Here is a 55197-nt window from a genome sequence, read left to right on the forward strand (position 1 = left end):
CTCAGCTCAGGAAGGCTGAGGGTACGCATCGCCAGCCATGCGGCGAACAGCGCGATGGTTAGCGAGAACACCGTGACAGGCAGTTGGTAGTGAAGATCGATAGGCGCCTGGAATGCCAGCATCCCGACGAAATGCATGGCCCAGATGCCGCCGGCCAGGCATCCGCTGCCCACCCAGCGCCAGAGCGTTTGGGACGCGGATTTTTCAGCGTGAGCAACCCGTTCGGCCATGTCCAGTGTCGCGAAACCGCCGACACAGGCGACCAGATAAGCCAGCAGCACCAGAAACGGGTCATGTGTGCAATTAAGTATGACCTGCCCAGTCTCTGGTAGCTCGGTAATGAAATGCAAACCAAGCCACTCCATAGCATGCCCCATCGTTAAGCTTCAGGTCGGCGCAAGGAGCGTCGGCGAATGTCGTGGAGTATAGAGGGCGTGGATGGAGCGCAAGCGGTAGTGGCACATTGATGCCAATTTTTTTGATATTAGCCTAATAGCGATTAGTGCTATGACTCAGGCGATTTGCTTCTGAGGCGTCTCGAACGCGGGTTGCAGGGCCGGCAAACCGAAAGCCGCACGGGCCGCGTCGCAATCGGGATTTGCCAGGCCATCAACCCACGAAGCGTCGAACTCCCGACAGGTGCTGGAGCGTTTTTCGTAAATGGAGCACTGCACCGTACTGCCCACGTCTCCGACCAGGCTGGTGCAGCGCACGGGTTTGCAGCCGGTTCCGAGCATCGCGACCCGACTGGGGCTGATCTGCTCGACAAGCTCATCGGGTACCGTCCCCCCGGACGAGGCGCATTCACCCCAGAAAAATGACACGCGAAAATGAGAACAGCAGGCACCGCAATTCAGACACGGACTGGCTTCGGACATGGGCGATTATCTAAGGAGGAGTGGAGACACAGGGGGGAAACAAGGCCGCTATTCTAGGCTTCGCCAACGGCTTGGGAAGGGGGGCTGAAAGGTATTTTTCATCGGTCGGACGGACTGCGAAATACCCGTCCCGCGAAAGCTCCTACAGGTTGCGTCCCATGGGTTGGTATCAGCCTGGCGAATAATGAAAGACAGGCGCGGCCGGCCTGTCTAGATTGCAAAGTCCGGGGGCAGTGACGCCCCAAAAACAATAAAAGAGACGGACCCATGCAGAACTCGACCCAAGCGGCCAATGCCTGGCGCATTCTGTTCCTGTTGTTCCTGGCCAATCTGTTCAATTTTTTCGACCGCACCATCCCGGCCATCATCATCGAGCCCATTCGCATGGAATGGCACCTCAGTGATTTCCAGTTGGGGATCATCGGGACGGCATTCACCATCGTCTACGCCATTGCCGGCTTGCCGCTGGGGCGCATGGCCGATACCGGCTCGCGCAGCAAGCTGATGGGCTGGGGACTGGCGGTATGGAGCGGGTTGACCGCCGTCAACGGCATGGTGGGCAGTTTCTGGAGCTTCCTGATCGTGCGCATGGGCATCGGCATCGGCGAGGCCAGTTACGCGCCAGCCGCCAACTCGCTGATCGGCGACTTGTTTCCGGCGCACCGTCGGGCGCGGGCCATGGGGATCTTCATGCTGGGGCTGCCCTTGGGGCTGTTGCTGGCGTTCTTCACCATTGGCGCGATGGTCAAGGCCTTCGATAGCTGGCGCGCACCGTTCTTTATCGCGGCGGTGCCCGGGCTGATCCTGGCGATCTTCATGTTTTTCATCAAGGAACCGAAGCGCGGCGCTGCCGAGAGCGTTCAGGTTTCGCAGGAAAAAATCGATCGGCCGATCCGTCGGGTATTGGCAGTGCCAACCTTCCTGTGGCTGGTGATGGCCGGCCTGTGTTTCAACTTCGCCACCTATGCTTGTAACTCGTTTCTGGTGCCGATGCTGCAACGCTACTTCCTCATGCCGTTGCAGGATGCCGCAGTGGCGACCGGGGTTATTGTCGGTGTGACCGGGCTGGTCGGCCTGACCCTCGGTGGCTGGATCGCGGACAAGATTCACCAGCGCATCGCCAACGGACGGCTTTTGTTTGCCGCCTTCAGCCTGGTGATTTCGACGGTCTGCACCGCGTGGGCGCTGCATTCCGGGCGAATCGAGATCGGTGTGTTTGTCGCGGTATTCAGTATGGGCTGGCTGTTCGCCTACAACTTTTATACCTGCGTGTACACGGCGATTCAGGATGTGGTCGAGCCTCGGTTGCGGGCAACGGCGATGGCGCTGTTCTTTGCCGGGCTGTACCTGTTGGGCGGTGGCCTGGGGCCGGTGGTGGTCGGGGCCTTGTCGGATCACTTCGCCCACACGGCGATGCTTGCGGCGGGCGCGGAGCAAATGACTGAGGCGTTTAAAGCGGTCGGCCTGCATGACGCGATGTACCTGATACCGGTGGCGTTGTTGCTCACCGTGGTGTTTCTGTTCCTGGCTTCGCGGTGTTTTGTGAGGGACGCCAAGCGGATGAAGGACGGGTTGGTGGCGGTGGTTGAGCCTGACAGTTCTGCGGTGACTGCTTAACCGCTATCGCGAGCAAGCTCGCTCCCACAGGTATCTCATAGGCACTGAAGATCCAATGTGGGAGCGAGCTTGCTCGCGATGAGGCCATCAGCAGCACTACTGAATTTGAAGTAAACAAAAAAGGCCCGCATCGCTGCGGGCCTTCTTTTTATAGCGGTGGAGAAGGGTTGTTAGCCCGCCACCAGCACCCGAATCGCTTCCAGTCGCAGCGCAGCCTTGTCGAGCATGGCCAGGCCTTGCTCGCGTTGTTTGCGCAGGGCCACCAGTTCGCTGTCGCGCACGGTCGGGTTGACCGCTTGCAGGGCGGTCAGGCGCGCCAGTTCTTCGTCGGTATCGGCGGCCAGGCGACGCTGCGCCTCGGCGACACGTTCAGTGTGGCGCGGCAGGATCTTCGCTTCACCGGCGTTGATCCGTGGCGTCAGTTGGTCACGCTGGGCCTGGATGAACTTGTTGGCGCTGGCACGTGGCACGCTTTCAAGCTGATCGTTCAAGGTTTCGAACGACACGCGGGCCGACAGGTCGTTGCCGTTGGTGTCGAGCAGGCAGCGCAGGGCGGCCGGCGGCAGGTAACGACCCAGTTGCAGCGAGCGCGGGGCAACCACTTCGCTGACATAGAGCAGTTCCAGTAACACGGTGCCAGGTTTCAGCGCCTTGTTCTTGATCAGCGCCACGGCGGTGTTGCCCATGGAGCCGGACAGCACCAGGTCCATGCCGCCCTGAACCATCGGGTGCTCCCAGGTGATGAACTGCATGTCTTCGCGAGACAGCGCCTGGTTACGGTCGTAGGTGATGGTCACGCCTTCGTCGTCGCCCAGCGGGAAGCTGGCGTCGAGCATTTTTTCGCTCGGCTTGAGGATCAGCGCGTTTTCCGAATGGTCTTCGCTGTCGATGCCGAAGGCGTCGAACAGGGTTTCCATGTAGATCGGCAGGGCGAACTGATCGTCTTGCTCGAGGATGTCTTCAACCAGCGCATCACCTTCGCCAGCGCCACCGGAGTTGAGCTCCAGCAAACGGTCGCGGCCGGTGTGCAGTTCGGCTTCAAGGCGCTCACGCTCGGTGCGGGCTTCGTCGATCAGCGCTTGCCACTCACCGTCATCGGCTTCTTCGAGCAGCGGCAGCAGGCGCGGGCCGAACTGGTGCTGCAAGGCGTTGCCGGTCGGGCAGGTGTTGAGGAACGCATTCAGCGCTTCGTGGTACCACTGGAACAGGCGCTCTTGCGGGCTGGTTTCCAGATACGGCACGTGCAGTTCGATGATGTGCTTCTGGCCGATCCGGTCCAGTCGACCGATACGTTGTTCCAGCAGGTCCGGGTGGGACGGCAGATCGAAAAGCACCAGGTGATGGGAGAACTGGAAGTTACGACCTTCACTGCCGATTTCCGAGCAGATCAGCACCTGCGCGCCAAATTCTTCGTCGGCGAAATAGGCGGCGGCGCGGTCACGCTCGAGGATGTTCATGCCCTCGTGGAACACCGTGGCCGGGATGCCGGAGCGCACGCGCAGGGCGTCTTCCAGGTCCATGGCGGTTTCGGCGTGGGCGCAGATCACCAGCACTTTGGTGCGCTTGAGCATCTTCAGTTGATCGATCAGCCATTCGACGCGCGGGTCGAATTTCCACCAGCGTTCTTCTTCACTGGCGTCCGGTTGGGCCTGGAAGCTGACTTCCGGGTACAGCTCGGCGTGATCGCCCAATGGCAGTTCGAGGTATTCGTCCGGGCACGGCAGCGGGTACGGGTGCAGCTTGCGCTCCGGGAAACCCTGCACGGCAGCGCGGGTGTTGCGGAACAGCACGCGGCCGGTGCCGTGGCGGTCGAGCAATTCACGCACCAGACGCGCGCTGGCTTCGGTGTCGCCATCGTTGACGGCGGCCAGCAGGGCTTCGCCTTCGTTGCCGAGGAAGCCGTGGATGGTCTTGTGGGCTTGCGGCGACAGGCGTCCCTTGTCCAGCAACTCCTGAACGGCTTCAGCCACCGGGCGATAGTTTTCGCTCTCGGCGCGGAAGGCTTGCAGGTCGTGGAAACGGTTCGGGTCGAGCAGGCGCAGACGAGCGAAGTGGCTGTCCTGGCCCAGTTGTTCCGGGGTGGCAGTCAACAGCAGCACGCCGGGAATGGTCTCGGCGAGTTGCTCGACCAGGGAATACTCAGGGCTGACCTGATCTTCGTGCCACACCAGGTGGTGAGCCTCGTCGACCACCAGCAAGTCCCAGCCCGCCGCGAACAGCGCGTCCTGGGCTTTTTCGTCGTCCACCAACCACTCAAGCGCGACCAGTGCGAGCTGGGTGTCTTCGAAGGGGTTGCTGGCATCGCTTTCGATGAAGCGTTCTTCGTCGAACAGCGCGACCTGCAGGTTAAAGCGGCGGCGCATCTCGACCAGCCACTGGTGCTGCAGGTTTTCCGGAACCAGGATCAGCACGCGGTTGGCGCGGCCCGAGAGTAATTGGCGATGGATCACCAGGCCGGCTTCGATGGTTTTGCCCAGGCCTACTTCGTCGGCCAGCAGAACCCGTGGTGCGATACGGTCGGCGACTTCGCGGGCAATGTGCAACTGGTGCGCGATCGGTTGCGCACGCACGCCACCCAGACCCCAAAGGGAGGACTGCAACTGGCGACTGGTGTGTTCCAGTGTGTGGTAACGCAGGGAGAACCAGGCCAGCGGGTCGATCTGGCCGGCGAACAGACGGTCGCTGGCCAGGCGGAACTGGATGAAGTTCGACAGTTGGGTTTCCGGCAGGGTGACCACTTCGTTCTGCCCGTTGAGGCCGTGGTAAACCAGCAGGCCATCGACGTCGTCGACTTCGCGAACGGTCAGCTTCCAGCCTTCGAAGTGAGTGATGGAGTCACCGGGCGAAAACCGCACACGGGTGAGGGGCGCATTCCTTAGCGCGTACTGGCGAGTGTCGCCAGTGGCCGGATAGAGCACGGTCAACAAGCGGCCGTCCTGTGCCAGAACGGTGCCTAAACCCAGCTCGGCTTCGCTGTCACTGATCCAGCGTTGCCCCGGTTGATACTGCTGCGCCATGCTGCCTGACTCCCACCTGAAAAAGCGGGCTATCTTAACGGAATGAGGGCTTCAGGGCCAAAGGACTCTCAGAAAAACTCACAGTCATACGTTAGCCCACCTGTGCATGACGCGCCGCCCGGTGCACTAATGAGTGCCAAATGAGTCACAGTTTGCGACCGATGGCTCAAGTCGCCATCCCCGCAGCCGACAGCCTGCTGACAGGAGACTGAAAACCATGCTGCCACCGATGCTCCCCTTGAGTGCCGTGCCGATCACTTCACAGACCGACCCGATCCGTCAGCGTCCGGATATTCCTCCGGTGGTGCCGGTGCAGGAAAGCTCCAGTGAAAGCACGATCGACCTGCAAAAGCGCAATCCTGAGGAGGACGGACTGGTGCTGCGCGAGGAACAGCGCCGCAGGCAGGAGCAGGAACGACGTCGCCACGAAGCTGATAATGACCCGCAGGCTCACCTGGCGATTCCCGGGGATGAGCTCAATGCCGACAACACCGTGCCGGTGGCGCCGCTGATGGAAGATCAGCCGCGGCAAGGGTTGTGGGTCGATATCGAGATTTGAGCGCAGGCTGGTCAGCACGGCCGTCAGGCCGCATTATTGGCGCAGGGTTGCCGAACGCTACGGCGGCTTAAACTCATTTCAAGCGATGCACTGACTGCCATGAGCCAAGACGACAAACTGATTGACCTCAATGCCGAGCGCGCCAAGCGTGTTCATGACCTCAATGACAAGCGGCTCAATGAAGTTCGCCAGGCGTTCGAGCAGGCCATGCCATTGGGCAAGGCCAAAAAAAAGCCGAAAAACAAACCGAAAAAGCGCTGAAATCCCCCGCATTCATTGATGCGGGTCAAACTTCTCCCTTCCTCTTGCCCAGTCTCGGGCGACATTGATCCCGGTCAATATTCTCTCCTGCCCGTTTGGTTAACTTAGCCCTATCGCAACAGGGCAGGTACAGGAGACGCGTCATGTTTTTCGACAACGTGGTGATCGCCGGAGTGCTGACTGTCAGCCTCATGTTTGTATTTTTTGCAGGGTTCGGACTTTTTATCTGGAAGGATTCGCACAAGCGGAAATAACCGTAGTTCTTTCTGGATGTAATGAGCACGCAAGGCATTTTGGGCAACTTCGGTTGCCCTTTTTTTTGCCTGTAAAAAACTATCGGTAAACACGTAACCCTGTAGGAGCGAGCTCTGCTCGCGATGGACGCCAGCGATGACGCGGGCTGCCTGAATGTACGCGTTGTCCTTGCGGTCATCGTCGGAACGCCGCCCGGAGCAGAGCTCGCTCCTACAGTGATTTTTTGCGATTGGCGGCAATAAAAAAGGCGCGGTCCTTGCGGAGCGCGCCTTTTTCGATGCCGCTGTATCAGCTACCCAGCGCCTTCGAGGCCAGCCAGAACAACCCGGCCGACAGGGCCACGGTGGCTGGCAGGGTCAATACCCAGGCCAGCAGGATGGTTCTGACGGTGCCGCCTTGCAGGCCGCTCTTGTTGGCGACCATGGTGCCCGCCACGCCCGAGGACAGCACGTGGGTGGTGGAAACCGGCAGGCTGAAGATGTTGGCCATGCCGATCAGGCTGGCGGTGGTGATCTGCGCCGACATGCCTTGGGAGTAAGTCATGCCTTGCTTGCCGATCTTCTCGCCAATGGTCAGTACCACGCGTTTCCAGCCGACCATGGTGCCCAGGCCCAGGGCCAGTGCTACCGCCAGAATCACCCAGAACGGGGCGTATTCAGTGGTGGTGGTCAGGTCTTTGCGCAACTTGTCCAGGTCAGCCTTTTCACGGGCCCCGAGCGTTGGCAATTTGCTTACTTTCTTCGCGGTGTCATCCAGGCAGAGCAGGTAACGACGTACTTCGATGCGGCTTTCCGCCGACAGCGAATGGTAGTCGGCTACACCCTTGAGGGTGCCGAGCAGGGCGGTGATGGTCGGTTCGGTCTGTTGCGGGTTGCAACGGAATTTCTCCGGCAAGTCGCCGTTCAAGCTCTTGCCCAGGGCCAGGAACTCGCCCAGGGTTTCGGAGTTGCGCTGGTAGAACTGGCTCAGGTGCAACGTAGCGTCGCGAGTCCGTTCGATCTGGTAGGTCGTGCTGTTCAGGTCGAGGACGAACTGGGCCGGCACGATACCGATCAGGACCAGCATGATCAGGCCGATACCTTTCTGGCCATCGTTGGAACCGTGAACGAAACTCACGGCCATGGCCGAGATCACAAGTACCAGGCGATTCCAGAACGGCGGGTGTTTCTTGTCGTCGATCTTGCGGCGCTGTTCCGGCGTCTTGTGCATCTTCGACAGCGGACGCCACCATTTAAGACCGATCAGGATCAGCGCGGCGATCAGGAAGCCTGCCATTGGCGAGAATACCAGCGACATGCCGATATCGATCGCCTTTTGCCAGTTCACCCCGTCGGCCAACGGAATTTCGTTGATCAGGGCGTTGGCCAGGCCCACGCCGAGGATCGAGCCGATCAGCGTGTGGGAACTGGAGGCGGGGATACCGAAGTACCAGGTGCCCAGGTTCCAGGTGATGGCTGCGGCGAGCAACGAGAACACCATGGCCAGTCCGTGACCGGTGTTCACATTGATCAGCAGTTCTACCGGCAGCAGGTGGACGATGGCATACGCCACGCCGACCCCGCCCAGCAGCACGCCGAGGAAGTTGAACACACCGGAGAAGAACACCGCCAGGTGAGGCGGCATGGCTTTGGTGTAGATAACGGTCGCCACCGCGTTAGCGGTGTCATGAAAGCCGTTGATGAACTCGAAGGCGAGGACAAAGGCCAGGGCGAGCAAGAGGCTCACAAGCACCCAAGCATCCAGTCCGCTGAATAAATCGATCATGAAGGTTTTCTGACCCGGTCATAAGGGGGCGCGATTATGCCAGAAAAGACTGCTAATCAATGCACTAGCTGCTCATCGGTAACATTCTTCAACGAATTTTTTTGCCGCAGGACCTGAAAACCCACGGTTTTGCTGTGTTTTTTAAGTCATTGATTTTATTGAAAAAATAGACTGTCACAAAACCTTCGCGGCCCGGCAGGAGGGGCTTGAACGGTTGTGAGAAAAATCTGAGAAATAGGTCAGATACCGGAAATCTGCCTGATTCGACGACGGTGATGGCCGCTGCCCGCTCGTAGCGGGCGCGAAAGGCAACATCAATACATCCCGCTTTTAACGGGTGCAGAGGCAGGCCCTTGTAAGGATCAGGCCGAAGCGGTCACGGCTCTTCGGCTTTGAGTTCTTTTTCCATTTTTTGAAGTTCTTGCTGGAAAACCTGATCCTGAACGGTGGCGCGTTTACGCCAGGGTTTGCGTTCCGGTTCGGGTTGAGCGGCGTAAGTGGTGACTTCTCCGCCGTAAACTTCCTTGTAACGTTGTTCCTGGCGCTCTAGTTCCGCGCGCAGTTCGTCTTTCGTCACAGTGCTACCTGATTGAGTTGGGATAAATTCTGGTGAAAACGCGCTGCATCAAATCGTTTGATCACGTTCGTCGAGTGGGCAATGCCCGTCAAGGCATCGTTTTTGGCAACAACGTGATCAATACTTCCATGTCACAGGCGGCCACGACACCAGAGATAAATAGCTGACGTAGCTTCAGTTTCCTGTTTCGGCAAGCGCGATGGCAAGGCTGTGCAATGCGGATCTGGCGCTTGCAACGGGCAACGGCGATGGAACATCGCCTGGCCGGGCAGCGGGTTCGGCAAGTAAAAAACCGAAGCGCTACTGAATTGTATTATAGCGGCCGATTTGAAGAACACTATCTCCAAAGAGTTAAAAGTGAATCTTGGTGTGTGACCGTTTTGTTGCTCGAAACTTTGCGATTAACTAGAACGTCGACGGATACCGCATTGCTGCGATGCCTTTCTGACGCCATTAAATCAGGCAAGTTACGGTAATTGGATTGCCCCATTAAGTCCTGTGTCGAGTCGCCGTAAACATGGGGGCGCAAGTCAGCGAAAACCGCGCATCAGCGCATGTGATTTGCACGACGGATTGCGATTATCGGTCGAGCGTTCGATAATCGCACGGAGTTGGCGGGCCGGGCTTGAGCGCCAGGCTCGCCCTTTGTAATAGTCGCTGATCCGAATGGGTAAAAGGACCTTGTATGAACGATCAAATGCGCAATTCCTTCGCTTCAGTGGCGCCTCCCATCGTTGCCTCACCTGCCAAACGGATCCAGGCACTGACCGGCGACCCGGATTTCATGACGTCCCTGGCCCGCGGCCTGGCCGTGGTGCAAGCGTTCCAGGAGCGCAAACGACACCTGACCATCGCCCAGATCAGTCACCGCACGGAAATTCCCCGCGCCGCCGTGCGCCGTTGCCTGCACACCCTGATCAAGCTCGGCTACGCCACCACCGACGGCCGCACCTATTCGCTGCTGCCCAAAGTGCTGACCCTCGGCCATGCCTATGTGTCATCTACGCCGCTGGCGGTTTCCGCCCAGCCTTACCTGGACCGCATGAGCGAGCAACTGCACGAGGCCTGCAACATGGCCACGCTGGAGGGTGATGACATTCTGTACATTGCGCGCTCCGCGACCACCCAGCGGCTGATTTCGGTGGACCTGTCGGTGGGCGGGCGCTTGCCGGCCTATTGCACCTCGATGGGGCGGATCCTGCTGGCCGCGCTGGATGACACCTCGTTGGGCGAATACCTCGACCACGCCGAATTGCAAGCCAAGACCAGCCGCACGATCCACACCCCCGAGGCGTTGCTCGAATGCCTGCAAGAGGTGCGACAGCAAGGCTGGTGCATCGTCGACCAGGAACTCGAGCAAGGGCTGCGTTCGATTGCCGTCCCGGTGTACGACGCTTCCGGGCAGGTGGTTGCGGCCCTCAATGTCAGCACTCACGCCGGGCGAGTCAGCCGCAATGAACTGGAACAGCGGTTCCTGCCCGGTTTGTTGAGCGCCAGCCGCGACCTCAGCGCCCAGTTGTTTGCCTAAGCCGTTCGATAAACGCACAGAGTCGCGTTTATCGAATTGACGCTGTTTCCTCCGGATCATTACTGTCGCGGCTTCGTCGGCATCTGCTGACATCGTTCGACCGCGATCCGTGGGATAAAAATAATGAACCAGCCTCAGTCTGCTGTAGGTAACTGCCTCGACGTGCAGTCCTTCATCAATGCCCAACCCATTTCGCGCTACCAGTGGCGCGTGGTGATCCTGTGTTTCCTGATTGTCTTCCTCGATGGCCTCGACACCGCGGCAATGGGCTTCATCGCCCCGGCCCTGTCCCAGGACTGGGGTATCGACCGCGCCAGTCTCGGCCCGGTGATGAGTGCGGCGTTGATCGGCATGGTCTTCGGCGCACTGGGCTCCGGCCCTCTGGCTGACCGCTTCGGGCGAAAAGTCGTACTGGTCGGCGCGGTGCTGTTGTTCGGTGCCTTCAGCCTGGCCTCGGCCTACAGCACCAATGTCGATCAGCTGTTGGTGTTGCGCTTCCTGACCGGCCTGGGTCTGGGCGCCGGCATGCCGAACGCCACCACGCTGCTGTCGGAATACACCCCTGAGCGCAAAAAGTCCCTGCTGGTGACCAGCATGTTCTGCGGCTTCAACCTCGGCATGGCTGGCGGCGGATTTATCTCGGCCAAGCTCATTCCGGCCTTTGGCTGGCACAGCCTGCTGCTGATCGGTGGAGTGCTGCCGCTGATCCTCGCCGTCGTTTTGCTGTTCTGGCTGCCGGAGTCGGCGCGTTACCTGGTGGTGCGCAACCGCGGTACGGACAAAGTACGCAAGGCACTGGCGCCGATTGACCCGACGGTGGTGGCCCAGGCGTCCAGTTTCAGTGTGCCGGAACAGAAAACCGTGAAGGCGCGCAATGTGTTCGCGGTGATCTTCTCCGGCACCTACAGCACCGGCACCTTGCTCTTGTGGCTGACCTACTTCATGGGCCTGGTGATCGTTTACCTGCTGACCAGTTGGCTGCCGACGCTGATGCGTGACAGTGGCGCGAGCATGGAGCAGGCCGCCTTCATCGGCGCGCTGTTCCAGTTTGGTGGCGTGCTGAGTGCGGTGGGCGTGGGCTGGGCAATGGACCGGTTCAATCCGCACAAGGTCATCGGCACTTTCTACCTGCTGGCCGGGGTGTTTGCCTACGCGGTAGGGCAGAGCCTGGGCAACATCGCGCTGTTGGCGACGCTGGTGCTGGTGGCCGGGATGTGTGTCAACGGTGCGCAATCGGCAATGCCGTCACTGGCTGCGCGGTTTTATCCGACTCAGGGGCGGGCCACCGGCGTGTCGTGGATGCTCGGGATCGGCCGCTTCGGCGCCATCCTCGGGGCGTGGATGGGCGCGACGCTGCTGGGCCTGGGCTGGAACTTCGAGCAAGTGCTGACGGCGCTGGTGATTCCGGCGGCGCTGGCGACGACGGCAGTGGTGATCAAGGGCATGGTCAGTCATGCGGATGCGACCTGACAGTCTGATCCGGAATCTCGTGTGATGTAGATGGCCTCTTCGCGAGCAGGGCTCGCTCCCACAGTTGATTGCAATCCTCTGTGGGAGCGAGCCCTGCTCGCGATGCATTTTGGGATAGGTAGCCAGACAACAATGTGTTCGATAATCGAACGCTCAGTCGATTATCGGATTGTTTGGCCTTTTTCAGAAGCTTAACCTTCAGTCATTCCGGCGCTGCGCATCGGCGCCTTCTTCCACTGTCGGTTAACAATAAACGGGAGCCTGCCCCAATGGCTGAAATCCTTTCGCTGCACGACGCGGTGAAGCAATTCGTAAACGACGGCGATACGGTCGCGCTCGAAGGCTTTACTCACCTGATCCCGACGGCCGCCGGTCACGAAATCATTCGCCAGGGCAAGAAAGACCTGACCCTGGTGCGGATGACCCCTGACTTGATCTATGACCAGTTGATCGGTGCCGGTTGTGCCCGCAAACTGATTTTCTCCTGGGGCGGCAACCCTGGTGTCGGCTCACTGCATCGCCTGCGTGACGCTGTGGAGAAACAGTGGCCCCACGCGCTGGAAATCGAAGAACACAGCCACGCCGACCTGGCCAACGCCTACGTCGCCGGGGCATCCGGCCTGCCGTTCGCGGTGCTGCGTGCCTACGCCGGTTCCGATTTGCCGAAGGTCAACCCGCTGATCAAATCCGTGACCTGCCCGTTCACCGGCGAAGTGTTGGCAGCAGTGCCTTCGGTGCGTCCGGATATCACGGTGATTCACGCGCAGAAAGCCGACCGCAAGGGCAACGTGCTGCTGTGGGGCATCCTCGGCGTGCAGAAAGAAGCTGCGCTGGCGGCCAAGCGCTGCATCGTCACCGTTGAGGAAATCGTCGACGACCTCAATGCACCGATGAACTCCTGTGTATTGCCAACCTGGGCCTTGAGCGCGGTTTGCCACGTACCTGGCGGCGCGCATCCGTCCTATGCCCACGGCTACAACGAACGCGACAACCGCTTCTACCAGGCCTGGGACCCGATTGCCCGCGACCGTGAAACCTTCACCGCGTGGATCAACGAATACATCCACGGCAGCGCTGACTTCAGCGAGTTCCAGGCCAAACTGGCCGCCGCTTCGGAGGCGAAGTAATGACTTACACCACCAATGAAATGATGACCGTTGCCGCTGCCCGTCGCCTGAAGAACGGCTCGGTGTGCTTCGTCGGCATCGGCCTGCCGTCGAAAGCGGCCAACCTGGCGCGCCTGACTTCCTCGCCTGATGTGGTGCTGATCTACGAATCGGGCCCGATCGGTGCCAAGCCAAGTGTACTGCCACTGTCGATCGGTGACGGTGAACTGGCGGAAACCGCTGACACCGTAGTCCCGACCGGTGAGATTTTCCGTTACTGGCTGCAGGGCGGGCGCATTGACGTCGGTTTCCTCGGCGCGGCGCAGGTCGACCGTTTCGGCAACATCAACACCACCGTCGTGGGTGATTACCACGCGCCGAAAGTCCGTCTGCCGGGTGCAGGTGGCGCGCCGGAGATTGCCGGTTCCGCCAAGAGCGTGTTGATCATCCTCAAGCAGTCGTCGCGCTCCTTTGTCGACAAACTCGATTTCATTACCTCGGTCGGCCACGGCGAGGGCGGCGATTCGCGCAAGCGTCTCGGTCTGCCAGGCGCCGGACCGGTGGGGATCATCACCGATCTGTGCATCATGGAGCCGGAAGCCGGTACCCATGAGTTCGTGGTCACTGCACTGCATCCGGGTGTGACCCGCGAGCAAGTGGTTGATGCCACCGGTTGGGCGATTCGCTTTGCCGACCAGGTTGAGCAAACCGCCGAGCCGACTGAAGTCGAACTGACCGCGCTGCGCGACCTCGAAGCCCGTACCGCTGCCGCACACGGCCAAGCCCCCGGAGAAGCGTGATGCGTGACGTTTATATCTGCGACGCGATTCGTACCCCCATCGGCCGTTTCGGTGGTGGCCTGTCGACGGTGCGTGCCGACGACCTGGCTGCCGTGCCAATCAAGGCCTTGATGGAGCGCAACCCGTCGGTGGACTGGAACGCGGTGGACGAGGTGTTCCTCGGCTGCGCCAACCAGGCCGGTGAAGACAACCGCAACGTTGCGCGTATGGCACTGTTGCTGGCTGGCCTGCCGGAAACCATTCCCGGCGTGACCCTCAACCGCCTTTGCGCTTCGGGCATGGATGCCATCGGCACCGCGTTCCGCGCCATCGCCAGCGGCGAGATGGAGCTGGCGATTGCCGGCGGTGTCGAGTCGATGTCCCGTGCGCCGTTCGTGATGGGCAAGGCCGATGCCGCTTTTTCGCGCAACATGAAGCTCGAAGACACCACCATCGGCTGGCGCTTCATCAACCCGTTGATGAAGGCCCAGTACGGCGTGGATGCGATGCCGCAGACCGCTGACAACGTGGCCGACGATTACAAGGTGTCCCGCGCCGATCAGGACGCGTTCGCCCTGCGCAGTCAACAACGCACGGCCACCGCACAAGCCGCCGGGTTCTTCGCCGAAGAAATCGTTGAAGTGCGCATAGCCCACAAGAAGGGTGAAACCGTGGTCAGCCAGGACGAGCATCCTCGCGCCGACACCACCCTGGAAGCTCTGACCAAACTCAAACCGGTCAACGGCCCCGACAAGACCGTCACCGCCGGCAATGCCTCGGGTGTAAACGACGGCGCCGCCGCGTTGATCCTGGCTTCGGCCGAAGCGGTGAAGAAACACGGCCTGACTGCCCGTGCCAGAGTGCTGGGCATGGCCAGCGCCGGTGTTGCCCCGCGGGTGATGGGCATTGGCCCGGTGCCGGCGGTGCGTAAACTGATCGAGCGCCTCGGTGTGGCGGTCAGCGATTTCGACGTGATCGAGCTCAACGAAGCCTTCGCCAGCCAAGGCCTGGCGGTGCTGCGTGAACTGGGGATCGCGGACGACGCGGCCCAGGTCAACCCGAACGGTGGTGCGATTGCCTTGGGTCACCCGTTGGGCATGAGTGGCGCGCGGCTGGTGTTGACCGCATTGCATCAGCTGGAAAAAACCGGTGGCAAGAAAGGTCTGGCGACCATGTGCGTCGGTGTCGGTCAGGGTCTGGCCCTGGCGATCGAGCGCGTCTGACGCGCTCTGAAGACTTATAAGAACTGAGGAATGTTTCATGACTGACAAGCCTGGTTACCGTCGCCCGCAGGAAGGCACCCAGCCGGAGTACCTGCACCCGACCTATCAATCCACCAACCTGCGCTCGCCGTCCAAGCCGTTGGTGTTCCTGCCGCATTCGCTGTCGGAAATCACCGGTCCTACCGTCGGTGCCGAGCGCATCAACGAGAAGGATAACGACCTGACCGCCCAGCACGAGGGGCAGCCTCAGGGTGAGCGCATTATCATCCACGGCCGTGTGCTGGATGAAAACGGTCTGCCGGTGCCGGGGATTCTGGTGGAGATCTGGCAGGCCAACGCCGCCGGTCGCTACGCCCATGCCCGCGACCTGCACGACGCACCGCTGGACCCGAACTTCACCGGCACCGGCCGCACCGTGACCGACGCCGATGGCTGGTACCAGTTCCAGACCATCAAGCCCGGCGCCTATCCATGGGGTAACCACCACAACGCCTGGCGCCCGGCGCACATCCATTTCTCGCTGTTCGGGCCGAGCATCCTGACGCGCCTGGTGACGCAGATGTATTTCCCGGGCGACCCGTTGCTGGCGTACGACCCGATCTACAACTGCGTACCCGATACCAGCGCCAAAGAGCGCTTGATCGCGACGTTCGATCTGGAAAAAACCATCCCTTCCTATGCCCTCGGTTATCGCTGGGACATCGTTTTGCGCGGCCGCGACGCCACGCCGATGGAGAAATAAGATGACGCTGACTGCGACCACGTCCCACACCGTCGGGCCGTACTACCACATCGGCCTGACCTGGCTGAACCGCGAAAACCTGACCGTCGAACAAACCCTGGGCGAGCGCGTGGCGATCACCGGGCAAGTGGTCGACGGCAATGGCGACATCGTCAACGACGCGATGCTGGAAGTCTGGCAGGCCAACGCCGCCGGCAAGTATGACCACCCCGAAGACGACCAGGACAAACCCCTGGACCCGAACTTCGAAGGCTTTGGCCGGGTGCCGGTGGATGCCGAAGGGCGTTTTCGTTTCACCACCATCAAGCCCGGTACGGTCGAGGGCCTCAAAGGCACGACCCAGGCACCGCACCTTGTCGTTCTGGTGTTTGCCCGTGGTTTGGTGAAGCACCTGCTGACGCGTATCTACTTTGATGGCGAGGCGGCCAACGTCAACGATCCGTTGCTGGAGTGCGTGCCGGCCGAGCGCCGCAGCACCTTGCTGGCCAAGAAGGATGCGTCGGGTGTTTATCAGTGGAATGTGATTCTGCAGGGTACCGATGCCGAGACGGTGTTCTTCGACTATTAAGTGAACACCGCAACACCTTGTAGGAGCTGGCTTGCCAGCGAAGGTCGTCAACGATTACGCGTATTGATGGTTTAACCGTGTCGCTCTCGCGTCCTTCGCTGGCAAGCCAGCTCCTACAGGGGATCTGTGTTGCTGATTTATCTGCGGAACGGGAGTGTTGCAAAGTGTGTCTAGACTCTCACTTTCCCCATTGAGTGAAAAAACAATGACAACACCCACAGCGCCTATAGCTCTTTATACGGGCGAAGAACGCAGCAAGCGGATCTTCGCCATTGTCGGTGCCTCGTCCGGCAACCTGGTTGAATGGTTCGACTTCTACGTCTACGCCTTCTGTGCGATCTATTTCGCACCGGCCTTTTTCCCGTCCGATAACCCCACCGTGCAGCTGGTCAATACCGCTGGCGTGTTCGCCGCCGGGTTCCTGATGCGGCCGATTGGTGGCTGGATTTTCGGGCGCTTGGCGGACAAGCACGGGCGCAAGAATTCGATGTTGATCTCGATTCTGATGATGTGCTTCGGCTCGCTGCTTATCGCCTGCCTGCCGACCTACAGCAGCATTGGGGTCTGGGCGCCGATCCTGTTGCTGTTCGCCCGTTTGCTGCAAGGCTTGTCGGTGGGCGGTGAGTACGGCACTACCGCAACCTACATGAGTGAAGTGGCGCTCAAGGGCCAGCGCGGTTTCTTCGCCTCGTTCCAGTACGTGACCCTGATTGGCGGCCAATTGCTCGCGGTGTCGCTGGTGGTGGTCCTGCAACAGTTCCTCACCGAAGATGACCTGCGTGCCTACGGCTGGCGGATACCCTTCGTGGTGGGTGCCATGGCGGCGCTGGTTTCGCTGTATCTGCGTCGTTCGCTCAAAGAAACCACCAGCAAGGCAATGCGCGAAAACAAGGACGCCGGCAGCATCAGCGCTCTGTTTCGCGACCATAAAACCGCATTCATCACCGTACTCGGTTACACCGCCGGTGGTTCGCTGATCTTCTACACCTTCACCACGTACATGCAGAAGTACCTGGTGAACACCGCCGGCATGCCGGCCAAGACCGCTAGCTACATCATGACCGGCGCGCTGTTCCTCTATATGTGCATGCAGCCGATTTTCGGCATGCTCGCCGACAAGATCGGCCGGCGTAACTCGATGCTCTGGTTCGGCGCCCTCGGCACGCTGTGCACCGTACCGATCCTGTTGAGCCTGAAAAGCGTGACAAGTCCATTTCTGGCCTTCGTGTTGATTACCCTGGCGCTGGCGATCGTCAGTTTCTACACCTCCATCAGTGGCCTGGTGAAAGCCGAGATGTTCCCGCCCGAGGTGCGTGCATTGGGTGTCGGCCTGGCGTATGCGGTGGCGAATGCGATTTTCGGTGGTTCGGCGGAGTATGTGGCCTTGAGCCTCAAGGCCGTGGGCATGGAAAACTCGTTCTACTGGTACGTGACGGTGATGATGGCGATAGCGTTCCTGTTCAGCCTGCGTCTGCCGAAACAGGCGAAGTATCTGCATCACGACCTTTGATCTTCACGCGCGGACCGCAGGCCCGCGCCTCCAGGAATTGTTTATGAACCAGCGACCGGGCAATCAATTGTTCGATGCCTATTTCACGGCCCGCGACATGCGTGAGGTGTTCTGCGATCAGGGTCGGGTCCAGGCCATGCTCGATTTCGAAGCGGCATTGGCCCGGGCCGAAGCACGGGTCGGGATGATTCCGTCGAGTGCTGTCGCGCCGATTGAAGCAGCTTGCCGTGCCGGGCTTTATGATTTTGCGATGTTGGGCGAGGCCATTGCCACGGCGGGTAACTCGGCGATTCCGTTGGTCAAGGCGCTGGGCAAGCAGATCGCGGCCACCGATGCCGAAGCCGAGCGCTATGTGCATCTGGGCGCGACCAGCCAGGACGTGATGGACAGCGGCCTGGTGCTGCAACTGCGCCGGGCGCTGGAACTGATCGAGAGCGACCTGGCACAACTGGGGCAGACACTCGCGTCCCAGGCCCAGCGCTACGCGACCACGCCATTGGCCGGACGCACCTGGCTGCAGCATGCGACACCGGTCACCCTCGGCATGAAGGTCGCCGGCTGGCTGGGGGCGGTGACCCGCAGTCGCCAACGCTTGGCCGAACTCAAGCCGCGTCTGCTGGTGCTGCAATTCGGTGGCGCGTCCGGAACGCTCGCAGCCCTCGGCGACCAGGCCATGCCGATTGCCCAGGCGCTGGCCGAAGAACTGCAACTGACCTTGCCCGATCAACCGTGGCACACCCAGCGCGATCGCGTGGTGGAGTTCGGCGCTGCGCTCGGCCTGATCGCCGGCAGTCTCGGCAAACTCGGGCGTGATATCAGCCTGTTGATGCAAACCGAGGCCGCCGAAGTGTTCGAGCCTTCGGCGCCGGGCAAGGGCGGATCCTCGACCATGCCGCACAAACGCAATCCGGTAGGCGCAGCGGTATTGATCGGTGCGGCGACTCGCGTACCCGGTTTGCTTTCAACGCTGTTCAGCGCCATGCCCCAGGAGCACGAGCGCAGCCTCGGTCTGTGGCATGCCGAGTGGGAAACCCTGCCGGAAATCTGCTGCCTGGTGTCGGGCAGCCTGCATCAAGCATTGTTGATCGTCCAAGGGCTGGAAGTGGATGCCGAGCGCATGGCGCGCAATCTCGATTTGACCCAGGGCCTGGTGCTCGCCGAAGCGGTGAGCATCGTCCTCGCGCAGCGGGTTGGGCGCGATACCGCGCATCATCTGTTGGAGCAATGCTGCAAACGCGCCGTGGCCGAACAACGTCACCTGCGTGCGGTCCTCGGCGACGAACCACAAGTGACCGCCGAACTGTCGGCGGCTGAGCTCGATCATCTGCTGGACCCTGCCCATTACCTCGGCCAGGCCAAAACCTGGGTCGAGAGGGCGGTGGCTGAACATTCTGCATTGACTGCCTGAAGGAGACTTGCTGTGGCTTTTGTACAACTCGCCGAGGGCGAACTGCATTACCAACTCGATGGACCGGTCGATGCGCCGGTGCTGGCGCTGTCCAACTCCCTGGGCACGGACCTGCACATGTGGGACGCGCAGATCCCGGCGTTCTCCAAGCATTTTCGCGTGCTGCGTTTCGACACCCGCGGCCATGGCCAGTCATTGGTGACACCGGGGCCTTACAGCATCGAGCAACTGGGCCGCGACGTGCTCGCATTGCTGGATGCCTTGCACATCGAACGCGCGCATTTCTGCGGTTTGTCCATGGGCGGGCTGATTGGCCAGTGGTTGGGGATCAACGCCGGCGAACGCCTGAACAAACTGATCGTGTGCAACACCGCAGCGAAAATCGGCGATCCGTCGGTATGGAACCCGCGTATCGAAACGGTGCTGCGCGATGGTCAGGCAGCCATGGTCGCCCTGCGCGATGCGTCGATCGCCCGCTGGTTCACCCCGGATTTCTCCGAGGCCAACCCAGCGGCAGCCAAGCAGATTACCGACATGCTGGCGGCGACTTCGCCAGAAGGTTACGCGGCCAATTGCGCAGCTGTGCGCGATGCCGATTTCCGCGATCAGCTGTCCTCGATCAAGGCGCCGCTGCTGGTGATCGCCGGCACTGAGGATGCGGTCACGCCGCCGTCGGGTGGGCACTTCATTCAGGAACATGTACCGGGCGCCGAGTACGCCGAGTTCTACGCTGCGCACTTGTCCAATGTGCAGGCTGGCGCTGATTTCAGCGAATGTGTTCTGGCCTTTCTGAAGGCTCGTTGAGGGATATTCCGTGGACGAGAAACAACGTTACGACGAAGGCATGAAAGTCCGTCGCGCGGTACTGGGCGACGCCCACGTCGACCGCAGCCTGACCACCCTGACCGAGTTCAACTCGGAGTTTCAGGAGATGATCACCCGCCACGCCTGGGGCGACATCTGGACTCGCGAGGGTCTGCCACGCCACACCCGCAGCCTGATCACCATCGCCATGCTGATCGGCATGAACCGCGAGGGCGAACTCAAACTGCACCTGCGCGCTGCCGCCAACAATGGCGTGAGCCGTGGCGAGATCAAGGAAGTGATCATGCAGAGCGCGATCTACTGCGGGATTCCGGCAGCCAATGCGACGTTCCACCTGGCTGAGTCGGTGTGGGATGAGTTGGGGGTTGAATCGCGGGAGTAAGCGGTAACGGAGAACAACCTGTGGGAGCGAGCTTGCTCGCGATGGCGTCGGCACATTCACTATTGATGTCGCCTGATACACCGCCATCGCGAGCAAGCTCGCTCCCACATTTGTTTTGTGTTTACAACAGGCTGATCGGGTAGCTAATGATCAGGCGGTTCTCATCGAACTCGTTATTGCTGTAATCGCGGCGCATGGTCGAGTTGCGCCATTTCAGGTTCAGGTCCTTCAGCGCACCGCTTTGCACGGTGTAGCCCAGTTCACTTTCGCGTCCCCATTCCTTGCCGTCGGTGATGGTGCCGGTGTGCACATTGTCACCGCTGATGTAGCGGTTCATCAGAGTCAGGCCCGGAACGCCCAGGGCGGCGAAGTTGTAGTCGTGGCGTACTTGCCAGGATTTCTCCTGGGCATTGTCGTAACTGGAGTTGTAGCTGTCGTTGGCCAGGGTACCGCCGCTGGTGCCGTTGACCCGCATCCAGGCGTTGTCGCCGGTGAGTTTTTGCAGGCCGACGTAGAAGGTGTTGCCGCCGTATTTGGCCGAAAACAAGCCGTACATTGTTTTGTTGTCCAGCTCGCCGGCCCGGGCGCTGCCGTCATCCTTGCCGTAGAAGAAACCCAGGTTGGCGCCCAGGGTCCAGTCACCCAATGGCTGGCTGTGGGTCAGGTTGATGAACTGCTGGCTGTAGATGTCCTTGAGCTCGGCGTTCCACAGGCCGATCTGGGTGCGCTTTTCGTTGAACAGGTATTCGCCGCCCTGAAAGTTGAAACGGTCGGAGGTGAACGCCGCTTTGCCGATCATCGACATGTCGTCCATGCTGCTGTCATCGCGGGGGCTGTTCTGCCGGAACTGGCCGCCGTAGAGCGTCAGGCCATTGATCTCCTTCGACGTGATCTGGCCGCCCCGGAAGGTTTGCGGCAACGAACGACCGTCGTCCGAACGCAGGATTGGCAACACCGGCATCCACTCGCCGACTTTCACTTCGGTCTGCGACAGCTTGGCCTTGAACGCGACATTGGTGCGCCCGAAGTTATCCGCCGGGCGACCGTCATGATCCAGCGGCAGTAGTTGCGTACCGCCTGTGCCTTTACCGCCGTCGAGCTTCACCGAATACAAACCGAGCACATCCATGCCGAATCCGACGGTGCCTTGGGTGAAGCCGGACTTGGCGTCGAGGATGAAACTTTGCGTCCACTCTTCAGCCTTGCCTTGGGCCTTGGTCGGGTTGGTGAAGTTGCGATTTATGTAGAAGTTGCGCAGGTTCAGGTTGACCTTGGCGCCTTCGACAAAACCCGACTCTTCGGCGCTGGCGGGCAGGGCCGCGCTGGCCAGGGCCATGGCAATCAGGCTGGGAACGAAGTACTGCGCGGGAGAAGGCGTCATGGGCTCGGGTCTCTCTAATTCTTTGGGATGAAGCGGGGTGATGCCGCAACCCTGGGTTGCAGACGAATATTCGAAATCAGCACGAACGAAGCGGATCAGCCGGAGAGGGCAGGGCGCGGGGGCATGGTGTCGAACCTGTTGTTATTGGTTTTGTGGTTCGGATGGTGCGTGGAATGTACTGGATGGTTCAATTGTTAAAAGCAGGTTTTGGGCGATTATCGAACGCAACATGTCGCTGGATTTTGTGTGGCCTGTGCGGGCCTCATCGCGAGCAAGCTCGCTCCCACAGTGGACTTACAGCGTGCATAAGATTTTTGCCAAACCCAGCCTCCTGTGGGAGCGAGCTTGCTCGCGATGGGGCCATCACTGAGAACACACCTTTTCCCGCAGCCAACAAAAAGCCCACCAAAAGGTGGGCTTCGTGTTCTCACAGCGCTATCAGAAATACTTCATCTTCGGCGCTTCTTCTTTCAACGGCTCGTTCTTCGCCGTCTGTTCGTTCCAGCCACCACCCAGGGCCTTGTACAGGTTGACCTGGCTGACCAGCTGCGCCAGTCGGTCGGTGATCAGCACCTGTTGCGCACTGAACAACTGACGCTGGGCATCGAGGAAGGTCAGGTTGCTGTCGACACCAATGCGGTAGCGACGCTCGGCCAGGCGGTAGTAGTCCTGGTTGGCACTGACGAAATCTTTCTGTGCCTGCAACTGCTGGACGTAGGTCTGGCGGGCAGCCAGGCCGTCGGCGACTTCCTGGAAGGCCGTTTGAATGGACTTCTCGTAGTTCGCCACGCCGATGTCTTTCTGGATTTTCGAGTAATCCAGGCTGGCGCTCAGGGCGCCGGCGTTGAAGATCGGCAGGTTGATCTGCGGTTGGAACAACCAGGTGCCCGAACCACCCTTGAACAGACCGGACAGGTCCGGGCTCAGGGTGCCGGCATTGGCCGTGAGGCTGATGCTCGGGAAGAACGCAGCCCGTGCCGCGCCGATGTTGGCATTGGCGGCCTTCAGGTTGTACTCGGCCTGAAGGATGTCCGGACGACGATGCAGCAGGTCCGACGGCAGGCCGGGTGGAACGTCGCTCAGCAGGTCGTCGTCAAGTGGTTTGGCCGCTTGCAGGTTGGCCGGGACACCGGTGCCGAGCAGCAGCACCAGGCTGTTCTCGTCCTGGGCGACCTGACGGGTGTACTTGGCCAGTTGCGCACGGGCGTTTTCCACCGAGGTGCGCGACTGTGCCAGGTCCAGGGCCGAGGCGACGCCGACTTCGTTGCTGCGGGCGGTGAGCTTGTAGCTCTCCTCGAAGGCGGCGAGGGTGTCCTGGGTCAGCTTGTACAGTTCCTTGTCGGCCTGCCAGGTCAGGTAGGCATTGGCCACGCTGGCCACCAGGCTGATCTGCGTGCTGCGGCGGCCCTCTTCAGTGGCGAAGTACTTCTGCAACGCTTCTTCGTTCAGGCTGCGAACCCGACCGAACAGGTCGAGTTCATAGGCGCTGACGCCAACAGTTGCCGAGTAGGAACTGCTGATGCCGGCTTCGCCGGTCTGGGAAGCATCAGCCGGAAGCCGCTGACGGCTGCCGCTGCCATTGGCCGAGACGGCCGGGAACAGATCGGCACGGGAGATGCGGTATTGAGCCGCGAACGCGTCGATGTTCAGGGCCGCGACACGCAGGTCACGGTTGTTTTCCAGGGCAACCTGGATCAGCTGTTGCAGCGCCGGGTCATGGAAAAACTGCTTCCAGCCCTGCTCGGCAGCCGCTTGCGCCGGTGCCTGGGCCGGCGAGTACGCCGGGCCCTGCGGGTACTGGCCCGCCACCGGTGCTTCGGGCTGCTGATAGTCAGGTATCAGCGAGCAGCCACCGAGCACGAAGGCGGCGACTGCCAGGGAGAGTAGCGACTTGCTCATTAGCCAGCCTCTTTAGAAGTTTCAATAGCGTCATCCTGGTCGGCGATTTTGCGCTGGCCAATGGACGACACGGTGACGAAGAACAGCGGGACCCAGAAGATCGCCAGCACAGTGGCCGTGATCATACCGCCGATTACGCCGGTACCGATTGCATGCTGGCTACCGGAGCCCGCACCGGTGGATATCGCCAGTGGTACCACACCGAGGACGAAGGCGAGCGAGGTCATGATGATCGGTCGCAGACGCATGCGGCAGGCTTCGATCGCTGCATCGCGCAGGCTACGCCCTTGTTCGTGCAATTCCTTTGCAAATTCGACAATCAGAATGGCGTTTTTCGCCGCCAGACCGATAGTCGTCAACAAACCTACCTGGAAGTACACGTCGTTGGACAAACCACGCAGGCTGGTGGCCATCAGCGCACCGATGATCCCCAGCGGTACAACCAACATCACCGCGATCGGAATCGACCAGCTTTCATACAACGCCGCCAGACACAGGAACACCATCAGCAGCGACAGGGCGTACAGCGCTGGTGCTTGCGAACCGGACAGACGCTCTTCGTACGACAGGCCGGTCCAGGAAATACCGACACCCGCCGGCAGTTTCTTGGCGATGGCTTCGACTTCGAGCATGGCTTCACCGGTGGAATAGCCTGGCGCCGGGGCACCGAGGATTTCCATCGCTTCCACGCCGTTGTAACGGGCCAGTTTCGGCGAACCGTAAATCCACTCGCCCTTGGCGAACGCCGAGAACGGAACCATGTTGCCGGTACTGTTGCGCACGTACCACTTCTGCAGGTCTTCAGGGCCCATTCGAGCGCCTGGCTGGCCTTGCACGTACACCTTCTTCACACGGCCACGGTCGATGAAGTCGTTGACGTAGCTACTGCCCAGGGCAATCGACAGGGTGTTGTTGATGTCGGCGATGGTAATGCCCAGGGCACTGGCCTTCTCGTCATCGATTTCCAGCTGGTATTGCGGTTCGTCGTTCAGGCCGTTCGGGCGCACCTGAGACAGAATCTTGCTTTGTGCGGCCATGCCGAGGAACTGGTTGCGCGCTTCCATCAGTTTTTCGTGGCCGATACCGGCACGGTCCTGCAGGAACACGTCGAAACCGGTGGCGTTACCCAGTTCCAGTACCGCCGGTGGCGCGAAGGCGAACACCATGGCATCGCGGAAGGTGAAGAAGTGCTGCTGGGCACGGGCCGCCACCTTGAACACATTGTTGTCGGCGTTACGTTCGTCCCACGGTCTGAGCATGATGAACGCCATACCCGAACTCTGGCCACGGCCGGCGAAGTTGAAACCGGTCACGGTAAACACCGAGTTCACCGCATCGCCTTCACCGCCATCCTTGCCAGGGCGCAGCAGGAATTCACGCATTTCGTCCACGACCACCTGGGTGCGCTGGGACGTCGAACCGGCCGGGGTCTGCACCTGGGCGAACAGTACACCCTGGTCTTCTTCCGGCAGGAACGCCGTTGGAATGCGGGTGAACAGCCAGATCATGCCAACCACGATCAGCAGGTACGCCAGCAGATACGGGATCTTGCGCTGCAGGATATTGCCGACACCGCGCTCGTAGCCGCGAACGCCACGGTCGAAATTGCGGTTGAACCAGCCAAAGAAACCACGCTTGGGTACGCCGTGCTCGCCTTTGGGAATCGGCTTGAGCATGGTGGCGCAAAGCGCCGGGGTGAAGATCAGCGCGACCAGTACCGACAGGGCCATGGCCGAGACGATGGTGATCGAGAACTGCTTGTAGATCACACCGGTGGAACCGCTGAAGAACGCCATCGGCAGCAGAACCGCCGACAACACCAGGGCGATACCGACCAGCGCACCCTGGATCTGGCCCATGGACTTCTTGGTGGCTTCCTTGGGTGACAGGCCTTCTTCGCTCATCACCCGTTCGACGTTTTCCACCACGACGATGGCGTCGTCCACCAGCAAGCCGATGGCCAGCACCATGCCGAACATGGTCAGGGTGTTGATGCTGAAACCCGCAGCCGCGAGGATGCCGAATGTACCGAGCAATACCACCGGCACGGTCATCGTGGTGATGATGGTGGCGCGGAAGTTCTGCAGGAACAGGAACATCACCAGGAACACCAGCGCGACCGCTTCGACCAGGGTGTGAACCACGCCCTTGATCGATTCGGTTACTACCGGAGTGGTGTCATACGGAAACACCACTTCCATCCCTTGCGGGAAGAACGGCTTGAGACTGTCGATGGTCGCGCGCAGGGCCTTGGCGGTATCGAGCGCGTTGGCACCGGTGGCCAGTTTCACCGCCAGGCCGGAAGCCGGGGCACCGTTGAACTGGGCGTTGATGCTGTAGTTCTCACCCCCCAGGCCGACTTCGGCAACATCCCTCAAGCGAACCTGGGAACCGTCCTTGTTGACCTTGAGCAGGATCTTTTCGAACTCTTCCGCGGTCTGCAGGCGGGTCTTGCCGATGATGGTCGCGTTCAACTGGGTGCCGGGCAGGGCAGGCAGGCCGCCGAGCTGGCCGGACGACACCTGGACGTTTTGCGCGGCGATAGCGGTCTTGACGTCGATCGGGGTCAGGTTGAAGTTGTTCAACTTGGCCGGGTCGAGCCAGATTCGCATGGCGTACTGGGAACCGAACACCTGGAAGTCGCCGACACCGGCGGTCCGCGAGATCGGGTCCTGCATGTTCGACACGATGTAGTTGGACAGGTCGTCCTTGGTCATGCTGCCGTCACGCGACACCACGCCGATCACCAACAGGAAGTTCTTCACCGCCTTGGTGACGCGGATACCTTGCTGTTGCACTTCTTGCGGCAGCAGCGGGGTGGCCAGGTTCAGCTTGTTCTGGACCTGGACCTGCGCAGTGTCGGAGTTGGTGCCTTGCTCGAAGGTCGCGGTAATGGTCATGGTGCCGTCGGAGTTACTTTCCGACGAGACATAACGCAGGTTGTCGATACCGTTGAGCTGTTGCTCGATCACCTGAACCACGGTGTCCTGAACCGTTTGTGCCGAAGCACCCGGGTAGGCCACGGAGATGGCGATCGCTGGAGGCGCAATGCTCGGGTACTGGTTGATCGGCAGTCTGAGGATCGATAGTGCCCCGACCAACATGATCACCAGGGCAATTACCCAGGCGAAAATCGGACGGTCGATAAAAAATTTCGACATGGTTTACTCCCCTTTGCCGCCAGAGGCTTTATCAGCTACCTGGGCGGGGGCCGGGTTCTTTACGGCTACGTTGGTCGCTTCACTGGCCTTGACTTCGATGCCAGGTTTGACGAATTGCAGACCTTCGGTGATCAGGCGATCGCCGGCCTTCAGGCCGTCTTCGATCAGCCATTGGTTACCGACGGTGCGGTTGGCCTTGAGTTGACGCAGTTCGACCTTGTTGTCCGGGCCGACAACCAGTGCGGTCGGCGTACCTTTGAGGTCGCGGGTCACGCCTTGCTGCGGGGCCAGGATCGCCGCGCTGTTCACACCGGCCAGCAACTTGGCGTGCACGAACATGCCAGGCAGAAGGGTGTGGTCAGGGTTCGGGAAAATGGCGCGCAGGGTGACGGAACCGGTGGTCTGGTCAACCGAGATTTCGGAGAACTCCAGCTTGCCGTCCAGCTTGTAGTCGCTGCCGTCTTCGAGGGTCAGCTTGACCGAGGCTGCGTTATCGCCAGCCTTTTGCAGGCGACCGCTTTCCAGCTCACGGCGCAGTTGCAGCAGCTCGACCGAGGACTGCGTCACGTCGACGTAGATCGGGTCGATTTGCTGGATCACCGCCATCGCATCGGCCTGGGCATTGCTCACCAGCGCGCCTTCGGTCACCGAGGAACGGCCGATGCGGCCGGTCAGCGGGGCGTTGACCTTGGTGTAGCGCACATTGATCTGCGCGGTTTGCAGCGCGGCTTCCGATTGCAGGCGGTTGGCCACGGCGGTGTCGTATTCCTGACGGCTTACGGCTTGTTCGTTGACCAGTTGCTGGTAGCGGTCGGAAATCGACTTGGTCGAGCGCAGGTTGGCTTCAGCGCTTTTCAGCGTCGCTTCATAGACCGACGGATCGATCTGGTACAGCTGCTGGCCGGCCTTGACGTCACTGCCTTCCTTGAACAGGCGTTTGAGAATGATGCCGTTGACCTGCGGGCGGACTTCGGCAATGCGGAACGCACTGGTACGGCCGGGCAGATCGGATGTCAGGGTGAAAGCTTGAGGTTGCAGAGTCACGACGCCGACCTGAGGCGGTGGGGCGGCCGGTGCTGCCTCTTCCTTTTTGCATCCGCTGAGCAGCGATGCCAGGGCGACGGCGGCGACCAGAGCGGTAACAGCTGGCTTGAATTGCATGAAAATCCTCGGGTCAGGCACGCAAGGTGCGCACTAGAAAGGTGGAAGGTTGAAAAATGTTTGCCGAGTGGATAAGTAGCTTGCTAAGGAATATACTTACGTACATGGCTGTTTGTAAATACCCAGGCTGCGTATCAACGCCGTTACACAAGCCGCTACACAAGCCGTTGAAAGGTTGGAATTGTAGGCCGGGGACGAATCCCCGGAACGTTCGCCCCACTTTTATTCAGCTGATGTTCAGGCATCGCTGAAGCACCCTGATTGAGGTTGTACTGCCATGGTCCGTCGTACCAAAGAGGAAGCTCAGGAAACCCGCGCGCAAATTCTCGTGGCGGCCGAAAAGGCCTTTTTCGAGCGAGGCGTGGCACGCACGACCCTGGCGGACATCGCGACCCTGGCCGGCGTCACTCGAGGGGCCATCTACTGGCATTTCAGCAACAAGGCGGATCTGGTGCAGGCCATGCTCGACACTCTGCATGAGCCGCTGGAAGAAATGGCCAAGGCCAGCGAGAGCGAAGACGAACTCGATCCTCTGGGCTGCATGCGAAAGTTGCTGATTCATTTGTTTCATCAAATTGCGCTGGACCCGAAAACCCGACGCATCAATGAGATTCTTTTTCATAAGTGCGAATTCACCGATGAAATGTGCGACCTGCGCCAACAGCGGGTGTCGGCCAGCCTCGAATGCAATGTGCGGATCGGCCTGGCCCTGAGTAATGCCGTGAATCGCGGTCAGTTGCCGGAAAACCTCGACACCGCCCGCGCGGCGATCAGCTTGCATGCTTATATTGATGGCATCCTGTACCAGTGGCTGCTGGCCCCCGACAGCTTTGAATTGCACGCCGAAGCCGAGCGTTGGGTCGATACCGGGCTGGATCTGTTGCGCTTTAGCCCCAGCCTGTGCAAATGAAACAAAATGATAAATTGGCTCTCTGCAAGTCAACCGTTGAAGTCACCGAGGATCATTTTACTTCGCGTGCCTTTTTTGCAATGGGGGCTTTTATATACGGACGTGTGCCAGGTTGACAGCTGCCAGGCTACATAATTTGTAGGAATTTTGTGTCGAGCTTGCATGGGGAGTGAACCTCGTGCGGATTCCACTACTGCTAAAAAGAACCCCGGTTTTGCGAGCCGGGGCCTGGAATGTGGCGAAGAAAATGCATCAGCAAGCTGATTTGATACGTTTTTTCACCGGCGTCTTTTCTATCTGATCAGTATCAACCGACTATCAAGTCGACGCTAAAACTGAAGGGCGCCTCTTTATTCTTTTTCGTGATGTCGGCAGTGACCTTATATGAGCTGTTGCTGTTGCCGGATCGCGTTATTGTTTTTGACCAATTTGGTTTCAGGTTCGGATGCAGGACGCCGAAAACCACTGAAACTGTCAGCTGAATAGCTAGCGTGAATATTAATCCATCTTCGGTAATGTACGAGAACTGTTGCAGGATCGGGGCGAACTTTCTTTTGTTGTAATACATTCCATTACTTGAGAAGTCCCGAAGGTAAGGAAGATCGAGGGTTTGCTCATCGTTCGCTTCGATTTCGAAAGCTGATAGCGAGGTTCCGGTCAAATCCCAGCCTGCTTTCAAGAGCCGGATCGGGCCATCGGTGTTGTTGGAAATGTTAATGGTCATTATGGTGTATTGATTGGGGAATTTACTGGCTGAAGCAGAAAAAATGCTGGAATCATCAGGTTCATATTCTGTGCGTGCAATGATGCGAGGCACGTTTATCGGGCCATTGTTGTTCATGCTGTTAATCCTTTAAAGTTATTGAAAAGGCTTTCCGTGGCGCTCGAAATGTTGTAGCGAAGCGTTGTGAAGTATTAGATTGTTCTGTTGGGTTTGTCTGGGTTTTAATTGTAATTTTGTATTGGGGTACGTGCAGGTGTGATGCAAATTTAGATGGCAGGTAAGTTGTCAGAGATTTAAGTATGACAAGCGGGTTTTGGCTTGTTTAAAGCAAAAAAAACCCGACGTCCAAAACGCCGGGCTATTCGAGTTTTTCGCAGGCCTACAAGGTTGGATAGTCGATGTAACCGACCGGGCCCTTGGCGTAGAACAGTTCCGGACGCGCTTCGTTCAACGGTGCGTCAGCCTGCAAGCGTGCCGGCAGGTCAGGGTTGGCAATGAAAGGTACACCGAAGGCGACTGCATCGGCCTGGCCACTGGCGAGCAACGCGTTGGCGCTGTCCTTGGTGAAACGCTCGTTGGCAATGTATGGGCCGCCGAAGGCTTCCTTGAGTTGTGCGCCAAGGCTGTCGGCACCTTCTTTCTCCCGCGAGCAGATGAAGGCAATGCCACGCTTGCCCAGTTCGCGAGCGACATAGGTGAACGTTTCAGCCAGGTTGTCGTCGCCCATGTCATGCAGGTCGGCGCGTGGCGACAGGTGCACACCCACGCGGCCGGCGCCCCAGGTTTCGATGGCGGCGTCGGTCACTTCCAGCAGCAGGCGGGCACGGTTTTCCAGGGAGCCGCCGTAGTTATCGGTGCGCTGGTTGGTGCTGCTTTGCAGGAACTGGTCGAGCAGGTAACCGTTGGCGGCATGGATTTCCACACCGTCGAAGCCGGCGGCCTTGGCGTTCTCGGCACCGACGCGGTAAGCGTCGACGATGTCGGCGATTTCAGCGGTTTCCAGGGCACGCGGTACAGGGAAGTCGGCCAGCGGACGAACCAGGCTGACGTGGCCCTTGGGCTGGATGGCACTCGGAGCGACCGGGGCTTCATCGTTCAGGTACAAACCGTGGGATATGCGACCCACATGCCACAGTTGCAGGAAGATCTTGCCGCCCGCGCCATGGATAGCCTTGGTCACGTTGGACCAGCCACGCACCTGATCGTTGGACCAGATGCCCGGGGTGTCCGGGTAGCCGACGCCCATTGGGGTCACCGAAGTGGCCTCGCTGAGGATCAGGCCGGCGGTGGCGCGTTGCACGTAGTACTCGGCCATCAGCGCGTTGGGCACGCGTCCTTCGTCGGCGCGGCAGCGGGTCAGTGGCGCCATGATGATGCGGTTGGCCAACTCGAGGTCGCCCAGTTTGATCGGATCGAAAATAGTCGTCATTTAGTGGCTCTCTTTTGGAGATTAGTTAGAAGTAGCTGGGGCCAGGTCGGGATTGCCGCTCTGACGGAAAGTAATCAGGGTCACCAGCAGGGCGAGTACCGCCAGTGCAGCTGCGGCGAGGGGGACGCTGGTCAGGCCGAAGCCGTGGGCGATCACACTGCCGCCGACCCAGGCACCCAAGGCGTTGCCGATGTTGAAAGCGCCGATGTTCAGGGTCGACACCAGGTTCGGTGCGGCCTTGCCGAAGGTCACCACGTTCACTTGCAGCGCCGGTACGGCGGCGAAGCACGCGGTGGCCCAGAGGAACAGGGTGATTTCGGTCGGGATCAGCGCGACGCTGGTCCAGGTCAGCACGGTGGACACCACGGCCATGGTGACGAACACACCGATCAGCGTCGCGGCCATGCTTTTGTCGGCCAGCTTGCCGCCGATGATGTTGCCGACCGTCAGGCCCAGGCCGATGAGCATCAGGGTCCAGGTCACGCCACGGGGTGAAACGCCGGTGACTTCGCCGAGCAGCGGGGCGACGTAGGTGAACAGGGTGAACACCGAGGCGGCGAACAGCGCGGTCATGCTCAGGGACAGCCAGATGCCGCCGCCCTTGAGTGCGGCCAGTTCGGCGCGCATGTCGAGTTTCTCTTCATCACGCTTGGCCGGCAGGAAGCGGATCAAGCCGATCAGCGCGATCACACCGATCACGGTCACGGCCCAGAAGGTCGAACGCCAGCCGGCTTCCTGACCGAGTGCGGTGCCCAGCGGTACGCCGAGGACGTTGGCCAGGGTCAGGCCGGTGAACATCAGGGCCACGGCCGAAGCGCGTTTGTTCGCAGGCACCAGGCCGGCGGCTACCACTGAACCGATACCAAAGAAGGCGCCATGGCACAGAGCGGTGACCACACGGGCGAACATCAGCACGTTGTAGTCGCCGGCCACTGCGCAAAGCAGGTTGCCGACAATGAAGATGCCCATTAACGCCACCAGGGCTGCCTTGCGCGGCAGTCTGGCGGTGGCCAGCGCCATGAACGGCGCGCCGATGGCCACGCCCAGGGCGTAACCGGTCACCAGCCAGCCGGCACCGGGAATCGAGACACCGAGGTCAGCCGCCACGTTGGGCAGCAGGCCCATGATGACGAACTCGGTGGTGCCGATGGCGAAGGCGCTCAAGGCCAGGATGAGTAGCGAGAGGGGCATGTTTAATTCCTTGTCGGCCGACTGACGTTAAGGGTCAGAGCTCTTTACTGAAGGTTTTGAGGAATTCCTGGATGGTTTCCTCGTTGCGTTTGAAAAAATGCCACTGGCCGACTTTGCGGCTGCTGATCAGGCCGGCGCGTTGCAGGGTCGCCAGGTGTGCGGACACCGTGGACTGCGACAGGCCGCAACGTTGATCGATCTGCCCGGCGCAAACGCCGTGCTCGTTACTGTGGGACTGGTCGGGAAATTCGACGGTCGGGTCCTTGAGCCAGTGCAGGATGTCTCGCCGTACTGGGTGTGCCAGGGCTTTTATTATTTCGTCGAGATTGATGGTCATGATGTGGGCTCGTGATGTTTAAAACGCTATATCGCGATGAGGCGAACTTTAAATCGGTATTTCGCGATATACAAATATGATTTGGCTCTGACCAACTCACATTTCGGTATATCGAGTTATAACGATATGTTGAGTGTAACAAGACAAGGGGGCAGTGCTAAGCTGCGCCCATGAACTATCTCGCACATCTTCACCTCGGTGGCCAGCGTCCCGGCCAAATGCTCGGCAGTCTGTATGGCGATTTCGTCAAGGGACGCCTGCAAGGGCAGTTCGCTCCGGACATCGAGGGGGCTATCCAGTTGCACCGCAGCATCGACGTGTTCACCGACCGCCATCCGCTGGTGGACGTCGCGTTGTCGCGTTTCTCCCTGACCCGTCGTCGCTACGCGGGTATCGTGCTCGATGTGTTTTTCGACCATTGCCTGGCCCGGGACTGGACGCTGTATGCCGACCGGCCCCTGGCGTTGTTCACTTCGGACGTTTACCGGGTGCTGTCCAGCGAACGGCAATTGCCGGAGCGGCTGGCGAAGATTGCGCCGCACATGGTGGCCAATGACTGGCTGGGTTCGTATCAGGAATTCGAAGTGCTGGAGCAGGTGTTGCGCGGGATCTCGCGACGCCTGACCCGGCCGGAAGAACTGGCGGCGGCGATGCAGGAATTGCGGCGGTTGTATGAACCGTTGAGCGAGGACTTCAGGTTGTTCTATCCGCAGCTTCAGGATTTTGCCCGGAACTATCCAACACCATAAAACCCCTGTGGGAGCGAGCTTGCTCGCGATTGCGGATTAACATTCAACGATGATGCTGAATGACCCACCGCTATCGCGAGCAAGCTCGCTCCCACAGGGTACTTCGGTGAATAAAAGATCGCGTCAAGCCGCAATGGCAGGGCGCATCGGTGCTCGTTGCGGTTCGACAATTTCACCAAACAACACCTTCTGCACCGCCTGCTGCGCCTCGAACGCCAATGCCGCGCGTTCCCGGCCTTCGCAAGCGATTGGCTTGAGCAGATGAATCTCCACGCCGCCACGGTCATTGGCGAACAACCGCATCAGATGCGACAGCAAGTCATCGTCGCCAATGAACGGCGCCAGCGCGCAAGTCTCGCCGTCACGCACATAACGAATCGCCACCGGCTGCATTGCCACTTCTGAATCGATGGCGGCGGACAGCAGGCGGCCGTGAAAAGTACGTAGCGAACGGCCATCGGTAGTGGTGCCTTCGGGGAACATCAGCAGCGGGTGTGCCTGTTCCAGGTGACGGGTCATCTGCTTGCGGATCAACTGGCTGTCACCCGAGCCACGGCGGATAAACAGGCTGCCGGCTTTGGCCGCCAGCCAGCCGGCTACCGGCCAGGTGCGCACTTCGGCCTTGGACAGGAACGACAGCGGCGTGAGCATGCCCAGCAGCGGGATGTCGGTCCAGGACACGTGGTTGCTGACCCAGAGCATCGGTGCCTTCGGCAGCTCGCCGTGGACGGTCACGTCGAAGGGCAGGGCATTGCTCAGGCGGGCCATGAAAAACCGCGACCAGCGTTGCCGGCGCGCCATCGAATGGGCCATGCCCAAGCGCTCGAACAGCCCGAACACACTGGCCATGCCCAAGCCCAGCGTCACCACCATCAGCACTCGCGCGATTCGCGCGTACACCCGCAACCGGCCCATTACACAGCCGCCTTGAAGTGTTTGGCGTAACGCGGGCAGAGTTCGTCGCGCTTGAGCAGGATGAACACGTCGGCGACCTGGAAGTCTTCGTCCCAGCATGGCTCGCCGCAGATCTTCGCGCCCAGGCGCATGTAGGCCTTGAGCAGCGGTGGCATTTCGGCGATCACGTTCGACGGAATGTCGAGGCTCGGCAGCGGGTTTTTCGGCTCGGCGCGCAGATGTTCGGTGCACAGGTAGCGTTCGCGCAGACGCTGCATGATCGCGTGGGCCTGCACGCCGCCATCCTGCATCGGAATGCTCGCACAACCCATCAGGTAGCTGTAGCCGCCCTGGTTCAGGACTTCGGCCAGTTCGCCCCAGAGCACGGCGATGGTGCCGCCATTGCGGTAGGCTGGGTCGACACAGGTGCGACCGATTTCCAGGATCGGGCCTTGCAGGTGCACCAGACCGTGGAGGCTGAACTCTTCTTCGCTGTAGAATTTGCCCAGGCTGCTGGCAGCCGTGTGGTCGAGTAAACGGGTGGTTGCCACCAGGCGCCCGGTATTCAAGTCACGCACGCCGATGTGGGCGCAGTGAACGTCGTAGTCATCCATGTCCAGACCCAGTTCAGCGCCCTTGAGTTTGGCGTTGAATTCGCCGCTGAACACATTGAAGCGCAAGGCCTGGGCTTCCTGCAACGCCTCGGCGCCCAGCAGGCGTTCGGCTTGCAGGCGGCGTTCGTTGCCGGTGTCGCTGATGCGGGCGATCTGAGTCATGGCGAATCTCCGTGCGGGCTGCTCACCCGTCTTTGGGCTACAGCGAATCGACTTTCTTTGTCTAGCCGTGTTGTGCAAAGTCAGGCTATGTAGCCCCGGTGTCATCGCCATTAAGCTTTGGTGATGCTTATATGACAGCCTTCGAGGAGACTCTTATGCCCTGGCAAACCCTGTTGAACCGCCGTGATCGCTTGCCCGCCAACCCGGATCTGGCGGAAGGTTTCGCGACCTTGTTGCAGCAGTTGGGAACGGTCACTCCGTTTGAATTGGCGGTGCTTGGCGGGCGGTTGATGGCGACACCGGGGCAAGCGTTTCTGGTGGGATATCAGGCGGCCTTGCGCATGCTCTGGCCGAGCGCGCCACTGAGCCTGGGCGCGTTGTGCGCCACCGAGCAGGGCAGCCTGCGTCCGGCCGATATGCAAACCCGACTGAGCGATTTGCGCCTGAGCGGACGCAAGGATTTCGTCACCGCCGGCAATGCCGCCGACTGGCTGCTGGTAGCGGCGCGCAGCGAGGAGCCTGGCGCCGATCCACGCTTGAGCCTGGCGGTGATCTATCGCGATGAGCCGGGTGTGCGGGTGGAAAAGCTGGCGCCGCTCCCGTTGATGCCGGACATCAGCCATGGCCGGTTGTTTCTGGATAACGCGCTGTGCGAGTTGCTCGCAGGGGATGGTTGGGACGCATACGTCAAACCGTTCCGAACGTTGGAAGACATCTATGTGCTGAGCGCCATGACAGCGTGGTTGTATGGCGTCGGCCAGGAATGCGATTGGCCGCAAGGCTTGCAATTGCGGTTGCTGGGGTTGTTGGCGGGGTGCGCGGAAACCAGCCGCCAGCCACCAACCCATCCGGCCGGGCATGTGTTGCTTGGCGGGTTGTTTGCGCAGTTCGAAGGGCTCAAGGCTGAGGTGAATGAGGCGTTGGCCGGAGGGCCTCAAGAGTGGGCGGCGATGTGGCAGCGGGATCAGGCGGTGATGGATTTGGCGGCAGGGGCGCGGGGCAAGCGATTGGCGAAGGCATTGGCGCAATCTTCACTGCCCTGACTGGCCTCATCGCGAGCAAGCCCGCTCCCACATTTGAAATGCATTCCCCTGTGGGAGCGAGCTCGCTCGCGATGGCGGCCTGATTGGCAGCATGAATTCCTGAACTGTCATCAACCTCGACTAGGCTCAGCAGGTTCAATCTTCGAGCCCCCGTCATGCCCAAAGGCCTGTCCCTGATTTTCCTGCTGTTGCTCAGCCTCACGACCCAGGCTGAAAGCTGGCCCGCCGAGCAATGGCCGACCGCGCCGACGCCCGCTGGCCCGGCGCTTCAAGCCCTGGAGGCCTATGCCTTCCCATCCCGCGATGACACCACTCGCCAGGGCATTCGCACCGATGCCTTGCTGGTGATCCGCGACGGCCAGTTGATCTACGAACGCTACGCCGGCCCGACGACGGCCGAGACGCCGCACCTGACCTGGTCGATCAGCAAGAGCCTGATGGCCGCGGTCCTCGGTGTGGCTTACGGCGAAGGCTTGTTCAAACTCGACGACCCTGTGGCGAAGTTTTATCCGCCCCTGCAAAAATACCCCGACCTGACCATGGCCGACCTGCTGCACTGGGCCTCGGGCCTGGATTGGCAGGAAGACTACGAATATGCACCGCTGAAGTCTTCGGTAGTGGCCATGCTCTACACCCGCGGTCACCACGACATGGCAGCGTTCACCGCGGCCCATGCCGAGTACGCGGCGCCGGGCCAGGCGTTTCGCTACTCCAGCGGTGACAGCAACCTGTTGTCCGCCGCGCTGAAAACCATCGTCGGCCCCGGCCGCTATCCGGACTATCCGTGGACTGCGCTGTTCGAACCGCTGGGCATCCGCCAAGCCGTGTGGGAAACCGATGCCACGGGCACTTTCGTTGCTTCGTCCTATGCCTACCTCACTGCACGGGACCTGGCCCGGGTCGGTCTGTTGATGGCCCGCGAGGGGCGCTGGGCAGACAGGCAACTGCTGCCCAGGGACTGGGTGGCGTTCAACCGCGAGCCGTTCGCTCACTATCACGCCGATCAAGACGAGGCCGTCCCCGGCGGCCAGTGGTGGCTCAATCGAGCCGTTGAGGGCGCGGCACGACCCTGGCCCGATGCTCCCGCCGACACCTTCGCCGCGCTGGGGCATTGGGGCCAGGCGATGTACGTGATCCCCAGTGAACAGCTGGTGATCGTCCGCTACGGCGATGACCGCGACGGCACTTACCGGCACAACCAATTGCTCCAGCTCGCGCTCAAGGCCTTTGCCGGGAAGGTGCAGCCATGAGTGGTTTCATTCGCCGTCGACCGCTCAGTTCCCTGTTGTTGATCCTGCTGATCGCCTTGCTCGGCTGGATCTGGCTCGAGCGGGCGGCGCTGTGGGCGTTCCCCGACATCATCAGCGCCTACACCGCCAAGGAATATTGTTCGTGCCGCTACGTGATGAACAACGATGCCGAGTACTGCCACGGTTATGTGAAACAGTGGCTGCCCGCCAGCGGCTTTACCGATGACCCGGTCGGCAAGAGTGTTTCGGTCAGTGGCATGGGCCGCAGCAACAGCGCGGTGTGGATCGGCGAGCGTCAGGGTTGTCGTTTGGAGCCTTGAGCGGGGTATGTGCTTTGGGTGGTGGTGAGTTTTTGTGGCGAGGGGGCTTGTCCCCGTTCGGCTGCGAAGCAGACGCAAAGCCAGCCTCCCCGGTCCGTCAGGCTTACTTGGTTGTAGACTTCAGCACTGCTTCGCAGCGCAACGGGGGCAAGCCCCCTCGCCACAAAAGCTCACTCGCCCTATGGAATGTGTTCATGGCGCAACAGAAAGTTTGCAACCTGTGACAAGCCAGTTAAGGTTCAGCACAGGTTTATCTGCCCCACGAGTCTCTATGTTCAAGCGCTCCACCTTCCAAACCCTCACTTTCCTGCTGTTGGCCGGTGCCGCGTTGTCGGCCCGCGCCGACTGGTACCTCGATGGCGAGTCTTCGCGCCTGTCATTTGTCAGCACCAAGAATGCCAATGTTTCCGAAGTGCAGCGCTTCCTGGTGCTGCACGGCAAGGTCGACCCCGAGGGGCTGGCCCAGGTGGAAGTCGAGCTGGAGTCGATCAACAGCGGCATCCCGTTGCGCGATGAGCGCATGCGCAAGGAACTGTTCCAGATCGACCGGTTTCCCGACGCCATGATCACCACGAAAATCGATCTGCGCCCGATCAATGACCTCGCTCCCGGCGCGCAGTTGGAGTTGCGCCTGCCGCTGATGGTCGACCTGCACGGCAAACAACACGAATACCAGGCCGAACTGTTGGCGACCCGACTCGATGACCGGCGCTTCCAGGTGGTGACCCTCGAACCGCTGGTGATCAACGCCGAGGATTTCGATTTGGCTCCCGGCCTGGAAACGTTGCGCAAACTGGCCGGTTTATCAGCTATCAGTCTTTCCGTACCGGTGGGTGCGGTACTGATTTTCACGGCGCGCTGACATGGCCGGAGCGATTTTTCCGTGGCGTGAAGGCAACCACTTCGAACTGCTGATCGACGGTCCGCAGTTTTTTCCGCGCATGCTGGTGGCGATTGCCCGGGCTGAAGAGCAGGTTGAGCTGGAACTGTATCTGGTGGAGGCGGGCGCCTGCGCCGAAGCCATGGTCCAGGCATTGGTGCAGGCCGCCGAGCGCGGTGTACGGGTGCGCTGTCTGTTCGATGATTACGGCAGCCTCGCTTTCACCCTGGCCTTGCGTCAGCGGCTGATGTCCGCTGGCGTGGAGCTGCGTTTTTACAATCGTCTGAGCTGGCGACGTTGGGTCGGCAACTTCTACCGCGATCACCGCAAGCTGTTATTGGTGGACCAGAGCCTGGCCGTGGTCGGCGGCACCGGTGTCACTGATGAATTCTGGACTCCGGGGGAAGACGCCAGCGAATGGCACGAAGTGATGGTGGAAATCACCGGCCCGCTGGTACTCGATTGGCAGCTGCTATTCGATCGTCAGTGGATTGCCAACCGCCATCGACGTGCCTGGCGACCGGCTTCGCATTTCGGTCTGCCGCGCCTGCCAAGGGTGCCGTCCATAGGCGAGGGCATGGGCCGGGTGGCCTATGCCGACGCCCGTCAACACCGGGACATTCTGCAATCGCTGGTGCGTGCCCTGAACAGTGGTCAGCGACGGATCTGGCTGGCTACGCCGTACTTTTTGCCGACCTGGAAAGTCCGTCGCTCCCTGCGCCGGGCGGCTGCCCGGGGCGTCGATGTGCGCTTGCTGCTGACCGGCCCCCGTACCGATCACCCATCCGTGCGTTATGCCGGGCATCGCTACTACCCGCGACTGCTCAGGGCCGGGGTGAAAATCTACGAGTACCAGCCGTGTTTCCTGCACCTGAAAATGGTCCTGGTCGACGACTGGGTGAGCATCGGTTCGTGCAACTTCGATCACTGGAATCTGCGCTTCAACCTGGAAGCTAACCTGGAAGCCCTGGACCCCGGACTGACCCGGTCGGTGGCGGCGAGTTTCGAACGGGACTTCGGGTTGAGTGAGCAAGTCAGCCTGGAGGAATGGAAGCGCCGGCCACTGTGGCGGCGGGTCAAGCAACGGGTGTGGGGATGGGTGGATCGGGTGGTGGTGAACCTGCTGAATCGGCGGGGTTGACCCCAGTTTTCTGAACACTGAAACCACTGTGGGAGCGAGCTTGCTCGCGATGAGGGCTTAACATTCAACATCTCTGTCGACTGTCAGTCCGCTATCGCGAGCAAGCTCGCTCCCACAGGGTTTTGCGGTGTTTGATTAATTACAGCAACTCAAAACTCTGCTGCGTCACGTCCTCTGAATCCAGGCCGATCTGCACGTTGAACTTGCCCGGTTCCGCCGCGTACTTGAGCTGGGTGTTGTAGAACTTCAGGTCGTCCTCAGTGATGGTGAAGTGCACGACTTTCTGTTCGCCGGCCTTGATCATCACTTTCTGGAAGTTCTTCAGTTCCTTGATCGGGCGGATCATCGAGCCGGTCTCGTCCTGGATGTACAGCTGCACCACGGTTTCGCCGTCGCGCTTGCCGGTGTTTTTCACCGTAACACTGGCGTCGAGCTTGCCGGTCTTGTTCAGCGTGGTCGACGACAGCGCCATGTCGCTCAGGCTGAACTCGGTGTAGCTCAGGCCATAGCCGAACGGGTACAGGGGGCCCGTGGTGTCATCGAAGTACTGCGAAGTGTAGTTGCCCGGTTTGCCCGGAGTGAACGGCCGGCCAATGGTCAGGTGGTTGTAGTAGGTCGGAATCTGGCCTACCGAACGCGGGATGCTGATCGGCAGTTTACCCGACGGGTTGTAGTCGCCGAACAGCACGTCGGCGATGGCGTTGCCGCCCTCGGTGCCGCTGAACCAGGTTTCCAGGATTGCGTCGGCCTGTTCCTTCTCTTCGAGGATCGTCAGTGGACGGCCATTCATCAACACCAGTACCAGCGGTTTGCCGGTGGCTTTCAGGGCCCGGATCAGCTCGCGCTGGTTTTCCGGGATGTTCAGGTCGGTGCGGCTCGACGATTCGTGGGACATGCCACGGGATTCGCCGACGGCGGCAACCACCACATCAGCATCCTTGGCCGCTTTCACTGCTTCGTCGATCAGCACGTTCGCCGGGCGCGGGTCGTCCACCACTTCCGGGGCATCGAAGTTGAGGAAGTTCAGGTAACCGAGGATTTTCGGGTCGCTGGTGATGTTGGCGCCACGGGCGTAGATCAGTGTCGATTTGTCTCCCAGGGCGTTGGTCATGCCATCGAACAGGGTCACCGATTGAGCAGGGCGACCGGCGGCGGCCCAGCTGCCCATCATGTCGATGGGCGCCTTGGCCAGCGGACCGACCAGGGCGATTTTCGCGGTCTTCTTCAGTGGCAGGGTGTCATTCCGGTTTTTCAGCAGCACCTGGCTGCGGCGTGCCACATCACGGGCCTCGGCGCGGTGCAGGCGGCTGTCGGCGTAGGTGTCGACCGGATCATCCTCGGCCTTGCCGATGCGCAGGTACGGGTCCTTGAACAGGCCCATGTCGTACTTGGCGCCCAGTACCGCACGCACGGCGTTGTCGATGTCGCTCTGCTGGATCTCGCCGGACTTCAGCAGCCCTGGCAGCTCTTTGCCGTACAGGGTGTCGTTCATGCTCATGTGGATGCCAGCCTTGATTGCCAGCTTCGCCGCTTCGCGACCGTCGGCGGCAACACCGTGCTTGATCAGCTCGAAAATCGCCCCGTGGTCGCTGACGGCCAGGCCCTTGAAGCCCCACTCCTTGCGCAGCAGGTCGTTCATCAGCCAGGTGTTGGCGGTGGCCGGCACGCCGTTGATCGAGTTCAGCGCGACCATGACCCCGCCGGCGCCGGCATCGATGGCGGCGCGGTACGGTGGCAGGTAGTCCTGGTACATCTTGACCGGGCTCATATCGACCACGTTGTAGTCGCGGCCACCCTCGACCGCGCCGTACAAGGCAAAGTGCTTGACGCTGGCCATGATGCTGTCGGCTGCATTCGCGCCAGTACCCTGGAACGCCTTGACCATCACGCCGGCAATGCGCGACACCAGGTAAGTGTCTTCACCGAAGCCTTCGGAAGTACGGCCCCAGCGTGGGTCGCGGGAGATGTCGACCATCGGTGCGAAGGTGATGTCGAGGCTGTCAGCCGCGGCTTCCTTGGCGGCAATGCGCCCGGACAGGCCGATGGCGTCCATGTCCCAGCTCGAGGCCAGGGCCAGCGGGATCGGGAAAATGGTGCGGTGGCCGTGGATCACGTCGTAGGCGAAGAACATCGGGATCTTCAGGCGGCTGCGCATGGCCGCGTCCTGCATCGGCCGGTTTTCCGGGCGGGTGATCGAGTTGAACGTACCGCCGATGTTGCCTGCCGCGATTTCCTTGCGGATCATTTCGCGCGGCATTTCCGGGCCGATGCTGATCAGGCGCAGCTGGCCGATTTTTTCATCGAGGGTCATTTGCTTCATCAGGTTGCTGACGAAGGCTTCCTTGTTCTCCAGGGGTGCGGGCGTCGTGGCGGCCAATACGTTATGACTGGCCAGGCTGACGAACAGGCCCAGCAAACACAGCTTCTTCATGAATAGTTTTCTCAAGGGCCCAAACGGCGATGTACACGCCGGCCAGCCAAAATTTAGGGAGCGTCTATTGTTGTTCGGGTACCGGCTCAAAAGACCAGAGCCAAAAAACCACAGCCAGATGGCGGATGCGTTTTCGCGCAGGGCCTCTTTTTAGCCCATCGGCCCGTTGCAATCCAGAGGCGCGGGCGATTATGCCCCAAGAGCCGGCCCAGAAGGTTTCACGGTCGGTTTTTTCATGAAATGCACAAGGGAGCATCATCCTGATGAATGTAAGTCCAACCTATCGCTCGCGTTTGCAGGTCGTCACGCTGCTGATGCTGGCTACGTTGCTGACCGCCTGCGGCATCAACAACATCCCGACGCTCGATGAACAGGCCAAGGCCGCCTGGGGCCAGGTGCAGAACCAGTATCAGCGGCGCGCCGACCTCATTCCCAATCTGGTGGAAACCGTCAAGGGCTATGCGGCCCACGAGAAGGAAACCCTGACCGCCGTCATCGAAGCCCGGGCCAAGGCCACGTCGATCCAGGTGGATGCCTCGACCCTCGACAACCCGGAAAAGCTCAAGCAGTACCAACAGGCCCAGGACCAGCTCAGCGGCGCCTTGAGTCGCTTGATGGTGGTCTCCGAACGTTATCCGGACCTCAAGGCCAACCAAAACTTCCTCGCCCTGCAATCGCAGCTTGAAGGCACCGAGAACCGCATCAGCGTGGCCCGGCGCGATTTCATCCTCGCAGTGCAGAAATACAACACCGAGATCCGCACGTTCCCCGGTCGCCTGTGGCACACCGTGATGTACAGCGACCTGCCGGTGCGCGAGACCTTCGAAGCCACGCCGGGTTCGGAAAAGACCCCCGAGGTCAAGTTCTGAACTGCGCTAATCGGCGTCACCACGCAAGAGGTTGCCAATGCGCGTCCTGAAAACAGGCCTGTTGCTGTTGTTGTGGGTGGTGGCGATCGCTGCCCGCGCCGAGCTGAGCTTTCCGGCGCTGACCGGGCGGGTGGTCGACACTGCGCAGATGATCGAGCCATCGGTGCGCCAGCAGCTCAGCCAACAACTTCAGGCCCATGAGCAAGCCACCGGCGAGCAGCTTGTGGTTGTGACGTTGCCGGATTTGCAAGGTACCGACATCGCCGACTTCGGTTACCAACTCGGCCGCCACTGGGGCATCGGGCAGAAGGACAAGAACAACGGCGCCTTGCTGATCATCGCCCGGGACGAGCGCCGGCTGCGTATCGAAGTCGGATACGGCCTGGAGGATCGCCTGACCGATGCCCAGAGTTCGGTGATTATCAACCAGGTCATCACCCCGTCATTCAAGACCGGCAATTTCAGTAAAGGCATCAGTGACGGCGTAGCGGCGATGCTGGTGGTGCTGGGCGGCAACCCCCTGGACGAACCCTCCACGGCGTATGAATCCAGAGGCGATCCGGGGGACGATTTCATCGCGCGGCATCCCGGGTTGTTCGTGTTTTTTGTGATGTTATTCATCCTGACTGTTTTTGTGTGCCAGATGCTCGGTATTCTTCCCGCTGGCCGGGGCGGCTCCGGTGGATCCGGGGGCGGCTTTGGCGGTGGCGGGTTTGGCGGCGGCGGTGGAGGGGGAGGCTTCAGCGGCGGCGGGGGCAGTTTCGGCGGGGGCGGTTCGTCCGGCGGCTGGTGATAATAAAAACGAGCAGGCACTTCACGACATGGCATTACTGACTGAACACGAACAACGCAAGGTGGCCGAGGCCATTGCCCGGGTCGAGCGCGAGACAGACGCAGAACTGGTGACAGTACTCGCGGCCCGTGCCGACGACTATGCGTACATCCCGTTGCTGTGGGCCAGCCTGCTGGCGCTGCTGGTGCCGGGCATCGTGCATTACCTCACCGGCTGGCTGACCATGCACAGCCTGCTGATGGTGCAATGGGCCATCTTCATCGTGCTGTGCCTGGTGTTCCGCCTGCCGAAAGTCACCACCCATCTGATCCCGCGCTCGGTGCGCCATTGGCGTGCTTCGAACCTGGCGCGCCGGCAGTTCCTGGAGCAGAACCTGCACCACACCGAGGGCAGCACCGGCATGCTGATTTTCGTTTCCGAGGCCGAGCGTTATGTGGAGATCCTGGTGGATGAAGGGATTTCCAGTCGCCTGGACAACAAGAACTGGGACGCGATCGTCGCGACATTCACCCAGCAGGTGAAACAGGGGCAGACGCTGCAGGGCTTTGTCAGTTGCGTCGAGGCCTGTGGCGAGTTGCTCAAGGTACATGTGCCGGTGACCCATGTGCGCAACGAGCTGCCAAATCGTCTGGTGGTGCTGGGTTAAGCCAGGGCTTCATCTGCTTTTGTAATGCGCCGCGACACAGTTCCCGAACGTTGTCCGGCGGGGAGCTTGTCTTCAACATCTCTCTCATGGTGCACGCCCTGCGATGGGCGTTCTGTGTAGAGGGAGTTCTTATGAAAACGCAACAAACGCTGGAAACCTTGGTGGAGGATGCACCCGGTAGCGCAATGCTTACTCCGCTGGTGCAACTGACAACGAAAGAGACACAAGCCCTGGAGTGGTGCCTCAAAGGCAAGACGTCCTGGGAGATCGCCAGGATTCAGAGTTGCTCGGAATCCACCATCAACTTCCACTTTTCCAATATCCGCCGCAAGTTCGCCGTCAGATCTCGCAACGCTGCCGTGTTCAAGGCGCTGAAGTCGGGAGCCATCACTGTTGAGCCGTTGCAGTCGCGAGATACCCATGAGCCTGACTGATTCGACCTACAACAGTATCAGCGGGCTCATGGTGGGGTTGGGTATTGCGACGTTGCCGGTTATCGATGGAGAAGCCCTGTTCGGCGCGACGCTTGGCGCGTGGTTGGTCACGACCACTCGCGGCAACTTCAAGGCCTGGCAACGCATCGGTTCCTGGCTGTTGTCGGCGGGTGTCGGTTACCTGTTTGTCCCGGTCGCCCAGCCACTGGCGCCTTTTCTGACAGCCGGTGTGACGGCCTTTCTGTGCGCGTTGCTGGTCATTCCCATCAGCATCAAGCTCATGCAGTGGATCGATGGCGCGGGCCTCGGTGACATCCTTCGTCATCTCAGAGGGCGAGGGCAATGACCTTTGAGATGGCGGCTCTGGTGTGGGTGGCGGGCGTGGCTCACCTGGTCAGTGCGTTGAGGCTGGCGTGTTACCAGCGCGACGAACAACGTTACCACTGGTGCGACAGGATATTGATCAGCTTGCTTGGCGCAGTGTTCTGCCTTGCCGGCATCGATGTATTGCTGACATTCCTGCCGGTTAGCCCATGGCATGCAGTGGTGAGTGTTTTTTCATGCGTAATGATTGTTCGCAGTAGTGGCAACATTATTGTTTTGTGGCATGCCTTCAAGCATTGAAACGTCGGACTTCAAATCAGGTTTTGTTTGAGTGTCCAAGTGAGGCCAGGGTAGCGGCCATTTCGGAAAGTTGTGTTTCCAGATCCCGCAGGCGTCGCTTTTCCTCCAATGCGTTTTGTATTGCGCAGCGGTCATCCTCATCAAGTAATCGCCACAGCGAAAGGATGGTGCTTTCCTGCGTTGTTGCAGTTTCCGCAGCATTTGCAGGAGCGTTGACATGGGGCTGCCGCAGCATCGGCCCCTCGCCCAGCAGTAACCAGTCAAGGGAGATGCCGCGAGTCTGTGCAATATCTACGCATAATGAGTATGGCGTGCTGTCACGGCCTTTCCAGCTGCTGAGTGTCTGGGGGCTGATCTGTAGCGCAGAAGACAGGGATGCGTCAGTTTTTGTACCCGTGATTTGCTTCAGGCGGGCCAAAACAGCTTGTGATTTTTTGCTACGCAATTTGAGCCTCTTCCTTTTGACATATGCTTTTTGAGTGCTTAACGTATGCGCAATGAGTACTTTTTTTCTTGTAAGTAATCAATCGTCAACTATGAATCTGAAGAATACGATGTCGAAACTTCCTAATGGTATCAGGGTGATTTCCTACGAGCTTGGCTCGTATCTATTACGTGTCCACCCGTTGCACTTCCTTTTGTCTGGCGGACGTTATTTGCAGCACCTGTCTTTCACCAATTGTGTTTCAAACAGTATTGCGTTTGATCAATTCGATTACCACCGGATGGCCCAAGGGAAGCATGTATGAGTACTTACAAGATGGTGTGCCCGCACTGCCTGAACCGGATGCGCATACGTACCAGCGAAGGGCGGCATATCTTCCTGCGGGTGGCATACCTGCAATGTACGTCGGAGGCCTGTGGCTGGTCGGTACGGGCCGAGTTCGAAATGACCCATGAGCTTTCCCCCAGTGGCATGCCCAATCCGGCCGTGCACCTGCCGTGCGCCGGACCTGACTTGCGCCGCGCCGCACGGCCTGTCGCCGAGAGTGCTCCGGCGGCGCAAGCGCAACAGGAGTCTTGAGCATGAAGGAGGTTGATGAACAGGCCCATTTGAATGAGGAGCTATTGGCCATAGCGCAGGCGTTTCTGACCCGTCATGAAGGCGAGGGTGTGATTGATGATCAAGTGCTGTTCTGCCGTGCGGTGAGGCATTTGCAGAGTCTGGATATGCCGATGCACCAGGCGGAGCGGCTGGTCAGCCATGCGTACGGATTACTCAAATCCAGCAACGATCGCCGACGTCTGGATCTGGCTGCAAGTTCCGAAACTGTCGCCGTGGTCACTGATCCGGTCAACGGTCTGACGTGGGCGGTGCCGGTAGGGTTGATCGTCAAGTTCGTCATCAACTCGCCGACCAATCGCAAACTTCGACTGGTGGAGCCATGAGGTAGCGACGGTTGAATTCAGGTCCCGATCGGCGGGAACGGGACCTGGCGCAAAATTACCCCGTGCCCAAAACCCTCGTCCCCCCTAAAATACCCGGCATCCCCAGATTCGTATTGCCGAGGCCGTTTTTCCATGTCTGTCACCGCCACTCCCGCCAGCCTCGCGCCGGATCATCACGCCCAGTTCATCGACCTGCTGCAATCGAGCCTCGAGCACAACGCATTCATCAAACTGGTGCTGGCCAAGTACGTGGGTGATGAAACGGACCTGCAGCGGATCATTATCAAGCCGGTGACGGTCAAGGCGCAGCCTTGCCTGTCTTTTGTCTACCGCTACAAGACCCGCGATATCACCAAGAACCTGCCGCTGGTCGAAGGCGTGGCGAGCATTGCCGGGCTGCTACCGGCGTCGTTCAAAAATGCGCATTTGTTGTCGTTGACCGACGAAGCCCAGCTCGAATACAGCAAAAAAGGCAAGTCATCGCTGTTCAAGAGCCAACCTCAGCAATTGCGCGAAGTGCCTTCGGCCGAGCACAACCGTGAGAAAAACCGTTTTCTTGACCTGAGTCGGCCGTTTCTCGCCGACCTCGGTGTGACCAACAGCAAGCACGAGCTGATCCCGGCGATGTCGCGCAAGTGGAAGCAGATCAACAAGTTCATCGAAGTGTTCAGCCATGCGCTGACGTCGTCCCCCCTGGCGCTGGACAAGCCGGTGCGTGTGGCGGACTTCGGGTCGGGCAAGGGCTACCTGACCTTCGCCATCCACGATTACCTGCGCAACACCTTGAAGGCCGAAGGCGAGGTGACCGGCGTCGAACTGCGTGAAGACATGGTCACCCTGTGCAACACCGCCGCCGCCAAGCTTGAACACCCCGGCCTGGTGTTCAAGTGCGGTGACGTGCGCAGCGTGGCGCCGAGCGAGCTGGACGTGATGATCGCCCTGCATGCCTGCGATATCGCCACCGACTATGCGATCCACACCGGCATCCGTTCCGGAGCGGCGATCATCATGTGCTCGCCGTGCTGCCACAAACAGATCCGCCTGCAAATCCAGAGCCCGGCGCTGCTCAAGCCGATGCTGCAATACGGCTTGCATCTGGGCCAGCAGGCCGAGATGGTCACCGACAGTTTGCGCGCGTTGTTCCTTGAGGCCTGCGGCTACGAGACCAAGGTGTTCGAGTTCATCTCACTGGACCACACCAACAAGAACAAGATGATCCTGGCGGTCAAACGCGCAGAACCAGTGGACCCGGCTCAGTTGCTGGCGAAGATTCAGGAGCTGAAGGATTTCTATCACATCAGCGAGCATTGCCTGGAAACCCTGCTGCGCTCCGACGGTTACCTCTGATCCTGTTGTAGGAGCGAGCTAGCTCGCGATGGACGTCAACGATAACGCGTGCTTTCTGAATCAACGCGTCGGTTTCAAGTCCTTCGCGAGCAAGCTCGCTCCCACAGGATTGGGTTTGATCGCTGTCTTGCGCCCGAGCATCACCGTCACGATCACCCCGCCGGCAAACAGCCAGGTAATCGGCTCCACATGTTCACCGAAGAACAGCGCCGAGAAGGCGATGGTGAAGAAGATCTGCAGCAACTGGATCTGGCTGACCCGGGCAATGCCACCCATGGCCAGTCCGGCGTACCAGGCAAAGAAACCGATGAACTGCGAAAACAGCGAGACATATCCGAAGGCCCACCAGGTCTTGGCGGAAATCTCGCCCTGATGTTGTAGTGCCAGATACACCACCGGGCCGATCAGCAGCGGCGTCGACAGCACCAGCGCCCAGCAGATCACCTGCCAGCCGCCCATCTCCCTGGCCAGTCGGCCTCCCTCGGCGTACCCCAGCCCACCCACTGCAATGGCGCCAAGCATCAGCAAGTCACCGGCCTGAATGCTGCCGGCACCGCTGATCAGTGCATAACCGAGCACCAGCGCACTGCCCAATGCGGCGCAGGCCCAGAAGGCTTTCGAAGGTCGCTCATGGGACAACCACGCGGCGTACAGCGCCACGCACAGCGGCTGCAAGCCGTTGACCAGCGCACCGTGGGACGCCGGCAAGGTTTGCATGGCCCAGGCCGACAACACCGGGAAACCGAGGATCACCCCGGCCATCACCAGCGTCAGGCCTTTGACCTGCTTCCAGGTCGGCCATTTTTCCCGGTGCCACAGCAACAGCAACGCTGCCGGAACCGCTGCAAACAGTGCCCGGCCCAGGCCATTGAGCAGCGGGTGGAGTTCCTGCACGACGATCCGCGTGAAGGGCAGGGTGAGGCTGAAGATCACAACGCCGAGCAGGCCCAGGGCCATGCCGGTGTTTTCGCGCGAAGACATGATGGCAACCAGAATATGGGGTGATGGGGTAAGGCTCCATATAGCCATAAACCTTGGGTTTTCCGCTGTTACAGCTAGGCACAGACTTATCCGTACAGTTGCGAACACACCTATGTGGCGAGGGGGCTTGCCCCCGTTGGGCTGCGCAGCAGCCCCTATCCGGTTTCATCAAACGAACCGCACTGTCCTATTTTGTGCCTGCTTCGCAGGCGAACGGGGGCAAGCCCCCTCGCCACAAGGTAGTAGCCGGTTGTTACCCGACCCGCCGGATAAGGACTACCTTGAATACTCCTGCACGCCCACTTCCAGAGGAGTCCTCCCCATGGCTGCGAAAAAAATTCTGATGCTGGTCGGTGATTACGTCGAAGACTATGAAGTGATGGTGCCGTTCCAGGCGTTGCTGATGGTCGGCCACACGGTGCACGCCGTTTGCCCGGACAAGGCTGCCGGCCAGACCGTGCGCACGGCGATCCATGACTTTGAAGGCGACCAGACCTACAGTGAAAAACCCGGTCATCTGTTTGCCCTGAACTTCGATTTCGCCAAGGTCAACGCCGCCGATTATGACGCGGTGCTGATTCCGGGCGGCCGTGCGCCGGAGTACCTGCGCCTGAACGAAAAAGTCCTGGAACTGGTGCGCGCGTTCGACAAGGCTGGCAAGCCGATCGCTGCCGTGTGCCATGGCGCGCAGTTGCTGGCGGCAGCGGGTGTTCTCGAAGGTCGCGAATGCAGCGCTTATCCGGCCTGCGCTCCGGAGGTGCGGCTGGCGGGCGGTACGTATATCGATATTCCGGTGACGGACGGCCATGTCCAGGGCAATCTGGCCACGGCTCCGGCCTGGCCTGCGCATCCGAACTGGCTGGCCGGTTTCCTAGGGTTGCTGGGTACCAAAATCACGCTGTAACGAGGGGCATGCCCATGTGCGAGCTGTACGTCAAAGCCGACCCGATACTCTACGAATCGCGCTCCCGCTCGCTGCGCATCTGCGGGGTGGTCACCACCTTGCGGCTGGAGAATCAGTTCTGGGACATCCTCAGCGAAATCGCCGAGGTCGACGGCATGACCACCAATCAGTTGATCGCCAAGCTGTATGAAGAGGTGATGGACTACCGCGGCGAGGTGGTCAATTTCGCTTCGTTCCTGCGGGTGAGTTGTACGCGGTATCTGAGCCAGCGGCGGACGTCAGCACCGGAGTTGTCGGTGGTGCGGGCTGCGGCGAAGTAAGGAAGATCGTGTCGACGCCATCGCGAGCAAGCTCGCTCCCACAATGGTTTGGTGTACACAAATCTACTGTGGGAGCGAGCTTGCTCGCGAAGGGGCCAGAGCAGGCGACAGAAACCCGAGGCTGGTCTTTACTGTGAAGCGCACAACCTTTCAATCGCCAAGGAGAAAGAGCATGTCCGGATGGTATGAAGTGAGCAAAAGCAGCAATGGCCAGTTCAGGTTTGTCCTCAAGGCGGCCAACGCCGAGACCATTCTGACCAGCGAGCTGTACACCACCCACGCCGCCGCCGACAAAGGCATTGCCTCGGTCCAGGCCAACAGCCCGCTGGATGAGCGTTACGAGAAGAAAATCACCAAGGATGGCCACCCGTATTTCAACCTGAAGGCGGGCAACCACGAGATCATCGGCAGCAGCGAGGCCTATTCCTCCGATGCCGCCATGGAGAAAGGCATCGCCAGCGTGAAGGCCAACGGTTCGTCCAAGTTGGTCAAGGACAAGACGTTGCCGGTGCTTTGAGTACAGCTTTCAAATCCAGCAAAAATCCCTGTGGGAGCGAGCTTGCTCGCGATGGCGGTCTGACAGTCAACATCCGTGTTGAATGTAATGGCCTCATCGCGAGCAAGCTCGCTCCCACAGTGGCTTTATGTACAGCTGGAGATCAGCGCAGGGCCTTCAACAGATCTTCCAGCTGATCACAACCCGCCTCACTCAACGGGAATACCGGCAGCCGCGGATCCCCCACCTCCAGGCCCGTCGCCCGCAAACCCGCCTTGATCGTCGCCGGCAAGCCACCCTTGAGGATGAAATCCAGCAGCGGCAACTGGCGATAGAACAGCTCGCGAGCCTTGCGCAAATCGTTGGCCAGCACTGCTTCGTACAAATCCAGGTTGAGCTGCGGGATCAGGTTCGGCGCAGCGGTGCACCAGCCTTTTGCGCCGGCGGCGAAGGCCTCCAGGGCCAACGGATTGCAGCCGTTGTAGAACGGCACCTGGCCTTCGCCGAGACGTTGCAGTTGATGCATGCGCTGGATGTCGCCGGTGCTCTCCTTGACCATGGTCACGTTTTCCACGGCGTTGACGATGCGCAGGATCAGGTCCACCGACATGTCGGTGCCGCTGGTGGCCGGGTTGTTGTAGAGCATGATCGGCACGCCGATGCTGTCGCCGATGGCGCGGTAATGGGCGAGGATCTCCGCTTCGCTGAGCTTCCAGTAGGACGTGGGTAGCACCATCACCACATCGGCGCCTTGAGCTTCGGCGAAACGCGCGCGGCGCACCGCTTTAGCGGTGGTCAGGTCGGACACGCTGACGACGGTCGGCACGCGCCTGGCCACGTGCCTGATGCTGAACTCGCTGACCTGATCCCACTCTGCGTCGCTCAAGTAGGCACCTTCACCGGTGCTGCCCAGCGGTGCGATGGCGTGTACGCCGCCCTCGATCAGTCGGTCGATGGAGCGCCCGAGGGCATCCAGGTCAACGCCCTCGCCGTGGGGGGTGAAAGGGGTGATGGTGTAACCGATGATGCCGTGAATGTTTGCGGTGGACATGGTGTCTCTCCGTTCGATCGATGGGTTCAGTTCAGGCAATCGGCGTGTTGGCGCAGGATCTGCCGGGCGTAGTAGTTGAAAGCGGCGGCATGCCGCTTGGGCCGGGCAATCCAGTCGTGGGCTTCACGGCCCAGTTCGGGAATGATCGGCTTGATGGTCCCGGCGCTCATCGCCAGCAGTTGCAGTTTCGCGGCGCGTTCGATCAGTTGCGCGATGACACAGGCTTCCTCGATGGTACCGCCGGTGGACAATTGGCCATGATGCGAAAGCAGGATCGCCCGTTTGTCGCCCAGTGCCCCGGCAATCAGCTCGCCTTCCTCGTTGCCCACCGGCACGCCCGGCCAGCCTTCGAGAAACGCGCAGTCGTCATAGAGCGGGCAGAGGTCCATGTGGGAAATCTGCAACGGCACTTCCAGCATCGACAAGGCTGCAACGTGGGTCGGATGGGTGTGAATGATGCAGTTCACATCCGCTCGGGCGCGGTACACCCAACTGTGAAAACGATTGGCCGGGTTGGGCATGCCGTGGCCTTCGAGCACCTCCAGGTCCTCGTTGACCAGTAGCAGGTTGCCCGCAGTGATTTCGTCGAAACCCAGGCCCAGTTGTTGAGTGTAGTAAGTGCCGGGTTGGGGACCACGGGCGGTGATTTGTCCGGCAAGGCCGGAATCGTGACCATGCTCGAACAGGATGCGGCAGGTCAGGGCCAGCTTTTGCCGGGCGGTCCACGTATTATCCGCCAGGGTATTTTGCATTTGGCTCAGCGCGTGCTTGACCAGTTGCTCTTTGGGCAGTGCTAATGTCTTGGCCATATCGGTGTCCTTTGGGTGATTCAATGGACGTCGGGTTTGCCGTTCACCGGTTCCTCGCAAAGTCGTCGGTGAGTGCAAGTGACACTAAAGAGGCTATATGACACATTGTGTCATTGGCAAGAACAAATCGTTGCCTCCTTGATGGATAAATCGCTCTACATGTCTATCCGTTTGAAATTACTCAGAAAAAAACTTGGCGTGACGTTGGAAACCCTGGCCGAACAATCCGGCATGACCAAGAGTTACCTGTCGAAAGTCGAACGCGGGTTGAACACGCCGTCGATTGCTGCGGCCCTGAAACTGGCCAGGGCGCTGAATGTGAAGGTCGAGGAACTGTTCTCTGAAGACAACGTCAGCCTCGACAGCTACAGCCTGGTGCGCAGCCACGAACGGCAACCCTTGGGCGTCAGTGACAACAATTCGGGTTACGCGGTGCTGGCCCATCAGGTCAGCGAACGCAGCCTGCTGCCGTTCATCATCTACCCGCCGGCCGAGTTCACCGACAAGACCTTCAAGGAGCATTTGGGCGAGGAGTTTTTGTTCGTCCACGAAGGGCGGGTGGAGGTGGACTTCATGAACGAGCGCGTGCTGCTCGATCGTGGCGATGCGTTGCACTTCAATGCGCAAAAGCCGCACCGGATTCGTTCGGTGGGCGAGGTGCAGGCGCAGTTGCTGGTGGTGGTGCACAGCGCTGAAGAATGAGTTGACTGCAAAAGCATCGCGAGCAAGCTCGCTCCCACAGGGATCACGCTGAACCTGTGGGAGCGGGCTTGCTCGCGAATGCGTCAGATCAGTTGCCGCTAAACCTCGACCGGAACCGCCAGCTTCGTGCCACCCAACGCATGGCTCTTCGAATCAAAGAACCGCAACTCAACCCCAGTCCCCTCAAACACCTTCGCGTAATGCCGCTTCTGGTGCTGGATGAAGGCCTTGCTGCGCGGGTAAATCGAGATCGCCACCACCTGCGGTTTCGCCAGGCGCAAGGCATGGATGATGTGGCTGTCCTGCTCCCCCAGCGCATGGCCGAAGATGCACAGCGCCTGGCCGTGACCGAGTAATTGCTCGTAGCAGAACGACAGGTAATCCGAACTGCGAATGGTCTTGAGCTTGTCCGCACTCGGGCCTTCATTGACGAACAGCGGCACGTCGTCGAGGGTCTTGATCGTGTTGTTGATGGCGAAATTGCCCAGCAACGTGCCCTCGGTCGACATCAGCTTGCGCGCCGTACCGTCCTGGTTGCGCACCAGATGCAGACCGCCGTGCAGGTACAGCAAACGGGTTTTATCGGTGGCCGTGTCGCTCAGGTCGAAACCGGGTTCGGCACCCTGGAACAGATCGGTGATCGCCTCAGGCTGGTGTTGCACCGCCCAGTAGTTGAGCAGGTCGTAATTGGTGGTGAACACCGTGCGGTAGCTGGCCAGTTCCTGATTGATGGTTGCCAGCGTCGAAGGCACTACCAGCCGCCACGGGATATGCACTGCGTGCACAGTGTTGATCAGCGCTTCCTTGATCGCGTAGTAGCGATTGCGCGGGGCGGCGGAGCTGACAGCCAGGGCCTTGTTGACCCGGCTGGTGGTTTTCAAGGCGCTCAGTACCTGCTCGAAACTGCGGGTCTGCATCGCATCGAACACGCTCAACTCGGACGGGCTCAGGGGTTTTTCTTCAACGGTGCGGGCGTTTTCGAACAGCGATTCGTAGCCGAAATCGTCCCACACCGCGCGACTGGCACCGTTGCCCACCAGCAAGCCACTGAACGAAGTGGTGCTGCGCAAGGCGTTCCAGTCTTCAAGTTGAGCATCGACATCCTGGAAATCGGTCATTGCGTTCTTCGTCTCACGGCAAAAGGTCTGTGGGCGGCGACTTTATCACGACCGGTGCCTGGACCACGGCACGACGTGGGCGAAGAACGCTATGCTGCGACTTCGCCTGAGCCGACTTCGCCGAGTACCCGATGCTGCAAAAAAGCCTGATCCGCCGTCTCGACCTGATCACCCTGCAACTGTTCGTCGCCGTGCACGAAGAGGGCACGCTGACCCGTGCAGCGGCGCGCGAAGCGATTGCCGTCTCGGCGGCGAGCAAGCGTTTGATGGAGCTGGAGGAGGCGCTGGGCATCAGCCTGTTCGTGCGCCAGGCCAAGGGCATGTCCCTGACGCCGGCCGGTGAAACCCTGCTGCACCATGCCCGGCAGATGTTGTTCAACGTCGAGAAAATGGGACTTGAACTGGGCGAGCACAGCCACGGTGTGCGCGGCTACGTGCGGATGCTCGCCAACCTGTCGGCGATCATTCAGTTTTTGCCCGAGGACCTGCGGGATTTTTCAGAGCGTCACCCACAGGTCAAGACCGACCTCGAAGAACGCCCCAGCGCCGGGGTGATTCAGGGCGTGCT

General features: G+C 60.2%; 57 protein-coding genes (2 of these 57 running past the window's edge). 36 read left to right on the plus strand and 21 right to left on the minus strand.

Annotated features, from left to right (window positions below; all coding sequences use genetic code 11):
- Window positions 1-365 carry the 5' portion of a putative bifunctional diguanylate cyclase/phosphodiesterase gene (locus AC1Q6Y_RS12505; protein ID WP_492624634.1) on the minus strand. It extends 1852 nt beyond the left edge of the window, so 365 of the gene's 2217 nt are visible here — the first part of the coding sequence; it begins with the start codon at window positions 363-365; the stop codon falls past the left edge of the window.
- A gap of 147 nt (window positions 366-512) precedes the next feature.
- On the minus strand, window positions 513-878 hold the full coding sequence (locus AC1Q6Y_RS12510) for a YkgJ family cysteine cluster protein (protein WP_046043993.1): 366 nt from the start codon (window positions 876-878) through the stop codon (window positions 513-515).
- 267 nt (window positions 879-1145) lie between these two features.
- Here AC1Q6Y_RS12510 and AC1Q6Y_RS12515 point away from each other — a divergent pair, with 267 nt between their 5' ends.
- Window positions 1146-2495, plus strand: coding sequence for a spinster family MFS transporter (locus AC1Q6Y_RS12515; protein WP_057716097.1), 1350 nt, complete (start codon window positions 1146-1148; stop codon window positions 2493-2495).
- 170 nt (window positions 2496-2665) lie between these two features.
- On the opposite strand, the gene rapA is transcribed toward AC1Q6Y_RS12515, so the two are convergent.
- Entirely contained in the window at window positions 2666-5512 is a 2847-nt protein-coding gene (rapA, locus tag AC1Q6Y_RS12520; RefSeq protein WP_057716096.1) for an RNA polymerase-associated protein RapA, read from the minus strand.
- 217 nt (window positions 5513-5729) lie between these two features.
- Here rapA and AC1Q6Y_RS12525 point away from each other — a divergent pair, with 217 nt between their 5' ends.
- From AC1Q6Y_RS12525 to ccoM, 3 genes are all read left to right on the plus strand, one after another.
- Window positions 5730-6071, plus strand: coding sequence for a hypothetical protein (locus tag AC1Q6Y_RS12525; protein WP_057716095.1), 342 nt, complete (start codon window positions 5730-5732; stop codon window positions 6069-6071).
- 99 nt (window positions 6072-6170) lie between these two features.
- Window positions 6171-6332, plus strand: a complete 162-nt coding sequence (locus AC1Q6Y_RS12530; RefSeq protein WP_008016476.1) for a hypothetical protein — start codon at window positions 6171-6173, stop codon at window positions 6330-6332.
- Window positions 6333-6475: 143 nt separating this feature from the next.
- Window positions 6476-6586, plus strand: coding sequence for a cytochrome c oxidase subunit CcoM (gene ccoM / locus AC1Q6Y_RS12535; protein WP_007976669.1), 111 nt, complete (start codon window positions 6476-6478; stop codon window positions 6584-6586).
- Between the two features lie 289 nt (window positions 6587-6875).
- On the opposite strand, the gene AC1Q6Y_RS12540 is transcribed toward ccoM, so the two are convergent.
- Window positions 6876-8351, minus strand: coding sequence for an inorganic phosphate transporter (locus AC1Q6Y_RS12540; protein ID WP_057716094.1), 1476 nt, complete (start codon window positions 8349-8351; stop codon window positions 6876-6878).
- A gap of 376 nt (window positions 8352-8727) precedes the next feature.
- The gene (locus AC1Q6Y_RS12545; RefSeq protein WP_007986337.1) at window positions 8728-8928 is read right to left on the minus strand and encodes a hypothetical protein; all 201 of its coding nucleotides are present in this window, start codon (window positions 8926-8928) and stop codon (window positions 8728-8730) included.
- 685 nt (window positions 8929-9613) lie between these two features.
- Between AC1Q6Y_RS12545 and pcaR the strand changes: the two genes are divergently transcribed.
- The 11 genes from pcaR to pcaC all read left to right on the plus strand — a co-directional run bounded on the left by pcaR (window position 9614) and on the right by pcaC (window position 20469).
- A complete protein-coding gene (pcaR, locus tag AC1Q6Y_RS12550; RefSeq protein ID WP_057716093.1) occupies window positions 9614-10456 on the plus strand; it encodes a pca regulon transcriptional regulator PcaR in 843 nt (280 codons plus the stop codon).
- Between the two features lie 123 nt (window positions 10457-10579).
- Window positions 10580-11926, plus strand: coding sequence for a 4-hydroxybenzoate transporter PcaK (gene pcaK / locus AC1Q6Y_RS12555; RefSeq protein ID WP_057716092.1), 1347 nt, complete (start codon window positions 10580-10582; stop codon window positions 11924-11926).
- Between the two features lie 269 nt (window positions 11927-12195).
- The gene (locus tag AC1Q6Y_RS12560; RefSeq protein WP_008054173.1) at window positions 12196-13053 is read left to right on the plus strand and encodes a CoA transferase subunit A; all 858 of its coding nucleotides are present in this window, start codon (window positions 12196-12198) and stop codon (window positions 13051-13053) included.
- Window positions 13053-13832, plus strand: a complete 780-nt coding sequence (locus tag AC1Q6Y_RS12565; RefSeq protein WP_057716091.1) for a CoA-transferase subunit beta — start codon at window positions 13053-13055, stop codon at window positions 13830-13832. The genes AC1Q6Y_RS12560 and AC1Q6Y_RS12565 overlap by 1 nt, the downstream gene beginning before the upstream one ends.
- Window positions 13829-15034 (plus strand): 3-oxoadipyl-CoA thiolase, encoded by a 1206-nt coding sequence (gene pcaF / locus AC1Q6Y_RS12570; RefSeq protein ID WP_492624635.1) that lies wholly within the window; start codon window positions 13829-13831, stop codon window positions 15032-15034. Before AC1Q6Y_RS12565 ends, pcaF begins: the two co-directional genes overlap by 4 nt.
- Before the next feature lie 37 nt (window positions 15035-15071).
- Window positions 15072-15776: a protocatechuate 3,4-dioxygenase subunit beta gene (gene pcaH, locus AC1Q6Y_RS12575; RefSeq protein ID WP_057716089.1), complete on the plus strand. Its 705-nt coding sequence runs from the start codon at window positions 15072-15074 to the stop codon at window positions 15774-15776.
- Window position 15777: 1 nt separating this feature from the next.
- A complete protein-coding gene (pcaG, locus tag AC1Q6Y_RS12580) occupies window positions 15778-16344 on the plus strand; it encodes a protocatechuate 3,4-dioxygenase subunit alpha (RefSeq protein ID WP_057716088.1) in 567 nt (188 codons plus the stop codon).
- Between the two features lie 205 nt (window positions 16345-16549).
- Window positions 16550-17854, plus strand: a complete 1305-nt coding sequence (locus AC1Q6Y_RS12585; RefSeq protein WP_090453557.1) for an MFS family transporter — start codon at window positions 16550-16552, stop codon at window positions 17852-17854.
- A 43-nt stretch (window positions 17855-17897) separates the two neighbouring features.
- A complete protein-coding gene (locus AC1Q6Y_RS12590) occupies window positions 17898-19262 on the plus strand; it encodes a 3-carboxy-cis,cis-muconate cycloisomerase (protein ID WP_492624636.1) in 1365 nt (454 codons plus the stop codon).
- 12 nt (window positions 19263-19274) lie between these two features.
- Entirely contained in the window at window positions 19275-20066 is a 792-nt protein-coding gene (gene pcaD, locus AC1Q6Y_RS12595; protein WP_492624637.1) for a 3-oxoadipate enol-lactonase, read from the plus strand.
- A 10-nt stretch (window positions 20067-20076) separates the two neighbouring features.
- On the plus strand, window positions 20077-20469 hold the full coding sequence (pcaC, locus tag AC1Q6Y_RS12600; protein ID WP_008016493.1) for a 4-carboxymuconolactone decarboxylase: 393 nt from the start codon (window positions 20077-20079) through the stop codon (window positions 20467-20469).
- A gap of 121 nt (window positions 20470-20590) precedes the next feature.
- Here the strand turns inward: pcaC and AC1Q6Y_RS12605 are convergent, their stop codons facing one another.
- The 4 genes from AC1Q6Y_RS12605 to emhA all read right to left on the minus strand — a co-directional run bounded on the left by AC1Q6Y_RS12605 (window position 20591) and on the right by emhA (window position 28071).
- Window positions 20591-21850 (minus strand): OprD family porin, encoded by a 1260-nt coding sequence (locus AC1Q6Y_RS12605; protein WP_492624638.1) that lies wholly within the window; start codon window positions 21848-21850, stop codon window positions 20591-20593.
- Between the two features lie 438 nt (window positions 21851-22288).
- Complete coding sequence (emhC, locus tag AC1Q6Y_RS12610; RefSeq protein WP_057716083.1) at window positions 22289-23749, minus strand: efflux RND transporter outer membrane subunit EmhC; 1461 nt, start codon at window positions 23747-23749, stop codon at window positions 22289-22291.
- Entirely contained in the window at window positions 23749-26910 is a 3162-nt protein-coding gene (emhB, locus tag AC1Q6Y_RS12615; protein WP_150812960.1) for an efflux RND transporter permease subunit EmhB, read from the minus strand. The genes emhC and emhB overlap by 1 nt, the downstream gene beginning before the upstream one ends.
- A 3-nt stretch (window positions 26911-26913) precedes the next feature.
- Window positions 26914-28071 (minus strand): efflux RND transporter periplasmic adaptor subunit EmhA, encoded by a 1158-nt coding sequence (gene emhA / locus AC1Q6Y_RS12620; RefSeq protein WP_492624639.1) that lies wholly within the window; start codon window positions 28069-28071, stop codon window positions 26914-26916.
- A gap of 277 nt (window positions 28072-28348) precedes the next feature.
- Between emhA and emhR the strand changes: the two genes are divergently transcribed.
- Window positions 28349-28981 carry an efflux system transcriptional repressor EmhR gene (emhR, locus tag AC1Q6Y_RS12625; protein WP_057716080.1) on the plus strand — a complete coding sequence of 211 codons (633 nt, stop codon included), beginning with the start codon at window positions 28349-28351 and terminating at the stop codon, window positions 28979-28981.
- Window positions 28982-29288: 307 nt separating this feature from the next.
- On the opposite strand, the gene AC1Q6Y_RS12630 is transcribed toward emhR, so the two are convergent.
- The 4 genes from AC1Q6Y_RS12630 to AC1Q6Y_RS12645 form a co-directional block, all read right to left on the minus strand.
- Window positions 29289-29822 carry a hypothetical protein gene (locus AC1Q6Y_RS12630; protein ID WP_057716079.1) on the minus strand — a complete coding sequence of 178 codons (534 nt, stop codon included), beginning with the start codon at window positions 29820-29822 and terminating at the stop codon, window positions 29289-29291.
- Between the two features lie 262 nt (window positions 29823-30084).
- Window positions 30085-31134, minus strand: coding sequence for an alkene reductase (locus tag AC1Q6Y_RS12635; RefSeq protein ID WP_057716078.1), 1050 nt, complete (start codon window positions 31132-31134; stop codon window positions 30085-30087).
- Between the two features lie 21 nt (window positions 31135-31155).
- Window positions 31156-32325 carry an MFS transporter gene (locus AC1Q6Y_RS12640; protein WP_492624640.1) on the minus strand — a complete coding sequence of 390 codons (1170 nt, stop codon included), beginning with the start codon at window positions 32323-32325 and terminating at the stop codon, window positions 31156-31158.
- Window positions 32326-32359: 34 nt separating this feature from the next.
- On the minus strand, window positions 32360-32662 hold the full coding sequence (locus AC1Q6Y_RS12645) for an ArsR/SmtB family transcription factor (protein ID WP_008019443.1): 303 nt from the start codon (window positions 32660-32662) through the stop codon (window positions 32360-32362).
- 170 nt (window positions 32663-32832) lie between these two features.
- Here AC1Q6Y_RS12645 and AC1Q6Y_RS12650 point away from each other — a divergent pair, with 170 nt between their 5' ends.
- Window positions 32833-33411 (plus strand): acyl carrier protein phosphodiesterase, encoded by a 579-nt coding sequence (locus tag AC1Q6Y_RS12650; protein WP_154909676.1) that lies wholly within the window; start codon window positions 32833-32835, stop codon window positions 33409-33411.
- A 123-nt stretch (window positions 33412-33534) separates the two neighbouring features.
- Here AC1Q6Y_RS12650 and AC1Q6Y_RS12655 read toward each other — a convergent pair whose 3' ends face one another.
- The gene (locus AC1Q6Y_RS12655; protein ID WP_057716075.1) at window positions 33535-34326 is read right to left on the minus strand and encodes a lysophospholipid acyltransferase family protein; all 792 of its coding nucleotides are present in this window, start codon (window positions 34324-34326) and stop codon (window positions 33535-33537) included.
- Window positions 34326-35081, minus strand: a complete 756-nt coding sequence (gene olsB, locus AC1Q6Y_RS12660; RefSeq protein WP_057716074.1) for an L-ornithine N(alpha)-acyltransferase — start codon at window positions 35079-35081, stop codon at window positions 34326-34328. The genes AC1Q6Y_RS12655 and olsB overlap by 1 nt, the downstream gene beginning before the upstream one ends.
- A 155-nt stretch (window positions 35082-35236) precedes the next feature.
- On the opposite strand from olsB, the gene AC1Q6Y_RS12665 reads away from it, so the two are divergent.
- The 5 genes from AC1Q6Y_RS12665 (at window position 35237) to AC1Q6Y_RS12685 (ending at window position 39715) form a co-directional block, all read left to right on the plus strand.
- On the plus strand, window positions 35237-36124 hold the full coding sequence (locus AC1Q6Y_RS12665) for an acyl-CoA dehydrogenase family protein (RefSeq protein WP_223502349.1): 888 nt from the start codon (window positions 35237-35239) through the stop codon (window positions 36122-36124).
- A 155-nt stretch (window positions 36125-36279) separates the two neighbouring features.
- Complete coding sequence (locus tag AC1Q6Y_RS12670; RefSeq protein ID WP_492624641.1) at window positions 36280-37374, plus strand: serine hydrolase domain-containing protein; 1095 nt, start codon at window positions 36280-36282, stop codon at window positions 37372-37374.
- Window positions 37371-37694: an amidase gene (locus AC1Q6Y_RS12675; RefSeq protein WP_492624642.1), complete on the plus strand. Its 324-nt coding sequence runs from the start codon at window positions 37371-37373 to the stop codon at window positions 37692-37694. The genes AC1Q6Y_RS12670 and AC1Q6Y_RS12675 overlap by 4 nt, the downstream gene beginning before the upstream one ends.
- A 271-nt stretch (window positions 37695-37965) precedes the next feature.
- Complete coding sequence (locus AC1Q6Y_RS12680) at window positions 37966-38556, plus strand: YceI family protein (RefSeq protein WP_090453580.1); 591 nt, start codon at window positions 37966-37968, stop codon at window positions 38554-38556.
- Window position 38557: 1 nt separating this feature from the next.
- Window positions 38558-39715, plus strand: a complete 1158-nt coding sequence (locus AC1Q6Y_RS12685; RefSeq protein ID WP_057716069.1) for a phospholipase D-like domain-containing protein — start codon at window positions 38558-38560, stop codon at window positions 39713-39715.
- Between the two features lie 139 nt (window positions 39716-39854).
- On the opposite strand, the gene bglX is transcribed toward AC1Q6Y_RS12685, so the two are convergent.
- Window positions 39855-42146 (minus strand): beta-glucosidase BglX, encoded by a 2292-nt coding sequence (gene bglX / locus AC1Q6Y_RS12690; protein WP_057716068.1) that lies wholly within the window; start codon window positions 42144-42146, stop codon window positions 39855-39857.
- A gap of 263 nt (window positions 42147-42409) precedes the next feature.
- Between bglX and AC1Q6Y_RS12695 the strand changes: the two genes are divergently transcribed.
- The 6 genes from AC1Q6Y_RS12695 (at window position 42410) to AC1Q6Y_RS12720 (ending at window position 45512) form a co-directional block, all read left to right on the plus strand.
- A complete protein-coding gene (locus AC1Q6Y_RS12695; RefSeq protein WP_057716067.1) occupies window positions 42410-43015 on the plus strand; it encodes a LemA family protein in 606 nt (201 codons plus the stop codon).
- Window positions 43016-43052: 37 nt separating this feature from the next.
- Window positions 43053-43808, plus strand: a complete 756-nt coding sequence (locus AC1Q6Y_RS12700; RefSeq protein ID WP_057716066.1) for a TPM domain-containing protein — start codon at window positions 43053-43055, stop codon at window positions 43806-43808.
- A 28-nt stretch (window positions 43809-43836) separates the two neighbouring features.
- Window positions 43837-44454 (plus strand): TPM domain-containing protein, encoded by a 618-nt coding sequence (locus tag AC1Q6Y_RS12705; RefSeq protein WP_057716065.1) that lies wholly within the window; start codon window positions 43837-43839, stop codon window positions 44452-44454.
- A gap of 131 nt (window positions 44455-44585) precedes the next feature.
- A complete protein-coding gene (locus AC1Q6Y_RS12710) occupies window positions 44586-44888 on the plus strand; it encodes a helix-turn-helix domain-containing protein (RefSeq protein ID WP_057716064.1) in 303 nt (100 codons plus the stop codon).
- On the plus strand, window positions 44875-45234 hold the full coding sequence (locus AC1Q6Y_RS12715) for a putative holin (protein WP_492624643.1): 360 nt from the start codon (window positions 44875-44877) through the stop codon (window positions 45232-45234). Before AC1Q6Y_RS12710 ends, AC1Q6Y_RS12715 begins: the two co-directional genes overlap by 14 nt.
- Entirely contained in the window at window positions 45231-45512 is a 282-nt protein-coding gene (locus tag AC1Q6Y_RS12720; RefSeq protein WP_057716062.1) for a phage holin family protein, read from the plus strand. The genes AC1Q6Y_RS12715 and AC1Q6Y_RS12720 overlap by 4 nt, the downstream gene beginning before the upstream one ends.
- A gap of 16 nt (window positions 45513-45528) precedes the next feature.
- Here AC1Q6Y_RS12720 and AC1Q6Y_RS12725 read toward each other — a convergent pair whose 3' ends face one another.
- The gene (locus tag AC1Q6Y_RS12725; RefSeq protein ID WP_340316583.1) at window positions 45529-45957 is read right to left on the minus strand and encodes a helix-turn-helix domain-containing protein; all 429 of its coding nucleotides are present in this window, start codon (window positions 45955-45957) and stop codon (window positions 45529-45531) included.
- 300 nt (window positions 45958-46257) lie between these two features.
- On the opposite strand from AC1Q6Y_RS12725, the gene AC1Q6Y_RS12730 reads away from it, so the two are divergent.
- The 3 genes from AC1Q6Y_RS12730 to AC1Q6Y_RS12740 all read left to right on the plus strand — a co-directional run bounded on the left by AC1Q6Y_RS12730 (window position 46258) and on the right by AC1Q6Y_RS12740 (window position 48248).
- Complete coding sequence (locus AC1Q6Y_RS12730) at window positions 46258-46536, plus strand: Ogr/Delta-like zinc finger protein (protein ID WP_057716060.1); 279 nt, start codon at window positions 46258-46260, stop codon at window positions 46534-46536.
- Window positions 46537-46538: 2 nt separating this feature from the next.
- The gene (locus tag AC1Q6Y_RS12735; RefSeq protein ID WP_057716059.1) at window positions 46539-46901 is read left to right on the plus strand and encodes a hypothetical protein; all 363 of its coding nucleotides are present in this window, start codon (window positions 46539-46541) and stop codon (window positions 46899-46901) included.
- 132 nt (window positions 46902-47033) lie between these two features.
- Window positions 47034-48248 (plus strand): class I SAM-dependent methyltransferase, encoded by a 1215-nt coding sequence (locus tag AC1Q6Y_RS12740; RefSeq protein ID WP_492624644.1) that lies wholly within the window; start codon window positions 47034-47036, stop codon window positions 48246-48248.
- Window positions 48249-48308: 60 nt separating this feature from the next.
- Here AC1Q6Y_RS12740 and AC1Q6Y_RS12745 read toward each other — a convergent pair whose 3' ends face one another.
- Window positions 48309-49229, minus strand: a complete 921-nt coding sequence (locus AC1Q6Y_RS12745; protein ID WP_057716057.1) for a DMT family transporter — start codon at window positions 49227-49229, stop codon at window positions 48309-48311.
- Between the two features lie 322 nt (window positions 49230-49551).
- Between AC1Q6Y_RS12745 and AC1Q6Y_RS12750 the strand changes: the two genes are divergently transcribed.
- The 3 genes from AC1Q6Y_RS12750 (at window position 49552) to AC1Q6Y_RS12760 (ending at window position 50970) form a co-directional block, all read left to right on the plus strand.
- Window positions 49552-50133, plus strand: coding sequence for a DJ-1/PfpI family protein (locus AC1Q6Y_RS12750; RefSeq protein WP_008051822.1), 582 nt, complete (start codon window positions 49552-49554; stop codon window positions 50131-50133).
- A 14-nt stretch (window positions 50134-50147) separates the two neighbouring features.
- Entirely contained in the window at window positions 50148-50453 is a 306-nt protein-coding gene (locus AC1Q6Y_RS12755) for a ribbon-helix-helix domain-containing protein (protein ID WP_095945146.1), read from the plus strand.
- 172 nt (window positions 50454-50625) lie between these two features.
- On the plus strand, window positions 50626-50970 hold the full coding sequence (locus tag AC1Q6Y_RS12760) for a YegP family protein (RefSeq protein WP_349733366.1): 345 nt from the start codon (window positions 50626-50628) through the stop codon (window positions 50968-50970).
- A 142-nt stretch (window positions 50971-51112) separates the two neighbouring features.
- Here AC1Q6Y_RS12760 and AC1Q6Y_RS12765 read toward each other — a convergent pair whose 3' ends face one another.
- Both AC1Q6Y_RS12765 and AC1Q6Y_RS12770 read right to left on the minus strand, forming a co-directional pair.
- The gene (locus AC1Q6Y_RS12765) at window positions 51113-52000 is read right to left on the minus strand and encodes a dihydrodipicolinate synthase family protein (RefSeq protein ID WP_492624645.1); all 888 of its coding nucleotides are present in this window, start codon (window positions 51998-52000) and stop codon (window positions 51113-51115) included.
- A gap of 26 nt (window positions 52001-52026) precedes the next feature.
- Window positions 52027-52809, minus strand: coding sequence for an aldolase (locus tag AC1Q6Y_RS12770; RefSeq protein WP_057716053.1), 783 nt, complete (start codon window positions 52807-52809; stop codon window positions 52027-52029).
- A gap of 159 nt (window positions 52810-52968) precedes the next feature.
- On the opposite strand from AC1Q6Y_RS12770, the gene AC1Q6Y_RS12775 reads away from it, so the two are divergent.
- On the plus strand, window positions 52969-53511 hold the full coding sequence (locus AC1Q6Y_RS12775) for a helix-turn-helix domain-containing protein (protein ID WP_218495088.1): 543 nt from the start codon (window positions 52969-52971) through the stop codon (window positions 53509-53511).
- Window positions 53512-53609: 98 nt separating this feature from the next.
- On the opposite strand, the gene AC1Q6Y_RS12780 is transcribed toward AC1Q6Y_RS12775, so the two are convergent.
- The gene (locus AC1Q6Y_RS12780; RefSeq protein ID WP_218495089.1) at window positions 53610-54629 is read right to left on the minus strand and encodes a DUF4917 family protein; all 1020 of its coding nucleotides are present in this window, start codon (window positions 54627-54629) and stop codon (window positions 53610-53612) included.
- Between the two features lie 131 nt (window positions 54630-54760).
- Between AC1Q6Y_RS12780 and AC1Q6Y_RS12785 the strand changes: the two genes are divergently transcribed.
- Window positions 54761-55197 carry the 5' end (the start) of a LysR family transcriptional regulator gene (locus tag AC1Q6Y_RS12785; RefSeq protein WP_349733363.1) on the plus strand. Its footprint extends 472 nt past the window's final position, so 437 of the gene's 909 nt are visible here — the first part of the coding sequence; it begins with the start codon at window positions 54761-54763; its stop codon lies beyond the right edge, outside the window.

This window comes from Pseudomonas sp. GW823-FHT06E10 (assembly GCF_058794995.1).

What these genes read in the sequence shown, in the direction of transcription:
- AC1Q6Y_RS12510 (WP_046043993.1), bottom strand. Translation starts at nt 878, where the DNA reads ATGTCCGAAGCCAGTCCGTGTCTGAATTGCGGTGCCTGCTGTTCTCAT.
- AC1Q6Y_RS12515 (WP_057716097.1), top strand. Translation starts at nt 1,146, where the DNA reads ATGCAGAACTCGACCCAAGCGGCCAATGCCTGGCGCATTCTGTTCCTG.
- rapA (WP_057716096.1), bottom strand. Translation starts at nt 5,512, where the DNA reads ATGGCGCAGCAGTATCAACCGGGGCAACGCTGGATCAGTGACAGCGAA.
- AC1Q6Y_RS12525 (WP_057716095.1), top strand. Translation starts at nt 5,730, where the DNA reads ATGCTGCCACCGATGCTCCCCTTGAGTGCCGTGCCGATCACTTCACAG.
- AC1Q6Y_RS12530 (WP_008016476.1), top strand. Translation starts at nt 6,171, where the DNA reads ATGAGCCAAGACGACAAACTGATTGACCTCAATGCCGAGCGCGCCAAG.
- ccoM (WP_007976669.1), top strand. Translation starts at nt 6,476, where the DNA reads ATGTTTTTCGACAACGTGGTGATCGCCGGAGTGCTGACTGTCAGCCTC.
- AC1Q6Y_RS12540 (WP_057716094.1), bottom strand. Translation starts at nt 8,351, where the DNA reads ATGATCGATTTATTCAGCGGACTGGATGCTTGGGTGCTTGTGAGCCTC.
- pcaR (WP_057716093.1), top strand. Translation starts at nt 9,614, where the DNA reads ATGAACGATCAAATGCGCAATTCCTTCGCTTCAGTGGCGCCTCCCATC.
- pcaK (WP_057716092.1), top strand. Translation starts at nt 10,580, where the DNA reads ATGAACCAGCCTCAGTCTGCTGTAGGTAACTGCCTCGACGTGCAGTCC.
- AC1Q6Y_RS12560 (WP_008054173.1), top strand. Translation starts at nt 12,196, where the DNA reads ATGGCTGAAATCCTTTCGCTGCACGACGCGGTGAAGCAATTCGTAAAC.
- AC1Q6Y_RS12565 (WP_057716091.1), top strand. Translation starts at nt 13,053, where the DNA reads ATGACTTACACCACCAATGAAATGATGACCGTTGCCGCTGCCCGTCGC.
- pcaH (WP_057716089.1), top strand. Translation starts at nt 15,072, where the DNA reads ATGACTGACAAGCCTGGTTACCGTCGCCCGCAGGAAGGCACCCAGCCG.
- pcaG (WP_057716088.1), top strand. Translation starts at nt 15,778, where the DNA reads ATGACGCTGACTGCGACCACGTCCCACACCGTCGGGCCGTACTACCAC.
- AC1Q6Y_RS12585 (WP_090453557.1), top strand. Translation starts at nt 16,550, where the DNA reads ATGACAACACCCACAGCGCCTATAGCTCTTTATACGGGCGAAGAACGC.
- AC1Q6Y_RS12590 (WP_492624636.1), top strand. Translation starts at nt 17,898, where the DNA reads ATGAACCAGCGACCGGGCAATCAATTGTTCGATGCCTATTTCACGGCC.
- AC1Q6Y_RS12605 (WP_492624638.1), bottom strand. Translation starts at nt 21,850, where the DNA reads ATGACGCCTTCTCCCGCGCAGTACTTCGTTCCCAGCCTGATTGCCATG.
- emhC (WP_057716083.1), bottom strand. Translation starts at nt 23,749, where the DNA reads ATGAGCAAGTCGCTACTCTCCCTGGCAGTCGCCGCCTTCGTGCTCGGT.
- emhB (WP_150812960.1), bottom strand. Translation starts at nt 26,910, where the DNA reads ATGTCGAAATTTTTTATCGACCGTCCGATTTTCGCCTGGGTAATTGCC.
- emhA (WP_492624639.1), bottom strand. Translation starts at nt 28,071, where the DNA reads ATGCAATTCAAGCCAGCTGTTACCGCTCTGGTCGCCGCCGTCGCCCTG.
- emhR (WP_057716080.1), top strand. Translation starts at nt 28,349, where the DNA reads ATGGTCCGTCGTACCAAAGAGGAAGCTCAGGAAACCCGCGCGCAAATT.
- AC1Q6Y_RS12630 (WP_057716079.1), bottom strand. Translation starts at nt 29,822, where the DNA reads ATGAACAACAATGGCCCGATAAACGTGCCTCGCATCATTGCACGCACA.
- AC1Q6Y_RS12635 (WP_057716078.1), bottom strand. Translation starts at nt 31,134, where the DNA reads ATGACGACTATTTTCGATCCGATCAAACTGGGCGACCTCGAGTTGGCC.
- AC1Q6Y_RS12640 (WP_492624640.1), bottom strand. Translation starts at nt 32,325, where the DNA reads ATGCCCCTCTCGCTACTCATCCTGGCCTTGAGCGCCTTCGCCATCGGC.
- AC1Q6Y_RS12645 (WP_008019443.1), bottom strand. Translation starts at nt 32,662, where the DNA reads ATGACCATCAATCTCGACGAAATAATAAAAGCCCTGGCACACCCAGTA.
- AC1Q6Y_RS12650 (WP_154909676.1), top strand. Translation starts at nt 32,833, where the DNA reads ATGAACTATCTCGCACATCTTCACCTCGGTGGCCAGCGTCCCGGCCAA.
- AC1Q6Y_RS12655 (WP_057716075.1), bottom strand. Translation starts at nt 34,326, where the DNA reads ATGGGCCGGTTGCGGGTGTACGCGCGAATCGCGCGAGTGCTGATGGTG.
- olsB (WP_057716074.1), bottom strand. Translation starts at nt 35,081, where the DNA reads ATGACTCAGATCGCCCGCATCAGCGACACCGGCAACGAACGCCGCCTG.
- AC1Q6Y_RS12665 (WP_223502349.1), top strand. Translation starts at nt 35,237, where the DNA reads ATGCCCTGGCAAACCCTGTTGAACCGCCGTGATCGCTTGCCCGCCAAC.
- AC1Q6Y_RS12670 (WP_492624641.1), top strand. Translation starts at nt 36,280, where the DNA reads ATGCCCAAAGGCCTGTCCCTGATTTTCCTGCTGTTGCTCAGCCTCACG.
- AC1Q6Y_RS12675 (WP_492624642.1), top strand. Translation starts at nt 37,371, where the DNA reads ATGAGTGGTTTCATTCGCCGTCGACCGCTCAGTTCCCTGTTGTTGATC.
- AC1Q6Y_RS12680 (WP_090453580.1), top strand. Translation starts at nt 37,966, where the DNA reads ATGTTCAAGCGCTCCACCTTCCAAACCCTCACTTTCCTGCTGTTGGCC.
- AC1Q6Y_RS12685 (WP_057716069.1), top strand. Translation starts at nt 38,558, where the DNA reads ATGGCCGGAGCGATTTTTCCGTGGCGTGAAGGCAACCACTTCGAACTG.
- bglX (WP_057716068.1), bottom strand. Translation starts at nt 42,146, where the DNA reads ATGAAGAAGCTGTGTTTGCTGGGCCTGTTCGTCAGCCTGGCCAGTCAT.
- AC1Q6Y_RS12695 (WP_057716067.1), top strand. Translation starts at nt 42,410, where the DNA reads ATGAATGTAAGTCCAACCTATCGCTCGCGTTTGCAGGTCGTCACGCTG.
- AC1Q6Y_RS12700 (WP_057716066.1), top strand. Translation starts at nt 43,053, where the DNA reads ATGCGCGTCCTGAAAACAGGCCTGTTGCTGTTGTTGTGGGTGGTGGCG.
- AC1Q6Y_RS12705 (WP_057716065.1), top strand. Translation starts at nt 43,837, where the DNA reads ATGGCATTACTGACTGAACACGAACAACGCAAGGTGGCCGAGGCCATT.
- AC1Q6Y_RS12710 (WP_057716064.1), top strand. Translation starts at nt 44,586, where the DNA reads ATGAAAACGCAACAAACGCTGGAAACCTTGGTGGAGGATGCACCCGGT.
- AC1Q6Y_RS12715 (WP_492624643.1), top strand. Translation starts at nt 44,875, where the DNA reads ATGAGCCTGACTGATTCGACCTACAACAGTATCAGCGGGCTCATGGTG.
- AC1Q6Y_RS12720 (WP_057716062.1), top strand. Translation starts at nt 45,231, where the DNA reads ATGACCTTTGAGATGGCGGCTCTGGTGTGGGTGGCGGGCGTGGCTCAC.
- AC1Q6Y_RS12730 (WP_057716060.1), top strand. Translation starts at nt 46,258, where the DNA reads ATGAGTACTTACAAGATGGTGTGCCCGCACTGCCTGAACCGGATGCGC.
- AC1Q6Y_RS12735 (WP_057716059.1), top strand. Translation starts at nt 46,539, where the DNA reads ATGAAGGAGGTTGATGAACAGGCCCATTTGAATGAGGAGCTATTGGCC.
- AC1Q6Y_RS12740 (WP_492624644.1), top strand. Translation starts at nt 47,034, where the DNA reads ATGTCTGTCACCGCCACTCCCGCCAGCCTCGCGCCGGATCATCACGCC.
- AC1Q6Y_RS12745 (WP_057716057.1), bottom strand. Translation starts at nt 49,229, where the DNA reads ATGTCTTCGCGCGAAAACACCGGCATGGCCCTGGGCCTGCTCGGCGTT.
- AC1Q6Y_RS12750 (WP_008051822.1), top strand. Translation starts at nt 49,552, where the DNA reads ATGGCTGCGAAAAAAATTCTGATGCTGGTCGGTGATTACGTCGAAGAC.
- AC1Q6Y_RS12755 (WP_095945146.1), top strand. Translation starts at nt 50,148, where the DNA reads ATGTGCGAGCTGTACGTCAAAGCCGACCCGATACTCTACGAATCGCGC.
- AC1Q6Y_RS12760 (WP_349733366.1), top strand. Translation starts at nt 50,626, where the DNA reads ATGTCCGGATGGTATGAAGTGAGCAAAAGCAGCAATGGCCAGTTCAGG.
- AC1Q6Y_RS12765 (WP_492624645.1), bottom strand. Translation starts at nt 52,000, where the DNA reads ATGTCCACCGCAAACATTCACGGCATCATCGGTTACACCATCACCCCT.
- AC1Q6Y_RS12770 (WP_057716053.1), bottom strand. Translation starts at nt 52,809, where the DNA reads ATGGCCAAGACATTAGCACTGCCCAAAGAGCAACTGGTCAAGCACGCG.
- AC1Q6Y_RS12775 (WP_218495088.1), top strand. Translation starts at nt 52,969, where the DNA reads ATGTCTATCCGTTTGAAATTACTCAGAAAAAAACTTGGCGTGACGTTG.
- AC1Q6Y_RS12780 (WP_218495089.1), bottom strand. Translation starts at nt 54,629, where the DNA reads ATGACCGATTTCCAGGATGTCGATGCTCAACTTGAAGACTGGAACGCC.